Origin of the sequence: Anthropogastromicrobium sp., assembly GCF_037349415.1 — a bacterium.
Lineage (GTDB): Bacteria > Bacillota > Clostridia > Lachnospirales > Lachnospiraceae > Anthropogastromicrobium > Anthropogastromicrobium aceti.
This window is the reverse complement of record NZ_JAXWCK010000055.1, coordinates 1-47,686: the sequence shown is the minus strand read 5'-3', so window position 1 is coordinate 47,686 and position 47,686 is coordinate 1. Positions and strand designations below refer to the sequence as shown.

Here is a 47,686-nt window from a genome sequence, read left to right as displayed (position 1 = left end):
GAGCATCTGCCTTACAAGCAGAGGGTCATAGGTTCGAGCCCTATAGGCCCCATATGTACGCGTAGCTCAGCTGGATAGAGCGTCTGACTACGGATCAGAAGGCCGGGAGTTCGAATCTTCTCGCGTACATTATTGATAAGCGGTTTCTGCGAAAGCAGGAGCCGTTTTTTTAATAATATCAGTTTACTTATCTTTGTTTTTAATAATATCAGTTTACTTATCTTTGTATTGATGATATAATAAAAATACAAATATTATTTTTGGGAAAACGGAGGAAATTTCAATGAGAATTTATTGTACCAAGGACTATAAGGAAATGAGCCGCAAGGCTGCAAATCTGATTTCTGCCCAGGTAATTATCAAGCCAGACTGTGTATTAGGTCTGGCAACCGGTTCAACACCAATCGGAATTTATGATCAGCTGGTAGAGTGGTATCATAAGAATGATATCGATTTTTCCGAGGTAACAACTGTTAATCTTGATGAGTATCGCGGACTGACAAAAGAGAACGACCAGAGCTACTATTACTTTATGCATACTCATTTATTTGATCGTGTGAATATTCGCCCGGATCACTCCTTTATTCCGGACGGAACTTGTGAGGACAGCGAGTTTGAGTGCCGTCGCTATGAAAATCAGATTCGTTCTCTTGGTGGAATCGATATGCAGCTTCTTGGACTTGGACGTAATGGACATATCGGATTTAATGAGCCATCTGACAGCTTTGCACAGGTAACACATTGCGTAGATCTGACACAGAGTACAATCGATGCCAACAAGCGTTTCTTCGCGTCAGAGGCAGATGTACCGCGTCAGGCATACACAATGGGTATCGGAACTATCCTTCAGGCAAAGAAGATCCTTCTTGTAGCAAGTGGTGAGGATAAGGCAGAAGCAGTTAAGAACACATTATTTGGACCAATTACACCATATGTTCCGGCATCTATTCTTCAGATTCATCCGGACGTTACAATCGTTGCAGATGAGGCAGCATTGTCTCTTTGCAAGCTGTAAGCAAAAGAAAGGCAAACAGTATGAAAATTTTAAATGCAAAGATCTGCAGCAATGGTCAGATTTTTGATGGAGAGGTTACAGTAGACGGCGAGCGCATTGCGTCTGTTACGCCTAAAGAAACGTCGTCAAGCTCAGATGAAACCATCATTGATGCAAAAGGTATGTATGTGATTCCAGGCCTTCTCGATGTTCATTTCCATGGCTGTGTGGGATATGATACCTGTGATGCCTCAAAGGAAGCTTTTGATAAAATAGCGGAATACGAGGGCAGTGAAGGTGTTCTTGCGATCTGTCCTGCGACGATGACATATCCAGAGGATAAGCTTTCTGAGATTATGGACATTGCAGCAGATTATGAAAGTCCTGTGGGCGCAGATTTTGTTGGTCTTCATTTAGAAGGACCATTTATCAATCCTAACCGTGTTGGTGCACAGAACTCTGACTATGTACAAAAGCCAGATGCAGATATGCTTCTTCGTCTGCAGGAGCGTGCAAAGGGACGTATTCGAATCTGTGATGTTGCACCAGAGACAGAGAATGCGATTGACTTTGTAGAAAAAATCAAAGATCATGTGGCATCCGTATCTATTGCACACACTTGTACTGACTACGATACAGCAATGCAGGCATTTGAGCATGGTGCCAATCATCTGACACATGGTTTTAATGCAATGCCAGGCATTCATCATCGTAAGCCAGGTCCGCTTTCAGCAGCAGCAGATGCTGAAGCTGACGTAGAGCTGATCTGCGATAATGTTCATATTCATCCGTCAGTAGTACGTCTTGCGTTTAAACTGTTTACAGATGAGCATGTTATTTTAATCAGTGATACTATGAGAGCCTGCGGTCTTGAGGATGGCTGCTACGATTTAGGTGGTCAGCAGGTAGAGGTAAAGGGAAATCTTGCCACACTTGCATCTGATTCAGCTACAATCGCAGGAAGCGTTACTAATTTGATGAATTGTCTTCGTTGCGCAGTTAAGACAATGAAAATTCCATTTGCGAGTGCAGTAAAAGCTGCTACTCACAATCCGGCAAGAAGCATCGGTGTATTAGATGATTACGGCGATGTAGAAGCAGGAAAGTATGCAAATTTGCTTATTCTTGATGAAGAGCTTAATATTGTTCACATGATTAAGCGCGGAAAACTAGTGCGCTAATCAAAATAATTATAATTAAAAAACGGACTGGCTGCAGATTATTTATCTGTTAGCCAGTCCATTTTATTTATTTGTCTTCTTCCTCTAGCTCATCAGTCAAACGGCAGATTTCATCAATCATGTCGCCAATTGTCTCAATAGTATCAAGAAGAGGTGCATCTGTTGTGATATCTACCTTTGCAAGTGCGGCAAGCTCAACAGGGGTCAAGGTGCTTCCAGCTGCAAGTACTTTCTTCCAGTCATCCACAGCAGTTTGACCTTCCTTTTCAATTCGCTTGCAGACCTGTGTGGCAACAGTCAGTCCAGCACTGTATGTGTAGGAGTAAAGACCCATATAGTAGTGTGGCTGGCGCATCCATGTAAGCTCGGCTCCATCACAGATTTCTACATCATCGCCCCAGAAATCCTGAAGAGTTTTTTTCATGATGCTGCTTAATGTATCAGCCTGAACGCTGCCGCCGTTGTCAATAATACGGTATACCTCGCGTTGATAAGCAGCCTCCATCAGATGTGTAACAAAGTTGTGATAGTAGGTGTTGCTGATCTGGCAGGAGAGTACCCAGCGGCGGAAACGCTTGTCATCATTTGACTGCAGCAGATAATGCGCCATTAAAAGCTCGTTCATAGTGGACGGGGCCTCAACAAAGTATGAAGATACATCAGTGTCAAAGATGGACTGTGCGCTGTTGCAGGCACGGAAATGTCCAGCATGACCAAGCTCGTGAGCCAGTGTAAATACATCGGCCATACGGTCGTTCCAGCTTAACAAAATAAAGGAATTAGTTCCGTAGGGGCTTGCGCAGAAACCACCAGTTGACTTGCCTTGATTTTTTGCAAAATCAACCCAGCGGTCACGATAAGCTTCACGCACCATATCTACATACTCAGGTCCAAGGATGGAAAGACCTTTTTCGATATATTCCTTAGAACCCTCAATAGTTACCTTTGGATCATATTCAGGATCAACGGAAATTTTTAAATCAGCAAAGGTCATACGATCCAGCTTGTGAATTTTCTTTAACAGACGTGTATACTTGCGCATATGAACAGAGAGCTTTGTTGTAATCAGATCGATCTGACGGTCATAAAGCTCACGGCTTACCTTCTGGTCAAATAAAAGACTGTCAAATACGCTTTCAAAACCGCGCAGTGTAGCCATTGTCTTTTCAGTCTGAACCTGTGAATTATAAGCGGCAGCAGTTGTGTTCTCATACTGAGCCAGTTTCTTGCTAAATGCATCAAAAGCATTGCGGCGGATTTGTGTGTCAGATTCATATTCATAGTCATCTTCAAACAGGGAGTAGCCAAGCGGATAATCCTTGTTATTAGCATGGAAGGAATCAAACTTCATGTCTGCAAGCTTAGTCATGTTGTAAATCTGATAAGGCGTGTTTAAGGTCTGAGAAAGTGCAGACAAGGCGCGCTCTGTCTCAGGATGCAGCTGATGCGGCTTACGGCGAAGTATGTCTTCAAGATAGATGCGGCTGCCGCCGGCAATTGCAATAGAAGCCTTCAGTGTTTCTTCGCTCTGCTCGGTAATTTCACTGTTGATAAAACTCAAACGGCTGTTGATGTCAGAAATTATATTCATCACACGGTCATTTCTCTCTTGATTGTGGCTGTCATAATAATCAACCGAAACAGCCAGATCAGTATAATTGCCAGTCAGTGTCATCAGGCGAGTCATCTCCTGAAGATCATTTAAGCAGTCACAAATAGCTTCAGGCGTTGTCAGCTTTCCCTTAAAGCGTTCCTCCATAGAAGCACATAGAGCCTTCATTTTTTCAACATCCCTGTACATCGCTTCCTCAGTCGGATAAATCAGGGAAAGATCCCATGTCAGTTCAACAGGGACTTCATTTCTCATTGCTAAACTCATAAAATTTCACCTTTCTCTCAAACTATTGGCTAGTGCCGTGATTGAGCGTAGTCATCTTAAGTATATACATTTTTTATTAAAGAAGCAATCTCTTGACAGAAAATAAAAAGTATGATAATATTTTGTCAAGCAAATAAAGGGGAGTAGTGAAACGCCCATATATCTATATTTGGGGTGGGTTTGAAACCGTCAGCCGATGCGATAAGCATCCGTATCAAATGAGACAGCGAGACTTTTATTGCGGTGTGTGCCGCGGTAGAGGTCTCTTTTTTATTATCCTAACCGTGGCACACGGAAAGGAGAGACATGAGTGATTTCATGATGGAAAGAGAGATTCAAGAAGCTCTCACAGCAGGGGAAAATGCCCTGCAAAGCCTGTATGCAGCGAGTGAGCAGCTAGACAGTGCAAGAAACTGGGGAATTGTCGATTTATTGGGAGGCGGATTTTTTACCGATTTAATTAAGCATTCCAAAATGGGAAAAGCAGAGGAGTATCTTTCACAGGCAAGATATTATCTTCAACAGTTCCAAAAAGAATTGCGTGATGTCGCAGCAGATGATACAATACAGTTACAGACGGGTGATTTTTTAAGCTTTGCAGATTTCTTTTTTGACGGAGTGGTAGCCGACTATCTGGTCCAGTCAAGGATCAATGAGACAAGAAGAAAAGTAGCCGAGGCAATCAGAAGAATCGAAGAACTTACAGCAAAGTTGCGTGCAAAATATAGTTACTTCAACTAAGACAAAAATCACCAGATCAGACACATCAGTTGGGCATAGCAGCAAAGAGGATTTTAGAAAGAGAGGACAACAGTATGAAAACAGCATTGGCAGCAGCACAGCAATCATCATTTTTAGACACGGCAGCATTTCCCATTATTATCGTCGTGATCGCAATCATAGCCATTCTTGCAATATTAGCGAGCGGCTACGTTAAGGCACCGCCGGATCAGGCGTACATAATTTCCGGTTTGAAAAAGGAAAGCAAGATCCTTATTGGACGTGCCGGCATTAAGATTCCATTTTTAGAGAGAATGGATAAGCTGTATCTTGGACAGATGACAGTTGATATCAAGACAGAGCAGTCTGTTCCGACAAACGATTTCATCAATGTAAATGTGGATGCAGTTGCAAAGGTAAGAATCAATCCAACAACAGATGGAATTAAGCTGGCAGCAAAGAACTTCTTAAATAAAAAGCCAGGCGATATTGCACTTGATCTTCAGGATTCCCTTCAGGGTAATATGCGTGAGATCATCGGTACCTTGTCATTAAAAGTAATTAATACTGACAGAGACTCATTCTCCGATCAGGTTATGATGAAGGCGTCAAAGGATATGGATAAGCTTGGAATTGAGATCCTTTCATGCAACATCCAGAATGTAACAGACGAAAATGGTTTGATCAAGGATCTTGGTGCTGACAATACATCACTTATTAAGAAAAATGCAGCCATAGCTAAGGCACAGGCCGACAGAGATATAGCTATCGCGCAGGCTGAGGCAGATAAGGCGGCAAATGAGGCGAGAGTTCTTTCTGATACGCAGATTGCACAGAAAAACAATGAGCTGGAGATTCGCAGGGCAGAACTTAAGATTATATCCGATAATAAAAAGGCTGAGGCAGATGCTGCTTACAAGATTCAGGCACAGTCACAGCAAAAGAGTATTGAGACAGAGACTGTGAACGCGCAGATTGCAAGAGCAGAGCGTGATGCCGAGTTAAAGAAGCAAGAGGTTGAGATTGCAAGACAGCGCCTTGATGCAGAAATCCGAGCAAAGGCAGATGCAGATCGTTACCGTGAAGAGCAGCAGGCACAGGCAGAGCTGTTCAAGCGCCAGAAAGAGGCAGAAGCAAAGAAGTTCGAGCAGCAGCAGGATGCAGAGGCAAAGAAAGCCATGGCAGAGGCAGTTCGATTTGCCAGAGAACAGGAAGCAGAAGGTATCCGTGCAACTGGTCTTGCAGAGGCAGAAGCAATTCGTGCAAAGGCAACAGCGGAGGCCGAAGGTATAGATAAGAAGGCAGAGGCAATGAAAAAATATGGAGAGGCCGCAATTATCGAGATGATCATGCAGGCACTTCCAGAAATTGCAAAGAACGTTGCAGAGCCGCTGTCCAAGGTAGATAAGATCACAATGTACGGCGAAGGAAACAGTGCAAAGATGCTCCAGGATATCATAAACAGTACTACGCAGGTAACAGAAGGACTGGCACAGGGAATGGGAATCGATGTAAAGGCATTATTATCAAGCATTGTTGGTGCAAAGATAGCATCAAATACACCAGAGGATCCACAAAAATCTGATTCAGACGAATACGAACAGTAAAAATTAAGGGCAGACAGCACATTGTCTGCCTTTAATTTACAACCTTTTTCATGTTGCCTTGACGGTTGAAAGATGCTGTGCTATTATGAGACTAGTCAAAAAAGAAAGAAATTGTGAAAGGAATTGTGTATGAAAGATCGTTTTGAAGCGAAGCTTATACTGTTTATCATACCGGCACTTGCCATCTGGGAAGTATTATATCAGCTTGTCATAATCAGGTTAATTCCGGCGGCAAAAAACGATACCGTTCATGGTGTTGGATTTGTTGTTTTAGTAGCAGCTGCCTGGCTGATATACCGCAAAAAAGCAGGAACAGAGTATGAGGAGGAAGATCAGGATGCATAGTATTTTATTTTCCATAGGGCCGTTTCACGTTTATGGATATGGCTTTATGATTGCAGTAGGAATTATCTGTGCATTTACGATAGGCTGTTTCCTTGCAAAGCGCTCCGGTCTTGATGATGATGCACTTTTTTCCATGGGACTAGTAGGAATAGTGGGCGGTATTATAGGTGCAAAGCTGCTTTACTATATTGTAGAGTTTCCTTCAATTATTGCAGATCCTTCTATTCTTCTTAATTTTGGAGAAGGATTTGTTGTGTACGGAGGCCTGATTGCAGGCTTTTTAAGCCCGTTAATTTACACCAGAATAAAGAAGCTTTCCTTCTTACCTTATATTGACTGCGCAGTGCCAGGTGTAGCATTTGCACAAGGGTGCGGACGCATCGGCTGTTTTCTTGCAGGCTGCTGCTATGGAAAAGAGACATCCGCATGGTATGGTGTCACATTTCCGGCAGATTGTCTTGCACCGGCAGGTGTATCGCTTATTCCAACACAGCTGTTTTCAGCAGCAGGAGACTTTATATTTGCAATAATTCTTTTTATTTTGCAGAGAACGCTTTACAAAAAGAAGAAAAAGACATCAGGAATTGTTACAGCCGTATATTTGATGCTTTATGCAGTGGGCCGTTTTCTTATTGAATTTTTAAGAAACGATCCAAGAGGAGCTGTTGGTGTATTGTCAACATCACAGTTTATCGCGATCTTTATGTTTGCAGCAGGCGCTGTTATGCTAAGCAGATTTGTAAAAAACAGCAACTGATTAAATATTTTGCCTACGGGACTACGACAGAAATATATAAGCAGAAAGGAAGACAACAATGGCAAAAGAAAAGATACCAAAAACGAATGCAATGCGCATACTTGACCGCCTCAAGATTTCTTATGAGGTGCTGTCATACCAGTGTGATGAATTTATAGATGGAATACACACAGCAGATACACTTGGGATTCCACATGAGAACTGCTTTAAGACACTCGTTCTTCAGGGAAAGAGCAAGGGATATAGTGTATTTGTTCTTCCAATCGAGGAAGAACTAAACTTAAAGGAGTGTGCAAAGGCAGTGAATGAAAAGTCAGTTGAGATGATCCATGTGAAGGACATCAACGCCGTCACAGGCTATATTCGCGGCTGCTGTACTGCCCTTGGCATGAAAAAGGAATATCCAACCATTATCCACGAGAGTGCGCTTGACTGCCCATATATATGCGTCAGTGCCGGAAAGCTTGGAGTTCAGCTAAAGCTTTCACCGCAGGATTTTATCAAGGCGACAGGTGCAAAAGCACTGAATATTATTCATGAGTAGGAAATTTAATAATACGCCAACTCGGTGTATAGAAAGGACATGAAATTCACATGGGAGAACGTTTAACGCAGGGAGATATCGATAAAATCAAAAAAGAGATAGAGTACCGCACACTCGTTGTAAGAAAAGAGGCGATTGAAGCTGTTTCAGAGGCCAGAGCGCAGGGCGATCTCAGTGAGAATTTTGAGTATTATGCGGCAAAAAAGGATAAAAACAAAAATGAGAGCCGCATTCGCTATTTAGAGAGAATGTTAAAAAACGCTACCGTTATTTCTGATGAATCACAGGAAGGCGTCGTAGGTTTAAATAAAACAATTGAGCTTTACATTGAAGAAATGGAAGAAGTACAGAAGTTTAAACTTGTGACTTCTGTGCGCTGTGATTCTATTGAGGAAAAAATCAGCATTGAATCACCGCTTGGAAAAGCGATTAATGGTCACAAAGAAGGTGATCGTGTCTATGTAAAGGTCAATGACAAGATGGGTTATTACGCAGTGATTCGTTCCATCACTGACGGGGATGACAGCGAGGATGAAATCCGACCATATTAAATTACTATTAAGTATGAAAGGGGTATATGAAGATGACCGATTTAGTACACAATGAGGAACGTCTTAAACAGCTTCGCGAACGCGCGAAAGAGCTGATTGGACAAATGACACTTGAGGAGAAGGTATATCAGACACTTTATAACGCACCAGCAATTGAACGCCTTGGAATTGCTTCTTACAACTGGTGGAATGAGGCTCTGCACGGTGTTGCAAGAGCCGGCACAGCAACAGTTTTTCCACAGGCAATTGGTTTGGCAGCAACGTTTGATGAAGATTTCATGGAGCAGATTGGTGATGCCGTATCTACAGAGGCGCGTGCAAAATTTAACATGCAGCAGGAGTTTGGAGATCATGATATTTACAAGGGCCTGACCTTCTGGGCACCAAACGTAAATATTTTCCGTGATCCAAGATGGGGCAGAGGCCATGAAACATTCGGTGAGGATCCGTATTTGACATCACGTCTTGGAGTGCGTTACATCGAGGGAATGCAGGGCCATGACGAAAAATATCTAAAGACGGCAGCATGTGCAAAGCATTTTGCTGTTCACAGCGGACCAGAGGGTATGCGTCATTATTTTAATGCAGAGGTGTCTAAGAAAGATCTCTATGAGACATATCTTCCAGCCTTCAAAGCATGTGTACAAGAGGGTAAAGTCGAGGCTGTCATGGGCGCTTATAACCGTACAAACGGAGAGCCATGCTGTGGAAGCAAGACTTTATTAAAAGATATTTTGCGTGATGAGTGGGGCTTTGAGGGTCACGTTACATCAGACTGCTGGGCAATTAAAGATTTCTATGAAGGTCATAATGTAACAAAGAATGCAGAGGAATCTGTTGCATTGGCAATGAATAATGGCTGTGATTTAAACTGCGGTACGCTGTTTGTTTATCTTCTTGATGCTGTTCGCGACGGTCTTGTAAAGGAAGAGCGTCTTGACGAGGCACTTGTCAATCTTTTTACAACACGCATGAAGCTTGGCGTATTTGATAAGGCAGACGATAATCCATACAATAAGATTTCTTATTCAGTAGTTGATTCACCGAAGATGCAGGAATTAAACCTCACAGCAGCAAAAAGATGTCTGACGCTGTTAAAAAATGATCAGATGCTTCCGCTTGATAAAGAAAAGATCCATACAATCGGTGTCATTGGACCGAATGCCGACAATCGCATGGCATTAGTAGGAAATTATGAGGGAACTGCATCACGCTATGTGACAGTCTTGGAAGGCCTTGAGGATTATGCAAAGGAGCATCCAAGAGCAGACGGCGAGAAGATGCGCATTGTTTATTCAGAAGGATGCCATCTTTACAAGGACAGAAGCAGCAATTTGACTCAGAGCCGTGACCGTTTTGCAGAGGTGAAGGGTGTTTGTAAGGAAAGTGATGTAGTAGTTGTCTGCCTTGGTCTTGATGCCAGTCTTGAAGGCGAGGAAGGCGATACAGGAAATGAGTTTTCAAGCGGCGATAAGCTTGATCTGCGTTTCCCGGGTCTTCAAAATGAAGTACTTGAAGTGGCATACGAGAGCGGCAAGCCAGTAATCCTTCTTGTTCTGACAGGAAGTGCAATGGATCTGACATGGGCAGATGAGCATGTAAATGCCATCATGCAGTGCTGGTATCCTGGTGCACAAGGCGGAAATGCAATCGCACAGGTACTCTTTGGCGATGCATGCCCAGAAGGACGTCTTCCGGTTACTTTCTACCGCACAAGCGAAGAACTGCCGGAATTTACAGATTACAGCATGGAAGGCCGCACATACCGTTACATGAAAAATAAGCCGCTTTATCCGTTTGGATATGGTTTGTCATATACAGAGTTTTCGCTTGACAATGTGAAGCTTAGCACACAAAAGGTTACACCAGATGGTGTTGAAGTCACAGCAGATGTAACTAATATTGGACAGATGGATGGTACTCAGACCGTCTTAGTATATGTAAAGGCAGAACGCGAAGGAACACCAAATCCGCAGTTAAAGGGAATCGCAAAGGCAGCTCTTAAAAAAGGTGAGACAAAGACAGTTCACATTACGCTGCCAGAGGAAGCATTTGGACTATGTGATGATGATGGCGTAAAGCGCGTTCATAAAGGCAGCTATACGATTTATATCGGTGAAAAGGCAGCAGGCACTGTTGTCAAAGATTAAAATAAAAAGGGAACAAAGTATTTGGAGGAAACGATTATGTATTATATTGGAATTGATCTTGGAACATCAGCTATCAAGCTTCTTTTGATGGAAGGAAACGGTAAAATCTGCAACATCGTATCAAAGGAGTATCCGCTCTCATTCCCAAATCCGGGATGGTCTGAGCAAAATCCATATGATTGGTATGATCAGATGATCGCAGGAATCAAGGAACTTGTAAACGACTTCGACACAACAAAGGTTGCAGGAATCAGCTTTGGCGGACAGATGCACGGTCTTGTTATTCTTGATGAAAATGACAATGTTATCCGTCCGGCTATTCTTTGGAATGATGGACGTACAACAGAAGAAACTGATTATTTAAATAATGTAATCGGAAAGGATAAGCTTTCTGAGTACACAGCAAATATTGCATTCGCAGGCTTTACAGCACCGAAGATTCTGTGGGTGAAGAAGCATGAGCCAGAGAATTTTGCACGCATTAAAAAGATTATGTTGCCAAAGGATTACTTGGCATATCGTCTGACAGGCGTATTCTGCACCGATGTATCAGATGCATCAGGTATGCTTTTATTTGATGTAAAGAATCGCTGCTGGTCAAAAGAAATGTGCGAAATCTGTGGAATTACAGAGGACATGTTAGCTGGAATTTACGAGAGCTACGAGAAGGTAGGCTGTGTTAAGGAAGATTTGGCAAAAGAGCTTGGCCTTACAGATCATGTAGCAGTTGCAGCAGGAGCAGGAGACAATGCGGCAGCGGCAGTTGGAACAGGAACAGTAGGAGAGGGCAGATGCAACATTTCCCTTGGAACAAGCGGAACTATTTTCATCTCCTCTAAAAACTTCCGTGTGGACAGCAACAATGCGCTTCACGCATTTGCACACGCAGACGGCACATACCATCTGATGGGCTGCATGTTAAGTGCAGCATCATGCAACAAGTGGTGGATGGAAGAGATTCTTCAGACAAAAGAATTTGCAAAAGAGCAGGCTGATATCACAAAGCTTGGAGAAAACCATGTATACTTTTTGCCATATCTGATGGGTGAGCGTTCACCGCACAACAATCCAAAGGCAAGAGGAACATTTATCGGCATGACAATGGACACTACAAGAGCCGATATGACACAGGCAGTTTTAGAGGGTGTTGCATTTGCACTTAGAGATTCCTTTGAGGTAGCAAAATCACTTGGAATCGACATTAAGCGCACAAAGATCTGCGGAGGCGGAGCAAAGAGCCCACTGTGGAAGAAGATGATCGCTAATATTTTAAATATCAGTGTAGATGTAATCGAGAGTGAGGAAGGCCCAGGCCTTGGCGGTGCAATGCTTGCAGCAGTTGCATGCGGTGAGTATGCATCTGTAGAGGAAGCAGCAGGAAAGATCGTAAAGGTAATCGATACTGTAGAGCCAGATCCGGTACTTGCAGCAAAATACGAGGAGCGTTATCAGCAGTTTAAGCAGATCTATCCGGCATGCAAACCGCTCTTTGATATCATTGCGTAAATGAAGGGAAAATAAGTATGGACGAGAATGACTTCTCAAAGTTTGGACAAAGTATATGTGATACCGTCACAGATGCCGTGAACTCGGCTATGGAATCAATGGATTTTTCAGGATTAAGCGAGAAAATTTCATCGACAGCCGATCATATCATGCAGGAGACGGTAGGAGCATTTACCGGAAAAAATGGTCAGGGAAATAAAAAGGGAAATGTTTATGAAAAGACCGACAAAGAAAAGTTAGAGCTTAGGTTTACAAAAAAGACACCTGGAAAGGTATCAGGCATACTGATGTGCACCTTTGGCGGAATTGGCACAGCAGGCTTCGGCCTGCCGGCATTTATACTGCTTGTACTTGGACTGATCGGGAGACAGCCGCTTGTGACAAGCTGTGGCTTTTTAGGTTTCCTGCCGTTTGCCATTGCCTTTGGCATATTGTTAAAAAATGGCTGCGACCGCTTAGGACGTATAAGTCGCTTTGAGCGATATAAAAGGTGCATTGGCACAAAGGCACTTTGCGCCGTGCGAAGCTTAAGCGGTGCTGTCGGTCTTCCTGAGAAAAAGGTGCAGAGGGAACTAGAGCGCATGATTTCACAGGGATATTTTCTGCAGGGCCATATGGATGATGAGAAGTCATGTCTGATTCTTGATGATGAGACTTATGAACTGTATTTGCATTCAAAACAGCAGATGGAGAATGCCAGACGCGAGGAAGAGCAGCAGGCAGGCAATAAAGAGGTGAAAGAAGCAGTTCGAGTGGGAATGGAATATATAAAGCAGATTCGCCAGATAAACGATGAACTGCCGCAGCCAGTGATAAGTGAAAAGTTAAGTCACTTAGAGGAGGTCATTGGACTGATTTATCTGAGTGTCCAAAAGACACCAGAGAAGATTGGCTCCATAAAGAGATTTACCGAATATTACCTGCCAAATACGATGAGCCTTGTAACAAGATATCGTGATCTTGACAGGATTGATACAGACAAAGCAAGAGAGTCCAAGGCGCAGATAGAGAATGCGCTAGACACAATCAACGACGCGTTTGACAAGCTTCTCGACAGCCTTTACGAAGACGACCGCATGAAGATTCAGACAGATATTGCTGTGCTGAAGACTCTGCTGTCACAAGAGGGGTTAGTCGATGACGGGCTTCATATGTAATCAGATGGGAGGATACTTATGGAAGAAGAGTTAAAATTAGATCAGGCAGTGCCAACGCTGACATTTGAACCATTTACAGAGACAAAAAAAGAAGCGCCGGCGCCACAGCAGGAAATGCCAAAGCCAGAGCCAATTTACGAAGAAGAAGCATTGTTAAGCGAGCAGGAAAAAAAGCAGGTAGAGGCATTTGCAGAGAAAATAGATTTGAATAATTCAACACTTGTACTTCAGTACGGTGCAGGTGCACAAAAAAAGATCGCAGATTTTTCTGACAAAACGCTTGAGAATGTCCGTTCAAAGGATCTTGGCGAGACAGGAACCATGCTGGCAAGCTTAGTAAGCGAGTTAAAGCAGACAGGAGAGCCAGAGGAAGAAAAAGGCTTTTTTGCAAGTTTTTTCAAGAAATCAACTGGAAAGTTAGAGGCGCTTAAGGCACGCTACGAGAAGGCAGAGGGAAAGGTTGATGAGATTGTTGATATCCTCACAAAGCATCAGGTACAGCTTATTCAGGATGCCGCAATGCTTGATCAGATGTATCAGCTAAACCAGACCTACTTCAAGGAGCTTTCAATGTACATCCTTGCTGGAAAAAAGAAGGTCGATAAGGCAAGACAGACAGAGTTAGAGACTCTGCGCCAAAAAGCCATTGCAAGCGGCACACAGGAGGATGCACAGGCAGTAAGCGACTATTCATCTATGATCGAGCGTTTTGAAAAGAAAGTTCATGATCTTGAGCTGACTCGCATGGTTGCACTGCAGATGGCACCTCAGATTCGTATGGTTCAAAGCAACGACACCGTCATGGCGGAAAAGATTCAGTCCACTATTGTAAATACAATCCCACTCTGGAAAAATCAGATGGTCATTGCAATGGGAGAGAATCATTCCGCACAGGCGGCAAAGGCGCAAAAGGAAGTAACGGATATGACAAATCAGCTGCTGCTTTCTAATGCGCAAAAGCTAAAGCAGACAACTGTTGATATCCGAAGAGAATCAGAGCGCGGCATCGTCGATATCGAGACGCTTAGACAGACAAATGGCATCTTAATCGACACGATGAACGAGATCTTAAAGATTCAGCAGGAAGGCCGTGAACAGCGCAGACAGGCACAGGCACAGCTTGCACAGATGGAGCAGCAGATGAAAGAAAAACTGCTAGAGATCAGTAAGTAACTGACTTTTTAAGTGCGCGTGTAATTGCATCAATAAGAAGCGAAGCCGTGTACTGTGAGGAGTCAGAGTAGGTTACGCCCTGCAAGCTCTGCGAAGAAAGAATCTGTGATTCCAGACTTTGCAGTACGGAAGGGACGAGCGGATACAGCGTGGCAACTGATTGAGCAAGGTTGTGGGCACGAATCGAATTAATGTGATTTTTGTCCACACACACGACAATATCAACTGTATCACCGCCCAGAACAACAGATGCAGCGTATCTTCCCGGTATGTAAGAACCAGAAAGTGTGAAGCTTTCTGTATCCGAAAAAGACTGACTTGATACTATTGCAGAAGAAGCAGATTCAGTCACGTCTTTCGGAAAAGAGCGGCTCTGGTTTTTATCCAGATGCAGGGCGCTTGCGAGCAAAACAGCAAGAAGAATAACAATTACAATGATCACGGCAGTCCAGATTAAATTTCTGGATTTAAGGACAAAGATTTTTGTCTTAGAACTCATGGAAGGCTCCTGAAACTGATTGTTACAATTTATGAGGCCATTGACTGGTTTATACATGAATACATCAGCAAACAGGAGTTCGAAATAGAGAAATGCAAAATCAGACAGGAGTAGAAAACTATGAAAATAGCTATTGTTACAGACAGTAACAGCGGAATTACACAAAAACAGGCACAGGAGTTAGGCGTATTTGTACTTGCAATGCCATTTCAGATTGATGGTGAGACTTATTATGAGGACATTACGCTGACACAGGAAGAATTTTACAAGAAACTGCGTGAGGGCGGAAATATTTCTACCTCTCAGCCATCACCAGGCAGTGTAACAGATCTGTGGGATAAAATTTTGCAGGAATATGACCAGATCGTTCATATTCCGATGTCAAGTGGACTTTCCGGCTCCTGCCAGACTGCAATTATGCTGGCTCAGGAAGAAGAGTATGATGGAAAGGTCTATGTAGTCAACAATCAGCGTATCTCCGTTACGCAGCGTCAGTCAGTTATTGATGCAAAGGGTATGGCAGAGGCAGGATATGATGCAGCGGCAATTCAGAAACGCTTAGAGGAGACAAAATTTGACTCAACAATCTACATCACGCTTGATACGCTGCATTATCTTAAAAAAGGCGGAAGAATTACACCGGCAGCGGCAGCATTAGGAACAATTCTTCGCTTAAAGCCAGTTTTACAGATTCAGGGTGAAAAGCTTGATGCCTACTCAAAGGCACGTACCTACAAGATTGCAAAGAACACTATGCTCGATGCCATTGCAAAGGATATTGAGGAGCGCTTCGATGGAAAGTCATCACCAGAAGATATATATATCGCCATAGCTCATACTGATAATTTAGCAGCAGCAGAGGAATTTCGTGATGAAGTAAAGGCAATCTACCCAGAACATGATATCTACATCGACCATCTGTCCTTAAGCGTAGCATGCCATATCGGACCAGGAGCACTTGCTATCACAGCAACAAAAGTATTAAAATACTGATAAGCAATCTGGTACCACGATATCTTAAAACGCAGTAAAAAACTCAGGAACAGATCATCTTGTGATCACTCCTGAGTTTTTTGTAAAACTTATAACAAAACTTATAACAAGACTTATAATGGCAGCATTATCGGTTTTCTGTCATGAAATACTGTGTAGTAGCGGATACCGCATGATTCTAGAATAGCAGGAACCTTATCAAAAGCATATGCCGTGTGTTCAGGCTTGTGACCGTCAGAGCCGATAGTAAGAATCTCACCGCCAAGCTCATGATAGCGCTTTAAAACATAATTTTCTGGATTTGGAACGCCAAGTCCGTATTTAAAGCCAGCCGTATTGCATTCAATTCCCTTTCCATTTTGAATCAAAAGCTTCAAAATCTCATCAATGATATCCTTATAATCAAGAATCGAATAATTCTCACGCTGATTAGGCGCATAGCGCACAATATAATCAATATGACCATACACATCAAAACAGTCAAGCTTGCGGATATTGGCAAGAGTAGTCTCATAATATTCCATAATGCCCTGCTGCTTTGACTTGCCCTCCCAGTACTGCGGATAATAAGGGTCAAGTCCATTCACTACATGAGTAGAACCAATAATAAAATCCCATGCACAAACCTCAGCAAAATCCTCAATACTGTGGTGATAATCAGTGCGAAGGCCAAGCTCCACGCCAATTGAGATACGGGCACGGTCAGAATACTCAGGAATCAGGCCAAGAATCGCCTCATAATAGGCAAAAGGATTAATACGAAACGGACGAGACTCAATATTTGTATTTGTACTTTCAGATGTATTCACATCAGCCTTCTCCATCGCAGTGTAGCCAATATCGTGATGGTCAGTAATGCAAATCTCAGTAATCCCCTTATTAATAAGCGCTTCAATTTGCTCCCTGGCAGGCGTATCCGAGTCAGTAGAAAAAGATGTATGAACATGAAAATCAGATTTTATCATAATAAATGCTCCTTCTTGTATTTCAGTTTAAGTTTTAATATCTTAAGTCTTACTAAAAAGAATACGCTGTCTTTCAATAAAAGTCAATCCCGATAAAGAACAGTAAAGTAAAACAGCTTCAAAGCAGCTACAGTTTACAGCCCTAAGGTGAATGGCTTTCACGAGCCGGACACTTGGAGCAGGTCTTTCAAAACAATGTACAATAAAAAAGAACATAGAAGGAGCCTGCGGAGTTTGGTCCGGCGACGAAACCATTACACCGCAGGGCTTTCATAAACCTACCGGGCAACACTTAGAAGCCCAAAACCAACTAATTTAAAAAAAAACAAGAAAAAGAAAGAAAAACACTTGATATATTTGTCGGGATAAGGTAAAATATCAGTAATTGATTATATTTTAACAAAGCAATTATGTGATAATATAATCTAATAAATTTCTTTAGGAGGAATTAAAAATCATGGCAGTAAAAGTTGCAATTAATGGTTTTGGCCGTATTGGCCGTCTTGCTTTCAGACAGATGTTCAACGCTGAAGGTTATGAGGTAGTAGCAATCAACGATTTAACAAGCCCGGCTATGCTGGCTCACCTGTTAAAGTATGATACAGCACAGGGAAAGTATCAGTACGCTGATTCTGTAGTAGCAGGAGATGATTACATCGAAGTTTGCGGAAAGAAGATCACTATCTATAAGATGGCAAACGCAGCTGAGCTTCCGTGGGGAGAGATCGGTGTAGATGTAGTTCTTGAGTGTACTGGATTCTATACTTCCAAGGCTAAGGCACAGGCTCATATCGACGCTGGTGCAAAGAAGGTTGTTATCTCCGCTCCGGCTGGAAACGATCTGAAGACTATCGTTTACTCTGTAAATGAGAAGACTCTGACCGCTGAGGATAACATCATCTCCGCAGCTTCCTGTACAACAAACTGCTTAGCACCAATGGCTAAGGCTCTGAACGATTACGCTCCAATCCAGAGCGGTATCATGTCCACCATCCATGCTTACACCGGAGATCAGATGATCCTCGATGGACCGCACAGAAAGGGTGACTTAAGAAGAGCACGTGCTGGTGCAGCTAACATCGTTCCAAACTCTACTGGTGCAGCTAAGGCAATCGGCCTGGTTATCCCAGAGTTAAACGGCAAGCTGATCGGTTCCGCACAGCGTGTTCCGGTTCCGACAGGTTCCACCACTATCCTTGTTGCAGTTGTTAAGGGCAGCGACGTTACCGTTGAGGGTATCAACGCAGCTATGAAGGCAGCAGCTTCCGAGTCCTTCGGTTACAACACTGATCCGATCGTATCTTCCGACGTTATCGGTATGAGATTTGGTTCTCTGTTCGATGCTACCCAGACTATGGTTTCCAAGCTTGGTGATGATCTGTATCAGGTACAGGTTGTTTCTTGGTATGACAACGAGAACTCCTATACTAGCCAGATGGTTCGTACAATTAAGTACTTCGCTGAGTTAGCATAAGTTTCGCTTAAGCGCAAAGACCTACGGGGTCCGGTCTGAAAGGACCGGGCCTCTTTTTGATTCTTACAGTTCACATGTCACAGTAGGCTCGGATAAATCGCATGCTTGCATAGCGATTTGACGAGTCAATGTGACGATGGGGACGCCCGTTCATGAGTAAAGAGGAGCTGTGAAACAGCGAACGCCCGTAAGGGCGCTTTACGAATGGGCGTCTGTAAACTGTATAAAAGTAATAATCAGAAGGGAGAAAATTCCATGTTAAAGAAGACTGTTGACGATCTTAAGAACCTGCAGGGAAGAAGAGTTCTTGTTCGTTGTGATTTCAATGTACCGTTAAAGGACGGCAAGATTACTGATGATACCCGTATTAAGGCTGCACTGCCGACCATCCAGAAGCTGATCGACGGCGGCGCAAAGGTAATCCTTTGCTCTCACTTAGGCAAGGTAAAGAATGGCCCGAATGAGAAGGAGTCCTTAGCTCCAGTAGCAGAGAGACTGTCCGAGAAGTTAGGAAAGCCGGTTGTATTCGTATCCGATTACCACGTAACTGGCGAGGCTGCAACAAAGGCTGTAGCTGAAATGAAGGACGGAGATGTAGTTCTTCTTCAGAATACTCGTTTCCGCGGTGCTGAGGAGACAAAGAACGGTGAGGAGTTCTCCAAAGAGTTAGCAGATTTAGCAGACGATTATGTATGTGACGCATTTGGTTCCGCACACAGAGCACACGCATCTGTAGCAGGCGTTACCAAGTTCATCAGCGCTAAGGGCGGCACAAACGCAGTTGGTTATCTGATGGAGAAGGAAATCGCATTCTTAGGAAATGCTGTAGAGAATCCGGTTCGTCCGTTTGTAGCAATCCTTGGTGGAGCAAAGGTAGCAGATAAGTTAAACGTTATCTCCAACCTGCTTGAGAAGTGCGATACCTTAATCATCGGTGGTGGTATGGCATTCACCTTCTTAAAGGCTCAGGGCAAGGAAATTGGTAAGTCCTTAGTAGACGATACCAAGCTTGAGTACTGCAAGGAGATGATGGAGAAGGCAGAGAAGCTTGGCAAGAAGCTGCTTCTTCCGGTAGACAGCACTGTAGCTGACAACTTCCCGGATCCAATCGATGGACCAATCGATGTAACTGTAGTACCGTCTGATCAGATTCCGGCTGACAAGGAAGGTCTTGATATCGGAACTAAGACAGCAGAGCTTTACGCAGAGGCTGTTAAGTCCGCAAAGACTGTTGTTTGGAACGGACCGATGGGCGTATTCGAGAACCCGACTCTTGCAAAGGGTACCATTGCAGTAGCAAAGGCTCTGGCAGAGACAGATGCAATCACCATCATCGGCGGCGGAGATTCCGCAGCAGCAGTAAATCAGTTAGGATTTGCTGATAAGATGAGCCACATTTCTACCGGCGGCGGCGCTTCCCTTGAGTACCTTGAGGGTAAGGAGCTTCCAGGCGTAGCAGCAGCTGACGATAAGGATTGATAAGCTTAAGAAAATCAAAGAAAAGAAATGTGAGGAACAAAAAAATGGCAAGAAAGAAGATTATTGCCGGCAACTGGAAGATGAACATGACACCTTCTCAGGCAGTAGAGCTGGTAAACACATTAAAGCCTTTAGTAGTAAATGACGAAGTAGATGTTGTATTTTGCGTACCGGCTATCGATTTAGTACCGGTTATGGAAGCAACAAAGGGAACCAACATTCAGGTTGGTGCTGAGAACATGTACTTTGAGGATAAGGGTGCATACACAGGAGAGATCGCTCCGGCTATGCTTACCGATATCGGTGTAAAGTATGTCATCATCGGACATTCCGAGAGAAGAGAGTACTTTGCAGAGACAGATGAGACTGTAAACAAGAAGGTTTTAAAGGCTTTCGAGTACGGTCTTACACCAATCATCTGCTGTGGAGAGACTCTGACTCAGAGAGAGCAGGGTATCACCCTCGACTGGATCCGTCAGCAGATCAAGATCGCTTTCCAGAACGTAACTGCAGAGCAGGCAGCAAGCGCAGTAATCGCTTACGAGCCAATCTGGGCAATCGGAACTGGTAAGGTTGCAACAACCGAGCAGGCACAGGAAGTTTGCGGCGCAATCCGCGCATGCATCGCAGAGGTGTATGACGAGGCAACTGCAGCAGCAATCCGTATCCAGTACGGCGGCAGCGTAAGTGCAGCAAGCGCACCAGAGCTGTTCGCACAGCCGGATATCGATGGCGGTCTTGTAGGCGGCGCATCCTTAAAGCCGGATTTTGGAAAGATTGTAAATTACAACAAGTAATTAATAAGTAAATATTTCCGGCTCTGGCTCTGCTTTTTGTAAGGCAGAGCCAGCGCTTTCTAAGGCTTTTTTGAAAATTGCAAAAGCTTTTTGAAAGCGAATGCCGGCACGAAAGGAATATTATGAGCAAGAAGAAACCAACCGTATTAATGATTCTTGACGGCTATGGCCTGAATGACAAAGTAGAAGGCAATGCTGTAAAGCAGGCAAATACACCTGTCATGGACGATCTGATGGCAAACTGCCCATTCGTAGAGGGACAGGCAAGCGGAATGGCAGTAGGTCTTCCGGAAGGCCAGATGGGTAACTCCGAGGTAGGTCATTTAAATATGGGTGCAGGCCGCATCGTATATCAGGAGCTGACCCGCATCACAAAGTCCATTCAGGACGGCGATTTCTTTGAAAACGAGGCATTCCTCGCAGCGGCAAAGAACTGCAAGGAGAATGGTTCCGCACTTCATCTGATGGGTCTTGTATCAGATGGTGGTGTTCACAGCCACATCAACCACATCTATGGTCTGCTTGAGTTTGCAAAGCGTCAGGGCTTAGACAAGGTATTTATTCATTGCTTCTTAGACGGCCGTGACACACCGCCGGCATCAGGCAAGGAATATGTAACTGCACTTATGGACAAGTGCGAAGAGCTTGGTGTAGGTCAGGTAGCATCCGTTATGGGTCGTTATTACGCAATGGATAGAGATAACCGTTGGGATCGTGTCGAGAAGGCTTACCGTGCACTTCGTTTCGGCGAGGGCAAGCAGGCAAAGTGCGGCGCATGCGCAATTCAGGCATCCTACGATGAGGGTGTTACAGACGAGTTCGTTGTACCGACAGTAGTAGCAAAGGACGGCGAGGCAGTAGGCAAGATTCAGGATAAGGATTCCGTAATCTTCTTCAACTTCCGCCCAGACCGTGCAAGAGAGATGACACACGTATTCTGCGACAACGAGTTTACTGGATTTAATCGCGGAGACGCAAGACCAGACGTAACCTACGTTTGCTTCACCGATTACGATACAACAATCCCGAACAAGCTTGTAGCATTCAATAAGGAAGAAATCACCCATACCTTCGGTGAGTTTTTAGCAGAGAATGGCTTAAAGCAGGCAAGAATCGCAGAGACTGAGAAGTATGCACACGTTACCTTCTTCTTCAATGGCGGTGTAGAGCAGCCAAACGAAGGCGAGGATCGTATCCTTGTAAAGTCCCCGAAGGTTGCAACATACGATTTACAGCCAGAGATGAGCGCATATCAGGTATGCGATAAGCTTGTAGAGGCAATCAAGTCAGAGAAATATGACGTGATCATCATCAACTTCGCAAACCCGGATATGGTAGGTCATACTGGTGTACAGGCTGCAGCAATCAAGGCAGTAGAGACAGTAGACGAGTGCGTAGGAAAGGCAGTAGCAGCAATCAAGGAAGTAAACGGACAGCTCTTCATCTGTGCAGACCACGGAAACGCAGAGCAGTTAATCGACTATGAGACAGGCGAGCCATTCACCGCTCATACAACAAACCCAGTACCGTTCATCCTTGTAAATGCAGATCCAAAGTACACCTTACGCGAAGGCGGCTGCTTAGCAGATATCGCACCGACACTGATCGAGCTGATGGGAATGGAACAGCCAAAAGAAATGACAGGAAAGAGCCTGTTAATCAAGAAGTAATTTGTAATACAAAAAAGACCTCCCGAGGGAGGTCTTTTTTTAACATACACGAAGCAATTACGCCTTCTTCTTGAACAATGTCTGGCAACCTTCTTTTGCAAGAACGAGTGACAGAAGAACAAGTAAGCTTCCGATTATTGCACGGATCCAGCTCCACATATCGACTGCGTTTGTGACATTTGCGTAGATGGTCTGAAGAAGTGAGATTACTGTTACGATAAGCATAAATGCCATTGGGATGATGAGCATCTTATTGTTTTTGCCGACTTTACCAAGCCATGCAGCTACAGCTAACAGACCAAGTGCAGCAAGCAGCTGGTTGGATGCACCAAACAATGCCCAAATCTTTGCATAACCTGTCATACCAAGTGCAATGCCAAGAACTACTGTAATAATTGTAGCAAAATATGGATCTGTTAAAACTCTCTTAACGCCTGTAGCGTCCTTGTATGTCTCACCAGGTGCTAACCAGAACTCCTGGAACATATATCTTGCAAGACGAGTTGCAGTATCAAGTGAAGTCAGACAGAATGCAGAAACTGCAAGGATTAACAGTGAGTAGATTACACTCTCTGCACCAGCTAAAAATGGAATCTTTGCGCACATACGAGAGATACCAGTAGCAAATACAGCAGTAGGAGTTACGATTCCGCCTGGAACATACTCACTCCAGATATAGCCAACAGCACATACAGAGATGATTGCAAGTACACACTCAATTAACATGCCGCCGTATGCAATCGGAAGAGCATCCTTTTCCTTATCAAGCTGCTTAGAAGTAGTACCAGAAGCAACTAATGAATGGAAACCAGAGATTGCACCACATGCAATAGTAACAAACAATGCCGGGAACATAGTTCCAAGAGAAACACCAGAACCAACAGTACCCTTATCAACGAAGCTGGTAAAAGCCGGAATATCAATTGTCGGATGAGCACCGAAGATTCCAATAACAGCGACGATCATCATGCCATACAGTAAGAAAGAGCTTAAATAATCTCTTGGCTGAAGTAAAATCCATACAGGTGTAACAGATGCGATAGCAATATAGATACCAACAATGATCATCCATGTATCACCATTTAAGTAAAGCGGATGCCAGTTCAGACCAATTGCCATACAGGCAATAATAACAGCAACACCGATTACAGTAGCGATTGCGATATGTACATTTTTTCTGTAAACAAAGAAACCAAAAGCAATGGCAACTACGATAAACAGAATAGAAATCATAGCAGTAGAAGCATTTGCGGAGCTGGCTGCAACATCAACTGCACCATCAGCGGTGTATGTAGCTTTAAAAGTATTTGCAACGATAGAAGCAAATGCAGCTACAACAAGAATAAGTGTCAGGTAAGCAAATGTTAAGAAAAGTCTCTTTGCACGCTTGCCAATAGAAGTTTCGATGATCTCACCGATTGACTGACCCTTATTTCTTAATGATGCAAATAATGCACCAAAGTCATGAGTAGCACCGAAGAAGATACCGCCGATCAAAACCCACAGCATAACAGGAATCCAGCCAAAAACAGCGGCCTGAATAGGTCCGTTTATAGGTCCTGCACCAGCGATAGATGAAAAGTGATGTCCCATAAGGACAGGAGCCTTAGCCGGAACATAATCCTGACCATCCTCCATTGTGTGAGCAGGAGTCTCTTCCTTATTCTCACCAAGTCCCCACTGCTTTGCCAGCCATCCGCCATAGAAGATGTAACCAGCAACTAAAATGGCAACGCCTACTACGAGAAGTACAACTGCGTTCATTTGTGTTTCCTCCTTTTTTTCGTGACAGAGAGGAGGGTCTGCTTTAGCGGTCGTCCCGCCCAGTTTGTGTAAATCCTTTTCGAAGTACAGTCATATGCTGCGATACGGTAATCCATCCAACCATAAAGCGACATGCGATAGTCTCTGTGACAGCGTGTCTTTTTAATAAGCTTAGGCACTTCAGGGGCTATAGACTCTGCCAGAAAAACGACAGACACATAGGTGTACATGTGGTCCTTTTTCGGTTCCACACGTGACAAGCCTTCCTCAAGCAGTGCATCGTTGTAAGCGCGAAAAGTCTCCTCATCCAAATGGCCAGTTCGTATAAAGAAGACATATTCGTGAGCTTCAGCGGCCCACAGCTGAGCTTTTTTGACCAAGACATACTTTTCAGAAAAAGAATGAAAAGCAGCCTCAGCCGCAACTGAAAGATCCTTGTAAGAGGTATCACGGATGATATCAAAGTAGTCGCTGTAAGATAACAGCAGCCTCTCAAAAAATTCGTCTGAAGTCAATTCCATAATAACCTCCCAGCCTCTGTCAATGATAAATGTGATAAAGAAATTTTTATCCTGATAAGCGTATCACAAAAAAAATCAAACGACAAGGTACGAATTTAATCTAAACTTAACATATTTTATCCTTTTTTTATAAATAGCATAATTAAAATCATAATTTGTTGATTAAAAAAAGTAAGTATGGTATCCTTCTTCATGAAAAAAAGATATCCGGGGGAAAGAAAGTGATAACATGGCTGAAAAAACATCTTGCCTTTGACAAAAACAAAGACGCAGACATACAACTAAAAGAGAGCACGCGTGCTCTTAAAAATCCAGGCTGTGGCTGGTATCATATTTACACCTTTGATCTCTCAAAAGAAAACTTTCTTTATATAGATTGTGAGGAAGAAGAACTTGTTCTTCTTCTCATTGATATTCATGCGTTTCGTGGCTGTGAGCAAATTCCAAAAGAAGCACTTGAATATTTTTCTAGTATACTCACCTTCTTTGAAGAGCACGATAAAGGAATAATCCTTCGCATCGTCTACGATACAAAAGGACGAGGAATGGAAAACGAGCCATCATCAATTAAAATTGTCAAAAGTCACATGAAGCAGTTAGGAAGCATCATATGTGAGCATATGGGTGAAAAAAAGAGCCTGCATGGAAAGATTCTAGTTCATCAGGGACTTTTTGTCGGCAGCTGGGGCGAGATGCATGGCTCTAAATTTCTAAGTGAAGCACGAATGAAAGAACTATCTGATACATTTTTAGAGGCCACTAAAGGCAGTTGCCCTATCGCAGTCAGAAAGCCGGTACAATTAAGGCAGCTTAGCTGTAAAAAGACAGCATCTAGCCCTTTACAAAACGCATCTAATATAAACTTCACACTCTTTAATGACGCAATATTTGGCTCAGAGACAGATCTAGGCACATACGGCACAATACGCAAAAGTGCATTGTCTGAAAACAGCGAAAGAGAAAAGACATCTTGGGTGCGAGAAGACGAGCTTTCATGGCAGCAAAGCTTTATGCAGCAAAGCTTTTGCGGAGGAGAGGTGCTTGGCGTGATGAACACTGTATCAGAAAGCTTAGGCAATACAGATTACCCACAAAGGACACTTGACTGGCATCAGGTAGTGGCAGACCTTGCAAAGATGCATGTCAGCTACCTAAACAGTATCTATAGTAAAGAAGTACTAGACGACTGGAAGGCACAGCGCATTATGTGGAATGGCAAAGAGATAAGTGAATATGACTATATTGGACGTCATATGGGATACCGATTTACTGTTACACATGTTAAGATATCACGTGTCAGTCAAGAAAAGAAAAAACAGACACAAAGCGATACACAAAGCCAGATATCTAAAAGTATAATCACATTTACAATTAAAAATACCGGCTTCGCCAATCTGTGCGAAGAGGCAGTCTGCAGACTGATCCTTACAGAAAACAACGAAAACATCAAAGCCTTCGAAATAAAAAGTGATCCGCGCACATGGAACAGCGGCACAGATACTGTTATAGAAAGCCCCATTTTGCAAGAAGTATGGACGCAGCAATCACAGCAAACAAAATTATTTCTTCAGCTTATACGAAAAAGAGACGGCCGCATAATCGAATGGGCAAACGAAGAATATGATCATAAGGTAGGGGGAGTGATAGTGCAAGGCATGTAGCAATCTGGTATCAAATGGGTCAAAATACCTTTTGCCCCAACATCATGAATAAATACGATTGGCAAATAAAAGAAAATCTGCTATACTGGAAAAGCTTTCCGAATGCATACCATTCAAATATCTTGCAAAACAAGAAAGAATGCGTTATACTGAAAGCAGTTTTTAGGGGGGAAATAGTAACTAATAAAGTAAAATAAAAGGAATAGAGAATCTATGAGAGAAGAAAACTGGATGGATAGTAATAAGGCAAAGAAAAATCTGTTGATTTATGCTCATTACTATATCCCGGACGCTGCATCGACAGGGCAGATCCTTTGCGAATTGGCAGAGGGAATGCTAGATCGATTCAACATTACTGTTATTTGCGTTGTTCCATCATACCTTGGAACTATTGATGAACAATATAAGACAAAAAAGTACTATAGAGAAAATATAAACGGAGTAGAGGTTTTGCGAATTCGGGTTCCGGAATTTAGCAAAGCAAACAAGAAAAGCCGTATAAAGAATATTGTTTCATATTTCTTTGGTGCAATGGGAGCGACTTTTAAGGTAGGAAAGCAGGACTATGTATTTTCTATTTCACAGCCGCCAATCCTGGGAGGTTTGCTTGGCGTTTGGGGAAAATGGGTCAAGCATGCTAAGTTTATCTACAATATCCAGGACTTTAATCCAGAGCAGGTACTTGCAATCGGATATAGTAAGAGTAAGAAGATCACAGATCTGATGATGCATTTTGATAAGTTTAGCTGCAAAAAGAGTAATCTTGTCATTACCGTTGGAAGAGATCTTGTGCAGACACTTAAGAATCGTTTTGAAGGAAAAAAAGTACCGAATTTTGTTATGATCAACAACTGGATCAACGAAAAAGAAATTTATCCGTTGTCATCAGATGACGAAAATGTGATGCAGTTTAAAAAGAAGTATGGTTTAGAAGATAAATTTGTGATTATGTATTCCGGAAACATTGGATTATATTATGATTTGGAAAATTTGATCAAGGTATTAAAAAAGTTTCGCAAAGGATACAATAAAGAGGGCATATACGAGCCAGGACCAAAGACAAAGGATGGAAGAGAAGTTGTTTTTGCGTTTGTAGGAGCAGGTCCTGTTTTAGATAAACTAGTTAATTACAGCAAAAAACATTGCTTTGAAAATATTGTATTTATTCCATATCAGGAAAAATCACAGTTAAATTATAGCTTAAATGCAGGTGATGTACACTGGTGTGTGAATGCAAAGGGAATCAAGGGTGTTTCGTGTCCGTCCAAGGCATACGGAATTATGGCGGCAGGAAAAGCTATTCTAGGAGTTTTGGAAGACGGTTCAGAGATCAGAAGCTTAATTGAGGAGTGTGGCTGCGGAAAATGCTGTGAGCCAGGAGAATATGGAAAGATTGCAGCAGAAATCAGGTACTTTATCAGTAAAGCGGGCAGTCCTGAATTAGAAAAGATGGGCAGAAGCGGAAGAGAATATCTGGAAAAGAACCTGACAAAAGAAGTAAGTGTAAGGCGTTACGAAGAAGAGATTCTGAAACTGTGAGGGGGATGGAATGAACAGTAATTGGTTTAAACTGGTTATGAAAGCAACAGGCACAGAATACGGGCAAAACCTTTTGCTGAAAGGAGTTCCTGTTATTTTTAATAAAAAAGGAGCGAAGCTTAAGATTGGAAAGAATGTTACAATCAAAAGCAGCTTTTTAAGCAATTTGGTAGGATTATATAGCAGGACAATCATTGTAACACGCGCACCAGGCGCAGTAATTGAAATTGGAGACAATGTTGGAATTTCAGGAGCAACCATATATGCCAGAAAAGGTATCTCAATTGGTGAGAATACATGTATCGGGGGAAACTGTAAAATTTTAGATAACGACTTTCACCCGATTGAGGCAGAAGCACGAAATCAGCTGTTAAAAGACAGCAAAGGCGGAGATAGTGATCTTGTTCCTTCAAAATCCATTCAAATCGGCAAAAACTGCTTTATCGGATGTAACAGTATTATATTAAAGGGAACACAGCTAGGAGATGGATGTGTAGTAGGTGCAGGTGCAGTTGTATCTGGTAAATTTGAAGAAAATTGTGTCATTGCAGGAAATCCGGCAAAAGTGATCCGAAAACTGGAAAGAGGTGTTTAATTGAAAGTTCTTCAGATTAACATTTTTGGAAATTTAAGTACCGGAAGAATTGCGGTAGATATTTATAGAACATTAAAAGAATCAGGCCATGAGGGAAAAGTTGCCTTTGCACGTAATACCATAGCAGACGATGTACCCTATATCCGTATAGGAAATCAGCTTGATGTATATGTAGATGGAATTATGACAAGGCTTACAGATCGTGCCGGTTTTTTTTCAGCTAAGCCAACTAAAAAGCTGATTCAGGAAATCAAAGCATACGAGCCAGACATAATTCATCTGCATAACCTGCACGGATATTATATCCATGTAGGCGAATTGTTTGAGTTTTTGAAAGAATATAATAAACCTGTTGTGTGGACTCTGCACGATTGCTGGTCATATACAGGTCACTGTTGTTATTACAGTATGGCAAAATGTGACAGATGGAAAACAGGCTGTCATAATTGTCCGCAAAAATGGGCTTATCCAGGAAGCTTACTTTTAGATAATTCGCGCGGCAATTACAAAATAAAAAAGGAATTGTTTACCTCACTAGATAAACTTCATCTTGTAACAGTTTCTGATTGGCTGCAGGGAGAGGTTAAGAAGTCATTTTTAAAAGAGCTTCCATGTACAACAATCTATAATGGAATTGATCTGAATGTATTTAAGCCTACAAAGAGCAATATTAGAAAGCAGTATCAGATCGGAGACAGATATATTGTATTAGGCGTGGCAAGCACATGGGATGTTAGAAAGCGTCTAAAGGATTTTATCTCACTTTCCACTATGCTGGGAGATGAATATAAGGTTGTTGTAGTTGGCGTAAATGATAAGGAAAAAAAGCAGCTTCCTTCCAATATGATTGGAATTAGCAGAACAGACAGTGTGCAGGAGCTGGCTGGAATATATACGCAGGCAGATGTCTTCTTCAATGCGAGTGTAGAAGAGACATTTGGACTGCCTACAGTAGAGGCACTTGCCTGCGAGACGCCAGTAGTTGTATATGATGCCACCGCTGTGCCAGAGGTAGTTGATGATTCAGTCGGGTATGTTGTAAGAGAAGGCGATCTCAGGGCAGTCAAAGAAAAAATTAAAGAGATAGTTAAGAAACGGGCAATCGATAAAAAGGCATGTCGAAAAAAAGCGGAAGTCTACGAAAAAAATGCCCAATACAAAAACTATATCAGGCTATACGAAAGCTTATATCAAAAAGATTGAAAGTTGAGAGGCTTATGAAAATATCAGTAATAACGGTATGCTACAACTGTGAAGAAGCAATTAAAGAAACATTAGAATCCGTGAAAAAACAAAAGGGTGCGGATTTTGAGTATGTAGTAATTGATGGGGCAAGTAGTGATTCCACAGTGGAGATTGCCAGACAATATCAGGATAAGATATCCAATATGCGCATTTTCTCAGAACCAGATCACGGTATCTATGATGCTATGAATAAAGGTGTAAAAAAAGCAGAGGGTGCATATGTATTTTTCTTAAATGCAGGAGATGCTTTTGAAAGCGAAAACGTTCTAGCAAAGGTGGAAGATTATCTTGGCTCTAAAAAAGATATATTCTATGGAAATGTAAGAAAAGGGGATCAGATAGAGACATATCCAGAAGTGTTGGGAAAAGGATATCTGGTGTACCGGGAGAAAATGGTTTGCCATCAGGCGATTTTTGCATCTCGAAAGCTTCTGCTTCGGATGCCATTTGATACCACATTGAAGATATGTGCAGACCGTGACTGGCTGTTAAAGGCCATTGCCTCAGGAGCATCATTGCAGTACATGAAAGATCTCGTTGTGTGCAGCTATGCACCGGGAGGTGTAAGCGGAAGTTATAAAAACTATAATAAGGAATCCCTTTTTTTGGCAGAGAAGTATGGCAAAAAACCGGCAGTCTTATTTGTAAAGATAAAGCGTCTGATTGGAAAAGCAGTCGGACACAAATGGTAAAGGTAATAAGGAGAGAGAGATGAAGGTTGTTCATTTAGTGACGGATGATATTGGTGGTGCCGGCAGGGCAGCCAGAAGAATTCACGCAGCCTTGCGGCAGCAGGGGGTAGATTCTAAAGTAATTGTTCTGGAAAAATATGATCAGAATGACTGCCAGCGAGTTCTTAACAATAAAATTGCAAGGACAATTTTTAAAATTATCAGAAAAGGATATCAGAAAAAAAGCGCCTCACAATATGAACTTGTTCGTTTTTCAGAGCTTGGGTACGGTTTGCCGCTAGATAAGGTCAAAGAAATACAAGAGGCAGATATAGTACATTTGCACTGGATTAACTACAGCTTCATCTCAAATCATGCCCTAGAAAGGCTGTTTAAAAATAAAAAGATAGTCTGGACTCTTCACGATATGTGGCCATTTACTGCAGGCTGCTATTACGACAGCGAATGTGGTCAGTATAAAAAAGGATGTCACGCATGCCAACTTATCAAACAAGATAACGGTGTCAGTGAAAACGCATGGAAGAAAAAAAAGTCACTTTACGAAAAAGCAAATGATCTTACGTTTGTAGGCTGCAGCAAGTGGATCACTGATTGTGCCTCCCGAAGTATGCTGACAAAGCGTTTTTCATGCATCAATATACCTAATCCAATTGACACATCAGTTTTTTATGAAGAAGACAGAGAAAAGACGCGTAAAAAACTAGGAGCCAAAGAAGGAGAAAAAATCATAGTTTTTGGTGCTATGACAGCAGATTCTGATGAGAGAAAGGGATATAGATATCTGCTTGAAGCATTAAATGAGCTGTCCAAATTGGAACAAAATTATCGTGCTGTTGTGTTTGGAAATAAGGGAGAACTTCACTTTGATGGATTAAACATTCCGGTAACAGGACTTGGCATGATTCATGACGATAACAAGCTTCGAAAAATCTATTCAGCGGCTGATGTTTTTGTGGCACCATCCGTTCAGGAAAATCTTTCAAATGCAGTGATGGAAAGCTTAAGCTGTTCAACACCTGTAGCCGCATTCAATATTGGCGGCATGAGTGATATGATTGATCACAAGGAAACGGGATATTTAGCAAAACCGTTTGATGCAGCTGATTTAGCAGCAGGAATTGCATATAGTGCAGCACATCCACAGATGAGACAAAATGCAAGAAGAAAAGTAGAAGAATCATTTGGAATGTCAGTAGTAGGAAAGCAGTACAAAGCACTATATCAAAAGAAAAATAATAGGTGAGGGGGCGCGGTATGAGTTTCGATTTAAAAGTAAAACGCGAAGAGATAGGGAACATATACAGATATGTAATTATAGTGCTGATGCTTCTTTGCAGCGGGACACCGCTGCAGTCACTGTACAACAAACAGTTGTCATTAGCACTTTTTTTTAGTGCACTTTTGTTGCTCTACTTAAAAAGAGATCAGCTAAAAAAGACTATAAAAAGATCAGGATATGTTGTGCTTCTTAGTGCCATATTTTTGCTGACAATGCTTGTGAACAAAGATTCAGATTTCTTTCACTATGTCGGTGTAATTATCGCGCTGATTTCTGCGTATCTGTTTGCGCAGCTTGTGGGAAAAGAAGAGTTTATTCATAAATATGTAAATATCATCACAGTGATTGCGCTATATTCAAGCGTAATTACATTAATTGCTAATATAAATCTTGGCTGGGCCGGAACGCTGCCGCTTCTTACATCAGGAAGCAGCGAGTGGCACCACATTGGAATATTTCAATATTTCTGGGGATGGCATCAATGGATTACAGTGATGCGCAATTCAGCATGTTTTCGTGAGCCGGGTGTTTGGGGATGTTACTCATGTCTGGCACTTTTGTTTCACATGCAAAGTATAAAGAAGTATTCTTCATCAGACAAAAAAGAGCGTATCAACATAATTGTGAAATTTTGTGTGTTATTTGTCGGAGTGCTGACAAGCCTGTCAACAACAGCTATTTTATGCCTTGCGCTGTGCGTAGTAATCTACTTTTTCGAAGTGAAAAAGCTAAATGCGCTTAGCATCGGTTTGATCGGTGTTGGTGTAGCATTTATTGCTGTATTTCGTGAGCGCCTTTTTGCAAAATTTTCAAAGGCCAGTCAGTCCTTTATCTCATTTCAGGAGCGTTTGGATGGTGCAGTAGCAGGAATTGAGAACTTTTATCGCAATCCATTGCTTGGAAGTGGATACACAACTTATATATCTGGTATACAGGGAACAAGTGCAAATGCGTTTGTCGATATATTGGGAAAATATGGAATTGTAACAATGATCATTTTGGCAGGAGGTCTTGTGAAATTTGTGAGAACACTGCAGTTATCACGAATCTCAAAAATAGCTGCTGCTGCCAGTATGGTAATCATGCTAATTTCACAGAATTTATTGATTTATCCGTTTTTTCTGTGTATGATATTTTATGGACTTTTACATCAAAAAGAGCAGGCAGCAGTCTGCCCGATACGAGGTGAGCAGGAAATGGCGTCAGAAAAAGAAAGAAAAATTTTATATAAACCGTTGATTTCTATAGTTGTTCCAGTTTATAACGTGGAAAAATATGTTCAGAAATGTATTGAAAGCATTATCAATCAGACATATAAGAACTTAGAAATACTTCTGATTGATGATGGTTCTAGTGATTCAAGTGGAAAAATTTGCGATGAGATGGCAAAGAAAGACAGCAGAATTATCGTAATTCATAATGAAAATGGCGGAGCATCCGTTGCCAGAAATACAGGAATTGGAATGGCAAAGGGGGAGTACATCGGATTTGTAGACAGTGATGACTATATAGAGCCTGATATGTATCAAAAATTGATTACGGCAAATATCCGCTATGGTGCGCAGGTCAGCATGTGTGGACGTTTCTGCGAAAAAGAAGGAACAGATGAGTCATATGAGCTGTTTACAACTAATAAAAAGGTTATGACGGCACAGGGCGCAGTTCACAATTTGCTTTTGCAAAGAGAATGTGATTCGGCACCGTGGGATAAGCTCTGTAAGGCCGAGCTGTTTAAAAATGTGCGTTATCCAGTCGGAGTGATACACGAAGATTTAAGCGTGATTGTAAGGCTGCTTGCACAAAGCACCAATGTGGTTCATGTGGGCATGCCGCTGTATCATTATAATATAAGAAAAGGCAGTACATGTACACAGCCATTTTCCGTGCGTCGCTTTGATGTATATGAGCAGGCGTGCGTTGCAAGAGATTTTGTAAAAAAACATTTTCCAGGAGAAGAAAAGGCAGCAGATTGCTTTGTTCTTGGAAACGTAAAGACGCTTCTTTATTCAGCTGCAAGCTCCAATACATGTGAGAGCATACACAGAAAGCGCATCAAAGAGATTATGAACAGGGAACTTGCTGTGTGCAGAAAAAATCCATATGTTCCTATATCTGAGAAGCTGGAATTGTATAAGACATACGTTAAAATCGTAATAAAATCTGTATTCAAAAGCAGAAGACAGGAGAAAAAATAGATGGATTTCGGTATTTTATTTGTAGAGACTGAGAATGATTATAACCCAATGGTGGACACTATGTTTTCGGACATGCTCAAAGCACCGAATACCGTCAAGATAATTGAGAAAGAAAGAGCATCGAATGAAATACTCGAGTATCAAAAGAGAATCAAGGTACAGCGTTACACAAGAGGGCTTTTAAATCATTGGCTGGAAAAAGAGTATCAGCTTGATGAAGCAGTACGAAAGATGAAGGAAACGACAGAAAACGTCATTGTCTTTTTTCAAAACGGAAGCTTTCTTCAGTCGCGTTACCCAGCTCATTATCTAAAAAAAATAAAGAAAAAATATAAAAATGTGTATTACGTCCTATTTTATATCGACATCTTTAAGCATGAAGTAAGTGTACATGCGAACATGCTTCGTGAACAGGGATTATTTGATCTTGTGTATACTATTGAAGAAGATGATGCCAAAGCATCAGCGAGTATCTTTTGGCCGACACCATACTCAAGACAGGAGCAGTTTCGTAATATACAGCCATCGATGGATCTTTATTTTTGTGGAGTAGACAAAGGAAGAGGACCGATTCTTGCACAAATTGCAAGAATGTGCGAACAAAATAAGGTAAACAGCCACATGGATGTGATTTGTCTGCCAGATGAAAAGCCAGTATTTGACAATATAAGCGGTGTAACAATAAAAGATAAAAATACAGGATACTATGGCTACAGTGAGGTTCTAACAAAAAGTTTGCAGGCAAGGTGTATTTTAGAGGTTGTGCAGCAGGGGCAGCATGCCAATACGCTTCGTCCGTATGAAGCAATAAGCTACAACAGAAAGCTTCTGACAAATAATAAAGATATTTTAAGCTTCCCGTGGTATGATCCAAAATATATGCAGTATTTTGAAGATCCCAGCCAGATTGATTTTTCATGGGTGAAAGATTCATCAGCAGTCAATTATAAGTATGATGACAGATACTCATCGATCCATCTTTTAAACGATATCATATCAAGGCTGCAAAAGAAAAGATAAAGCAAATAGAAAGGTTTTTGCAAATGAAAAAACGGTCACTTACGTTCAATACGATCATTTATGGTTTTAGGACGATTATAAATTTCCTATTTCCATTAATCACGTTTCCGTATGCGTCAAGAATATTATCAGTAGATTCTATGGGAAAGGTGAATTTCTCAGCCTCCATCGTAAGCTACTTTTCGCTTTTAGCAGGACTTGGAATCCAAACCTTTGCAGTAAGAGAAGGGGCAAAGATCAGGGAAGACAGAAAAAAAACAAGTGAGTTTGCTTCTGAGATCTTTACGCTGAATCTTATCACAACGCTGCTTGCGTATGCATTATTCCTTTTAATGCTCGCCTGCAATGAAAAATGGCATGAATATACAGGAATTATGCTGATTATTAGTCTCACGGTTCCTCTTACCACTATCGGAATGGAGTGGGTATTTACTATCTACGAGGATTTCTTTTATATTACAGTACGAAGTGTAATAGTTCAGATTGCGTCAATCATCTTCTTATTTTTGTTTGTCAAAACAGATAAGGATCTTTACTTGTATGCCGTGTATACAGTATTTTCCGCAGTAGGTGCCAATATTTTAAACGTATTTCTTGTTCATAAGCATGTAGATATACGTCTTCATATAAGCAAAAAGATTTTGCCTTGTATGAAGCCCATTTTAATTCTGTTTGCATCCACAGCAGCGTGTCAGGTCTATCTGTATTCAGATACCACGATTCTAGGCTATCTGACATCAGATGCCGATGTTGCCAAATATAACGCAGCCGTAAAAGTGTACAACCTTGTAAAAAATGTGCTGCTAGTTATCGGAACGGTCAGCATGCCGCGTCTTGCCGGTCTTCTTTCAGATGAAAACTTAGATCGCTATAAGGGTTTGTTTACAAAGTTATTTAATGTACTTATACTGTTGATTGTGCCATGCGTAGTAGGATTGATTGTTGTAGGAAAAAATGCAGTCGTCATTCTGGCTGGTGCTAGATATGTACAGGCAGGAACCATTCTGCAGATTTTGTCACTTGCTGTGCCGGCTAGTATACTAGGAAGCTTTGTAGCGTCAGCAGGTCTTGTTTTGTTTGGAAAAGAGGTGCTGATTTTAAAGGCGACAATTGCAGCAGCACTGCTTAATATTGTGTTAAATATCATTTTGATACCGAGTGTTGGTGTTGAGGCAGCTGCAATTACCACAGTTTTGTCAGAGTGCCTGGCATTTATCATTGAATACAGAGGACTGCAGGAGAAAAAAATCGTATCAGGCATTGTAAAAAACATGATTCAGACAGGAATCGCCAGTGCAGTGATGGGAATCGTTTGCTATGGTGTGTTGTCTTGTTTTGGCAGTTCGCTTATCGTTGGGACGGCCTGTAGCGTTGCGGCAGGAGTAGTAATATATGCATTGCTTCTTCGACTGCAGAGAAATCAGATATTCGACGAAATGTATGCAAAGATGAAAACAAAAATCGTGAGAAAATAAGGAGTAAAAAAATGCTTGTAGTATGTTTTGGAGATGGCTTGGGAAATCAGATGTTTCAGTATGCGTTTTTTAAATCGCTTCAGAAGCATTACCCAGGTGTTAAAGTTAGGGCAGATATCAATAACTTTTATGGATCTATGAACGAGCATAACGGTTATGAATTAGAGCGCATTTTTGGAATCAAGCTGGAAGAGTGCGAGTTTTACGAAGCGCGTGCACTCGTAGATTTTTATCCTCGTTATATGAAGAAGCATAAAAAGCTTATGAACTGGCTTAGAATTAAGGACATTTTCTTTGGAAGAAAAGAAAGCTTCATTACAGTCGATGATCCGACTGTCTATTATAAAGAAGTGTTTGAACTTAGCCCGCTTCATTCCTATATGCTTCGCGGAAACTGGATAAATGAAGATTACTTCAAGGATGTAGAAAAAGAACTGAAGGAAGATCTGCATTTTCCAAAAATCAAAGGAAGCAAAAATAAGGAGCTGTTAGAACAGATAAATAACACAAAATCAGTGTCCATTCATATACGTGGCGGTGACTATCTTGGTACAAATCTTGTTCAGTTAGATGGTAAATACTACAACGAAGCAATCAGATATATAGAAGAGCGTGAGGGAAGCGATCTTACCTACTACATTTTCTCAAACGACTTTGACTATGTGAGAAAATTGAATCTGAACATTAAAAATTATGTAGAGGTAAGCGGCAATACAGGAAAAGACAGCTATATGGATATGCAGCTTATGTCACAGTGTAAGCATAACATTATCGCAAACAGCACATTCAGCTTCTGGGGTGCCTATTTGAATCCGAACCCAAAAAAGCTTGTAGTTGCACCAATCATTGCCGAACCAACATACGCAGAGCCATTTGCCTGCAAATCATGGCATCTGATTTGACAAAGCGCAAAACTGGAACGTTTGTCTGTGTATTTTTGGTTGACAGGTGCACAACAGAATGCTAATCTAAAGATAGGAATCAACAAACGTTGAGAAGGAGGAGCAATAATGGAAAGGCAACGTGTAAAAAATCATAAAAGCGCAGCAGCTGTTTTTATGATGCTGGCAGTTGTTTTGTTTTGCAGTTGGATCCCTGTTACTACACAGGCAGCATCGGCACTGGAAAAACAATACGCAGCAGTCTATAATTATAATTATTATAGGACGCACAATACAGATCTGCAGAAGGCATTTGGAACAAACGAGCAAAAATATGTAGAGCACTTCGTAAACTACGGAATGAAAGAAGGCCGTCAGGGAAGCGAAGAGTTTAATGTAGAGATCTATAAATATAATTATAGCGATCTGCGCAGTGCTTACGGAAATGACAATGCGAAGTATTACAAGCATTATGTAAATTATGGAAAAGCAGAGGGCAGAAATGGAAAGACTAAATTAAGCACAGGTTCTTCTACAGTGTATAATGGTGTCGACTATAAAGATGTCTACAACTACGATTATTACAGAACAAAAAATGCAGATCTTCAAAAAGTTTTTGGAACAGATTCTGCTAAGTATCTGAAGCATTTTGTAGAGTATGGAATGAAGGAAGGCCGTCCTGCAAGCAAAGATTTTATTCTTGAAATTTACAAGAGTAACAACGCTGATCTTTGCAAGGCATATGGAAACAATAATGTTGCCTACTACAAGCATTACATCAACTACGGAAAAGCAGAAGGCAGAAATGCAAAGACAAGAGAAAACAGCAGCAGCGCACCATCAACTGTCTATAAGGGCGTAAATTATGGTGCTGTTTATCAGTATGATTACTATAGAAATCATAATACTGATCTTCAGAAGGTATTTGGAACAAATACAGCCAAGTATCTGGAGCATTTTGTAGAGCATGGTATGGACGAAGGCCGTCAGGGAAGCGAAGAGTTCAATCTTGAAATTTATAAGAACAACAACGCTGATCTTTGCAAGGCATATGGCAGTAAAAATAAATCCTACTACATGCATTACATTAACTATGGAAAAGCAGAAGGCAGAAATGCAAAGACACTCGTAGTACAGGTAGCAAGTACTGTATATAAGGGTGTAGATTATGCAAGTATATATCAGTATGAGTTTTACCGTAGCCATAATACCGATCTTCAGAAGGCATTTGGAACAAATACAGCCAAGTATCTGGAGCACTTTGTAGAGCATGGCATGGACGAGGGTCGTCAGGGAAGCGAAGAATTTAATCTGTCAGTTTACAAGAAAAATTATAGTGATCTTGTAAAGGTTTACGGAAATAAGAATAAGTCATATTACCTTCATTACATGAATTATGGAAAAAATGAAGGAAGAGATGGCAAAACTCTTTACGTGATCACCGTTACTTTCAATGCAAACGGATCCACCTTTGTAAAGAATGGTTCTGCGACACTCCAAAAGGAAATCAGTAAGAGTGAGCTCTATATATTCCCAGGTTCAGCAGACATGAATGCAAAGAATGGTTACTCATTTGCTGGATGGTATACTAATTCCTCCTGTACAGGAAATGTCGTTAAAGAGGCAGATATTGTATGGGGAAAAAATGTTACCTTATATGCAAAGTGGTCAAAGGCAAACACAGTCACATTTAATGCAAATGGCGGTTACTTTGGCACAGATACAAAGAAAACGACAGAGCAGTTTACAGGTGCTTTGTTAAGTGTAACACCAACTCCAAAGCATACAGATTCACATAAGGCATTTGTTGGATGGTATTACGATGCAGCAGGAAATAAGCAGGCCGGCACATTAAATTCCTACTCTGTGACATCAAACGTCACCTTCTATGCAAAGTGGGAGACGGGTTATTCAGTTACCCTTAATGCAAACGGTGGCTATTTTGAGTCAAATGGTGCCCAGACAGAAAAATTCGCAGTGAAAAAGGGCGCAGTTGTAACAGGTGCAATGGAGCCGAAAAACTCAAATGCATCAAAGAAGTTTGGCGGCTGGTATTTGGATGCATCATGCACCAAAGCAGCTGGAAACCTTGGTACATATACTGTAAAAAGTGATATCACATTCTATGCAAAGTGGGTATCAAACACATGCGCAATCACATTTGATGCAAACGGCGGCTACTTTGAGTGGAGCAATGCAGGACAAAATGTTGAGTATTGGGTAAAGGGCTCTAAGGGACGAAACACAGTTACACCATTACACCGCAATCTTTATAAGGTCTTCGACGGCTGGTATTATGACAGAAATACTACATCAGCAGTAGGCAGCCTTTTAAACTATACGGTAACAGGAAACGTTACCTTCTATGCAAAGTGGGCAGATGGCTACGTAGCTACATTTAACGCAAATGGCGGTTATTTTGCCGATTCAGGAAAGGCAACAGTACAATATTCTGTAAAGAAAAATACGGCAATCGCAGGAGTAATGGATCCACTTTGCAGTGGAAAGACATTTGCCGGCTGGTATCTTGATGCAGCATGCAAGCAGTCTGCAGGAGACATCGCATCATATACGATAAGTAAGGATGTTACCTTCTACGCAAAATGGACAGCAGCGCCAAAGACAGTCGCATCCTTTGCAGGAGAGACAGCAGTCTTTGTACAGGCACCTGCAGAGATAGTTGAGACAGAAGCCTTGCCAGAAGAAACAACAACAGAGCCAGAAACAGAGACAGAAGCCTTGCCAAGTGAAACAGAAACAATAGGCCAGCCAGAAGAAACAACAGATGAGCCGGAAACAGAGACAGAAGTCTTGCCAAGTGAAACAGAAACAACAGCCCAGCCAGAAACAGAGGCAGAGAGTGAAGAAACTCAGCCAGAAACAGAGGCGGAGATCACAGAAACTAAGACAGAGGCAGAGATCACAGAAACTCAGACAGAGCCAGTAACAATAGAAGAGTAAAAAAAGAGGGATGCCGCTGGCATCCCTTTTTTACTTTACGGATATAATAAAACTTTATTGTAGAAATCAGAATTTTTCATTAGCTCATCATCTTCAAATGAAAGGCCAAACTCTTCAGTCAGTGTCTGCTGATCACCAAATAAATTTGTGCCAAGTCCGAGACGATCACCATCAATTGTTACGCCCATAGCGGCAAGTGTTGTAGGAAACATGTCCATGGTAGTAAAAATACGTTCATGATCATTTGATGGTTCACAGGCCGGATTAATAATGCAGTTATAAATGGAGCGATCATTAGACTTCATCTCCTCAGTCAGATCAGCGGCCATCGTGAGATGATCACCAGAAATTACAATAGTGGTGTCCTCATAGAAATCCTGCTGCTGGATCCATTCAATAAATGATGCGATTTGACGGCTTGAGCAGGAGATTGCATCCTTGTAATTGTTGTTATGCTGATATTGGCACAGCTCACAGCGATAGCCATCTGGAAAATGACTGTCAACTGTCAGAAGCGTCAGATTAAATGGTTCATCGCTATCGGCAAACTCCAAAAGTGTATCCTTAGCAGCGCGAAACAGCGATTCATCCTCCATTCCCCAGAAAACATGGTATCCTTCAGGAATAACACCAGTCTCAAGCGCCCAGTTGTAATCACGTATCTCATAATTACCGTGCTGTTCAAAATAATTCTTTCGTCCGCCAAAAGCGGCATCAGATCCAATCATCAGGCAATTGTGATAACCAGCATCCTCAAGCAGATCACCGATAGAGGTAACACCAGGAAGGAATACAGAATACTCATCCATTGCATTTCCGTTAATTGGAAGCTTCAGAGGAATACCGCTCGTCTGTGCAACCATACCGGCAATAGTCCATCCTGTGTTAGAAATAGCTACTGCACCGCCCAACAAATTTTCTTTGTTTGTAAAAGAAATATTTTCATTTGCAAGTGCGGTCAGTTCCGGAATAAGATTTTCCTTGAATGCGCCACCATATTCCTCAGAGGTATACGTAGATTCCATGGATTCCAGAAACAGATAAATCAAATTTCGCTTCTTTTTAGGCCATGTCAAAAGATTTTCATCTGGCTGAACATATTGCTCCTCAATCCATTTTGAGGAAGACAGCTGCTGCTTTATATAGTCACCAACAGAGTATACCTTGCAAATGCTGTATGTGTTGTATACAAAAACGATTAGCGCGAAAATTGCAAAAATACGTGCAGGTATTTTCCATAAAAGATAAGCACCTTTTGAAAAAGGCTGTTTCTTTTTAGGATGTTTAATCACAAGGCGAACAGATTTATTATATCGTTTTTCAAATCTGCTTCTTAAGGCGCGCTCCATACGTGGAAGCACAAAGAAAAGCATTATAAAAAAAATCAGTTCCTTAAGGGATGGAAGCAATGCATCCTGAATAAACGAATAGATTGTGCTGACATCAGTTCCTTGAAGCGGAACCTTCATATGAAAGATAATCTCTTCTGCAGTAACACCGCCAAACATGTCTTGTGCCCAAGGCTTTGTCTTATTCAGTAAAAGTCCAAGCTCCAACAAGAGAAAAAGAAACGCCCAGCCAAATACGCTTAATATTTTGTTGTATTTTTTCTTACTTTTCATAATTATTGCTTAAAATTTCCTCTTCATCATCATCTTTTTCGGATTCAATGGTAATTGTAAAACAGCTTTCAAACAGCTTTACACAATAACCCCAGAATATAGATCCGACAACAAGTGCTGCAAAATAAACAACACATAAAAAATCAGCATTAAGATTCCATCCGTCAGAAAAAATGATTTCTGGTTTAATTACTCGAACAACAAGCATAGCAGTGACAGTATCGAGTAAGGTAAACATACCATAGTGTTTTACATGATCCCATACAGTCCAGGATGAGGTATGTTTTCCGAGACAGTCATAGACAACAAGCGATAAAAAAGCCGGGAAAAACAATCCGATAACCTGAAGCATAGTATCACCTCCTGTATCATTTGTAATAAGCACCCTTCAGTGCAATATTGTCATTGTACAATTTTGCCTTCCAAAGTGTCAAGTGTTTTATTGCTTTTTCGACTGCAAATTTTTGGAAAAGCCGCATATCTATTGACTTTTCTCATGATTAGTGGTATACTTTAATACTTGAAAACGACAACGCGCAAAAGCGAGCCGATGGAAAAGGAGACCACCACTATGAATATGGAATTTTACAGAAAGCTTCCGACTCCAAAGGAGTTAAAGGAAGAATTTCCTGCCAGCGATAAAATCCAGAAAATCAAAGCAGAAAGAGACGCAGAGATCCGCGCCATCTTCGAAGGCAAAAACGATAAGCTGATTCTCGTCATCGGACCATGCTCCGCTGACAGAGAAGATGCCGTATTAGAATATATTGGACGCTTAGTAAACGTACAGGAAAAGGTAAAGGATAAGATCTTTATCATCCCACGTATCTACACAAACAAGCCGCGTACAGTAGGTACAGGCTACAAGGGTATGCTTCATCAGCCAGACCCGGAAAAAAAGGAAGATATGCTAAAGGGCATCATCTCAATCCGAGAGCTGCATAAGCGTGCAATCGAAGAGACAGGCTTTACATGTGCAGACGAAATGCTCTACCCGGAAAACCATCGTTATTTGTCAGATCTTCTTTCATATGTTGCCGTCGGTGCACGTTCAGTAGAAAACCAGCAGCATCGTCTTACAGCATCAGGACTTGAGATTCCTGTCGGCATGAAAAACCCGACAGGCGGTGACATCAGCGTCATGTTAAATTCCATCGTGGCAGCACAAAACAGCCACACATTCCTTTACAGAGGCTGGGAAGTAAAAAGCCACGGCAACCCATACACCCATGCAATCCTTCGCGGCTACGTAGACAAATTTGGAAACAACATGCCAAATTATCACTATGAAGATATCAGAAATCTCTACGAGCAGTATCAAAAGAGAAATCTGTCAAACATGGGAGTAATCATCGATACAAACCATTCAAACTCCGGCAAGCAGTACGAAGAGCAGATTCGAATCAGCAAAGACGTTATGCATAGCTGCCACATATCACCAGATCTTCATAAGTTTGTAAAGGGACTCATGATCGAAAGCTATTTAGAGGACGGCAGCCAGAAGGTAGAAGAGCATTGCTATGGAAAATCCATCACCGATCCATGCCTTGGATGGGACAAGACAGAAAAGCTGATTTATGATCTGGCCGATTTATGGTAAATTTTAAGGAAAAACGTTATAGATTGCCGAAAAACATTATTGACAGAAAATGCGAAAAGTAGCATAATAAAATAAGGGACATATGAATAAAGGTGATTCTGTTACTCCAAGGCGCACATATAGTGAGGCTTGTCAAGAGTGTAAGTATTATCCGGAATCAGCAGAAGTTCAAACCGGACGGAATAAACCGTGCGCAACGGGTATTATGAGCCTTACCATGAGAGCTGATGGTATGTTAAGTTTTTGCAGAATGCAATCAGATAGTGAAACCTATTTAGAGGGGAAAAGTCTGGAAGAAGTTCATGAGATGGTGAAAATCCAATTGAAAAAATTTGAAAACTGTTATCACTATGAGATTGGCGAAAATAAATGAAAAAATATAAGCTTGGTTTTTTGTGTGGTTTTTTTGATCCTTTACATGATGGACACATTGACATTATGAGACAGGCAAAGTCAATGTGCGATTTTTTGATTGTTGCTGTTGGAACTGATGAATTTATGCAAAAGCGAAAACATCATTCAACGATACTGTCATACGAACAGAGAACTGAAATTATAAGCGCAATTCGTTATGTTGACCAGGTTGTACCAGAAACGGATCTGGATAAAATTGCTGCATATAATAGATATCATTTTGATGTTATGTTCGCAGGAGATGATCATTTATCAGAGCCTATTTATTTAGAGGCTGAGGAAAAATTGAACAAGCTAGGAGTTGATACCATTTTTATCCATAGAGAAAAGAATATATCATCTACAGATATGAGAAGAAAAATGGCAAAAATTATAGAAGATTCTGCTATATGATAGACACACATTGGTGTTGGACCGTGCGTCCAGCGAAGGGCGTACAATCCGGCAGGTGGAACTCCTGTCAAATAAGCTGCTAACCACAGCATTTGAAGCGAGTCTTGGGTGTGTCACAGTAATGCGGCGTGCTAAGCGTAGACAGCGAGATAGTAGGGATAGCTATAGAGCACCGAAATACTAACAAATCAGAGCGTCGACTCTGTGGTCTGAGGGGAAGACAATATGTGGGTTTATCGTTAAGGTGAGATTTCACACAGCTCTGCGGTGTCGGAGGGAACTATTCATGCTATACAAGGATTGTACGTCAACTGGAGAGAGCCTATACTTTCTCTACTTTAGAGAAAAGAAGCAGAGTATGCTTACTCAACCAAAAGAAGAGAAGCAAAAGAAGTATAGGCAGTCGGATGGCTTCATAGTACCGATGAATGCGGGTAATGCCGCAGGAGGGAAGGGAGCCACATATGGCAATAACCAAGAAGGTAACTTGTGCAATACTCAGAGATTGGCAAAGCAAGAAAACAACTTTCAAGGAGAAAAGTATTGAATACTCAGAGATTTGATAAAAGATCAGCCATATGAAGAGCCGGATGCGGGAAAGCCGCATGTCCGATTCTGTGAGGGGCGTGCCCTGAGAGGGGTGCGTCTACTCGACCCTGGTACTAAACTGTAAACGCAAAATGAACGAAAAATGACCAAAAAGTCGAATACTGTCGAATTAGTGTGAGGCTTTGGTAAAATAAAGTCGTGTAGAGGCATCTACACGATAGCTGCTCTTATAATCACACACCGCTACGAGGTGAGCAGCAGGCAACGATCCATCAGATCGGCTGAGATGTGAAAATGATTTGTCGCTTATTGTTTTATTTGGAACTTGGCTGAGTTGCATAAAGTTAAAGTTTGAAACCGAAGGATTTGTTAAAGGCATTGAGATTGATGGAGGCGCTATGATGAATAGTCTTATTGTAACGTATATGTGGGTTCAGATGGGATTTCCTACGGGTGTATGTGGGGTTCGTAGCCAAATGCTTGCATAAAACAGAACAGACAAGTGAAGAATAAAACATAAATAAACGAAACTACATCTAGAGGTCGCGCCTCTGGACCCCACTAAAAAATTATTAAGATAAAAGGCATTACATGCCAGATCCCTGGTACTACAGCGCAACTTATCAAGAGAGTGAAAAAATAAGATGACAACGGTTGTATTTAGTGCTATACTTAATCCAGTGTCAAGGGTAAGTACACCTCATTAAATATGTCCAAAATGTTAACATGCACGAAAAACGGTTGTTGTCAGAATATTCTGATAAATACCTGCAAAAACAGGCTCTGGAAACCGCATAAAACCTAGGTTTTTGAAGGGGTACCGTAGAAATGAGGTATAAGCCCGAGAGGGCATTGACACAACAGCTCCAGTTTTACCGGAGTATCCTCGATGTATGAGTAGAAATGAGGTATAAGCCCGAGAGGGCATTGACACTCTTGACTTCTACTGGCTCCCTTCTCTTCACAGTACCGGGTGCCAGACCGTGCGTCCAGCAAAGGGCGTGCAATCCGACAGGTGGAAATCCTGTCAAATAAGCTGCTAACCACAGCATTTGAAGCGAGTCTTGAGTGTGTTACAGTAATGTAATGGGCTAAGCGTAGACAGCAAGGTTGCAGGGACAGCAATTGAGCGCCGAAATACCATAAATCGGAGTGCCGACTCTGTGGTCTGAGGGGAAGGCAACATGTGGGTTTATCGTTAAGGTGAGATTTCACACAGCTCCGCGGCGTCGGAAGGACCTGTTCATGTAATACAAGGATTGTATGTCAACTGGAGAGAGCCTATATTTTCTCAGCTTTAGAAAAAAAAAAGGAGCAGAAAGTGCCGGGTGCCAGACCCCCGGTACTAAACTGTAAACGCAAAATGAACAAAATATGACTAAAAAGTCGAATGCTGTCGAATCAGCTTTGACGCCCTCAAGGTGCCAGACCGTGCGTCCAGCTAAGGGTGTACAATCCGACAGGTGGAAATCCTGTCAAATAAGCTGCTAACCACAGAGCTCCCGGGGGTCAGGTACCGTTAACTCACACACCTTTTCGTGGTGAGCAGTAGGCAACGATCTATGATCGGCTGAGAGGTGAAGAATGAAAACTATGATAAAATCAATTTGCTAGTAAAAGTGAGAAAAATTATGAAAACAACATTACTTATCATGGCAGCCGGTATCGGCAGCCGCTTTGGAACAGGAATCAAGCAGTTGGAACCGGTCGATGCTTCTAATCACATCATCATGGACTACTCAATCCATGATGCGATTGAGGCTGGCTTCAACCATGTGGTATTTATCATCCGTAAGGATATCGAGAAGGAGTTTAAAGAGGTCATCGGTGAACGGATTGCCTCTATTTGCTCCGCTCATGATGTAACTGTAGATTATGCTTTCCAAGATATTAATGATATCCCAGGAACTCTGCCGGAAGGCCGTACAAAACCGTGGGGAACCGGACAGGCTGTGCTTACGGCGAAGAAGGTCATCAAGACTCCGTTTATCGTCATCAATGCAGACGATTACTACGGCAAGGAAGGTTTCAAAACCGTACATGAGTATCTGGTGAATGGTGGCAAGTCCTGCATGGCAGGCTTTGTGCTGAAGAACACGCTGTCTGATAATGGCGGTGTGACCAGTGGCATCTGCAAGATGGATGATCAGAACAATCTGACTGAGGTTGTGGAAACCAAGAACATCGTCAAGACTGCAAATGGAGCCGAGGCAGATGGAAAAGTGATTGACGTTGATTCTCTGGTTTCCATGAATATGTGGGGATTAACACCGGAGTTTTTGGATGTATTGGAAGAAGGCTTCAAAGAGTTTTTCGAGAAGGAAGTACCTGAAAATCCGCTGAAAGCAGAGTATCTGATTCCAATTTTCATCGGTGAGCTATTGGAACAGGGAAAGATGTCCGTGAAAGTCCTGAAGACAAACGACACATGGTACGGCATGACCTACCATGAGGACGTTGCAGCAGTAAAGGATAGCTTCAAGAAGATGCTGGAGGACGGCGTGTACAAGGCCGACCTGTTCAGTGATCTGTAAACGACGATGAAAGAAACGATTGATTTACTAGGGAAAATCCTCACAAACATCCTGACTGCTCTCTATGAGCCGTTTGGATTCTCGCTTCTTCTTTCCTTCCTCGCAATGTTTTTCTATCTTTATGCTTATGAATCTATTGGAGCAGGAAAAGGTTGGAAGATTGCCATGATGACATGGTATCAGAAATTCAAGGAGAGTGTGTTCTTCCGGAAACTATTCTTCCTGGCCTTTGTGACTTCACTTATTCTGTTCCGAACCCTGTTAAACCGTCAGCTGTGGATGAATCCTTTATCCGATGTCATGGG

The 47,686-nt window shown here is 41.9% G+C and carries 39 protein-coding genes, 1 tRNA gene and 1 pseudogene; 34 read left to right on the top strand and 7 right to left on the bottom strand.

The genetic code is table 11. The features are described 5' to 3' along the window. Positions 1–55: 55 nt before the first annotated feature. The 3 genes from WJP93_RS12530 (at position 56) to nagA (ending at position 2,175) form a co-directional block, all read left to right on the top strand. Positions 56–129: transfer RNA gene (locus WJP93_RS12530), tRNA-Arg, on the top strand. A 154-nt stretch (positions 130–283) separates the two neighbouring features. Then, positions 284–1,015, top strand: a complete 732-nt coding sequence (gene nagB / locus WJP93_RS12525) for a glucosamine-6-phosphate deaminase (RefSeq protein WP_066559544.1) — start codon at positions 284–286, stop codon at positions 1,013–1,015. 20 nt (positions 1,016–1,035) lie between these two features. Next, positions 1,036–2,175, top strand: a complete 1,140-nt coding sequence (gene nagA, locus WJP93_RS12520) for an N-acetylglucosamine-6-phosphate deacetylase (protein ID WP_066559541.1) — start codon at positions 1,036–1,038, stop codon at positions 2,173–2,175. A 67-nt stretch (positions 2,176–2,242) separates the two neighbouring features. Here nagA and pepF read toward each other — a convergent pair whose 3' ends face one another. After that, positions 2,243–4,054, bottom strand: coding sequence for an oligoendopeptidase F (pepF, locus tag WJP93_RS12515; RefSeq protein ID WP_337548641.1), 1,812 nt, complete (start codon positions 4,052–4,054; stop codon positions 2,243–2,245). Between the two features lie 306 nt (positions 4,055–4,360). Between pepF and WJP93_RS12510 the strand changes: the two genes are divergently transcribed. The 10 genes from WJP93_RS12510 to WJP93_RS12465 all read left to right on the top strand — a co-directional run bounded on the left by WJP93_RS12510 (position 4,361) and on the right by WJP93_RS12465 (position 14,564). After that, positions 4,361–4,795, top strand: coding sequence for a hypothetical protein (locus tag WJP93_RS12510; protein WP_337548640.1), 435 nt, complete (start codon positions 4,361–4,363; stop codon positions 4,793–4,795). A 74-nt stretch (positions 4,796–4,869) separates the two neighbouring features. Further along, positions 4,870–6,381 carry a flotillin family protein gene (locus WJP93_RS12505; RefSeq protein ID WP_227101465.1) on the top strand — a complete coding sequence of 504 codons (1,512 nt, stop codon included), beginning with the start codon at positions 4,870–4,872 and terminating at the stop codon, positions 6,379–6,381. 129 nt (positions 6,382–6,510) lie between these two features. Further along, on the top strand, positions 6,511–6,726 hold the full coding sequence (locus WJP93_RS12500; protein ID WP_118615718.1) for a hypothetical protein: 216 nt from the start codon (positions 6,511–6,513) through the stop codon (positions 6,724–6,726). Next, the gene (gene lgt, locus WJP93_RS12495) at positions 6,719–7,483 is read left to right on the top strand and encodes a prolipoprotein diacylglyceryl transferase (protein ID WP_337548639.1); all 765 of its coding nucleotides are present in this window, start codon (positions 6,719–6,721) and stop codon (positions 7,481–7,483) included. Before WJP93_RS12500 ends, lgt begins: the two co-directional genes overlap by 8 nt. Positions 7,484–7,541: 58 nt before the next feature. Further along, positions 7,542–8,027, top strand: coding sequence for a Cys-tRNA(Pro) deacylase (gene ybaK, locus WJP93_RS12490; RefSeq protein WP_227101467.1), 486 nt, complete (start codon positions 7,542–7,544; stop codon positions 8,025–8,027). Between the two features lie 50 nt (positions 8,028–8,077). After that, positions 8,078–8,578: a transcription elongation factor GreA gene (greA, locus tag WJP93_RS12485; protein ID WP_337548638.1), complete on the top strand. Its 501-nt coding sequence runs from the start codon at positions 8,078–8,080 to the stop codon at positions 8,576–8,578. 32 nt (positions 8,579–8,610) lie between these two features. Then, entirely contained in the window at positions 8,611–10,728 is a 2,118-nt protein-coding gene (locus WJP93_RS12480; protein WP_337548637.1) for a glycoside hydrolase family 3 C-terminal domain-containing protein, read from the top strand. A 36-nt stretch (positions 10,729–10,764) separates the two neighbouring features. Next, positions 10,765–12,234 carry a xylulokinase gene (gene xylB / locus WJP93_RS12475; RefSeq protein ID WP_337548636.1) on the top strand — a complete coding sequence of 490 codons (1,470 nt, stop codon included), beginning with the start codon at positions 10,765–10,767 and terminating at the stop codon, positions 12,232–12,234. A 17-nt stretch (positions 12,235–12,251) separates the two neighbouring features. Further along, entirely contained in the window at positions 12,252–13,391 is a 1,140-nt protein-coding gene (locus tag WJP93_RS12470; protein WP_337548635.1) for a 5-bromo-4-chloroindolyl phosphate hydrolysis family protein, read from the top strand. A gap of 18 nt (positions 13,392–13,409) precedes the next feature. Then, entirely contained in the window at positions 13,410–14,564 is a 1,155-nt protein-coding gene (locus WJP93_RS12465; protein WP_118615710.1) for a toxic anion resistance protein, read from the top strand. On the opposite strand, the gene WJP93_RS12460 is transcribed toward WJP93_RS12465, so the two are convergent. Beyond that, a complete protein-coding gene (locus WJP93_RS12460) occupies positions 14,554–15,063 on the bottom strand; it encodes a hypothetical protein (protein ID WP_227101473.1) in 510 nt (169 codons plus the stop codon). The genes WJP93_RS12465 and WJP93_RS12460 overlap by 11 nt on opposite strands. A gap of 120 nt (positions 15,064–15,183) precedes the next feature. Between WJP93_RS12460 and WJP93_RS12455 the strand changes: the two genes are divergently transcribed. Then, positions 15,184–16,056, top strand: a complete 873-nt coding sequence (locus tag WJP93_RS12455) for a DegV family protein (protein WP_227101474.1) — start codon at positions 15,184–15,186, stop codon at positions 16,054–16,056. Positions 16,057–16,169: 113 nt separating this feature from the next. On the opposite strand, the gene WJP93_RS12450 is transcribed toward WJP93_RS12455, so the two are convergent. Beyond that, positions 16,170–17,021, bottom strand: coding sequence for a histidinol-phosphatase HisJ family protein (locus WJP93_RS12450; protein WP_337548634.1), 852 nt, complete (start codon positions 17,019–17,021; stop codon positions 16,170–16,172). Between the two features lie 457 nt (positions 17,022–17,478). Here WJP93_RS12450 and gap point away from each other — a divergent pair, with 457 nt between their 5' ends. The 4 genes from gap to gpmI all read left to right on the top strand — a co-directional run bounded on the left by gap (position 17,479) and on the right by gpmI (position 22,441). After that, complete coding sequence (gene gap / locus WJP93_RS12445; protein WP_066559513.1) at positions 17,479–18,495, top strand: type I glyceraldehyde-3-phosphate dehydrogenase; 1,017 nt, start codon at positions 17,479–17,481, stop codon at positions 18,493–18,495. A gap of 255 nt (positions 18,496–18,750) precedes the next feature. Beyond that, positions 18,751–19,974, top strand: a complete 1,224-nt coding sequence (locus tag WJP93_RS12440; protein ID WP_262538193.1) for a phosphoglycerate kinase — start codon at positions 18,751–18,753, stop codon at positions 19,972–19,974. Positions 19,975–20,018: 44 nt separating this feature from the next. After that, complete coding sequence (gene tpiA / locus WJP93_RS12435) at positions 20,019–20,771, top strand: triose-phosphate isomerase (protein ID WP_118615698.1); 753 nt, start codon at positions 20,019–20,021, stop codon at positions 20,769–20,771. A 122-nt stretch (positions 20,772–20,893) separates the two neighbouring features. Then, entirely contained in the window at positions 20,894–22,441 is a 1,548-nt protein-coding gene (gene gpmI / locus WJP93_RS12430) for a 2,3-bisphosphoglycerate-independent phosphoglycerate mutase (protein ID WP_118615696.1), read from the top strand. 57 nt (positions 22,442–22,498) lie between these two features. Here gpmI and WJP93_RS12425 read toward each other — a convergent pair whose 3' ends face one another. Further along, positions 22,499–24,205 (bottom strand): carbon starvation protein A, encoded by a 1,707-nt coding sequence (locus WJP93_RS12425; protein ID WP_337548633.1) that lies wholly within the window; start codon positions 24,203–24,205, stop codon positions 22,499–22,501. Beyond that, positions 24,202–24,726 (bottom strand): hypothetical protein, encoded by a 525-nt coding sequence (locus tag WJP93_RS12420; protein ID WP_337548632.1) that lies wholly within the window; start codon positions 24,724–24,726, stop codon positions 24,202–24,204. The genes WJP93_RS12425 and WJP93_RS12420 overlap by 4 nt, the downstream gene beginning before the upstream one ends. A 221-nt stretch (positions 24,727–24,947) precedes the next feature. Here WJP93_RS12420 and WJP93_RS12415 point away from each other — a divergent pair, with 221 nt between their 5' ends. The 11 genes from WJP93_RS12415 to WJP93_RS12365 all read left to right on the top strand — a co-directional run bounded on the left by WJP93_RS12415 (position 24,948) and on the right by WJP93_RS12365 (position 40,269). Further along, positions 24,948–26,387, top strand: coding sequence for a DUF4832 domain-containing protein (locus WJP93_RS12415; protein WP_337548631.1), 1,440 nt, complete (start codon positions 24,948–24,950; stop codon positions 26,385–26,387). A gap of 213 nt (positions 26,388–26,600) precedes the next feature. After that, entirely contained in the window at positions 26,601–27,926 is a 1,326-nt protein-coding gene (locus tag WJP93_RS12410; protein ID WP_337548630.1) for a glycosyltransferase family 4 protein, read from the top strand. A gap of 10 nt (positions 27,927–27,936) precedes the next feature. Beyond that, positions 27,937–28,521, top strand: coding sequence for an acyltransferase (locus tag WJP93_RS12405; protein ID WP_337548629.1), 585 nt, complete (start codon positions 27,937–27,939; stop codon positions 28,519–28,521). Continuing rightward, positions 28,522–29,724 (top strand): glycosyltransferase, encoded by a 1,203-nt coding sequence (locus WJP93_RS12400; RefSeq protein WP_337548628.1) that lies wholly within the window; start codon positions 28,522–28,524, stop codon positions 29,722–29,724. A 14-nt stretch (positions 29,725–29,738) separates the two neighbouring features. Next, positions 29,739–30,458 carry a glycosyltransferase family 2 protein gene (locus tag WJP93_RS12395; RefSeq protein WP_337548627.1) on the top strand — a complete coding sequence of 240 codons (720 nt, stop codon included), beginning with the start codon at positions 29,739–29,741 and terminating at the stop codon, positions 30,456–30,458. Between the two features lie 19 nt (positions 30,459–30,477). Beyond that, positions 30,478–31,701, top strand: a complete 1,224-nt coding sequence (locus WJP93_RS12390) for a glycosyltransferase family 4 protein (protein WP_337548626.1) — start codon at positions 30,478–30,480, stop codon at positions 31,699–31,701. Between the two features lie 11 nt (positions 31,702–31,712). Then, complete coding sequence (locus WJP93_RS12385) at positions 31,713–33,932, top strand: glycosyltransferase (RefSeq protein ID WP_337548625.1); 2,220 nt, start codon at positions 31,713–31,715, stop codon at positions 33,930–33,932. Beyond that, positions 33,933–34,952 (top strand): hypothetical protein, encoded by a 1,020-nt coding sequence (locus WJP93_RS12380; protein ID WP_337548624.1) that lies wholly within the window; start codon positions 33,933–33,935, stop codon positions 34,950–34,952. It abuts the gene before it with no gap. Positions 34,953–34,975: 23 nt separating this feature from the next. Further along, positions 34,976–36,427 carry a flippase gene (locus WJP93_RS12375; RefSeq protein WP_337548623.1) on the top strand — a complete coding sequence of 484 codons (1,452 nt, stop codon included), beginning with the start codon at positions 34,976–34,978 and terminating at the stop codon, positions 36,425–36,427. An 11-nt stretch (positions 36,428–36,438) separates the two neighbouring features. After that, a complete protein-coding gene (locus WJP93_RS12370; RefSeq protein ID WP_337548622.1) occupies positions 36,439–37,329 on the top strand; it encodes an alpha-1,2-fucosyltransferase in 891 nt (296 codons plus the stop codon). A gap of 108 nt (positions 37,330–37,437) precedes the next feature. Then, a complete protein-coding gene (locus WJP93_RS12365) occupies positions 37,438–40,269 on the top strand; it encodes an InlB B-repeat-containing protein (protein WP_337548621.1) in 2,832 nt (943 codons plus the stop codon). Between the two features lie 35 nt (positions 40,270–40,304). On the opposite strand, the gene WJP93_RS12360 is transcribed toward WJP93_RS12365, so the two are convergent. Further along, on the bottom strand, positions 40,305–41,891 hold the full coding sequence (locus tag WJP93_RS12360) for a sulfatase-like hydrolase/transferase (protein ID WP_337548620.1): 1,587 nt from the start codon (positions 41,889–41,891) through the stop codon (positions 40,305–40,307). After that, on the bottom strand, positions 41,881–42,243 hold the full coding sequence (locus WJP93_RS12355) for a hypothetical protein (protein WP_337548619.1): 363 nt from the start codon (positions 42,241–42,243) through the stop codon (positions 41,881–41,883). Before WJP93_RS12355 ends, WJP93_RS12360 begins: the two co-directional genes overlap by 11 nt. Before the next feature lie 198 nt (positions 42,244–42,441). On the opposite strand from WJP93_RS12355, the gene WJP93_RS12350 reads away from it, so the two are divergent. From WJP93_RS12350 to WJP93_RS12330, 5 genes and pseudogenes are all read left to right on the top strand, one after another. Continuing rightward, on the top strand, positions 42,442–43,491 hold the full coding sequence (locus tag WJP93_RS12350) for a 3-deoxy-7-phosphoheptulonate synthase (RefSeq protein WP_337548618.1): 1,050 nt from the start codon (positions 42,442–42,444) through the stop codon (positions 43,489–43,491). Positions 43,492–43,573: 82 nt separating this feature from the next. After that, on the top strand, positions 43,574–43,864 hold the full coding sequence (locus WJP93_RS12345) for a hypothetical protein (RefSeq protein WP_337548617.1): 291 nt from the start codon (positions 43,574–43,576) through the stop codon (positions 43,862–43,864). Next, positions 43,861–44,298, top strand: coding sequence for an adenylyltransferase/cytidyltransferase family protein (locus WJP93_RS12340; protein ID WP_337548616.1), 438 nt, complete (start codon positions 43,861–43,863; stop codon positions 44,296–44,298). Before WJP93_RS12345 ends, WJP93_RS12340 begins: the two co-directional genes overlap by 4 nt. Positions 44,299–46,478: 2,180 nt before the next feature. After that, positions 46,479–47,381 carry a sugar phosphate nucleotidyltransferase gene (locus WJP93_RS12335; RefSeq protein ID WP_337548615.1) on the top strand — a complete coding sequence of 301 codons (903 nt, stop codon included), beginning with the start codon at positions 46,479–46,481 and terminating at the stop codon, positions 47,379–47,381. 6 nt (positions 47,382–47,387) lie between these two features. Continuing rightward, a pseudogene (locus tag WJP93_RS12330) lies at positions 47,388–47,686 on the top strand (VanZ family protein); the annotation flags it as partial.

Excerpts from the sequence above, each read along its gene's own strand:
- WJP93_RS12345 (WP_337548617.1), top strand. The coding sequence starts at position 43,574 with ATGAATAAAGGTGATTCTGTTACTCCAAGGCGCACATATAGTGAGGCT.
- gpmI (WP_118615696.1), top strand. The coding sequence starts at position 20,894 with ATGAGCAAGAAGAAACCAACCGTATTAATGATTCTTGACGGCTATGGC.
- WJP93_RS12470 (WP_337548635.1), top strand. The coding sequence starts at position 12,252 with ATGGACGAGAATGACTTCTCAAAGTTTGGACAAAGTATATGTGATACC.
- WJP93_RS12460 (WP_227101473.1), bottom strand. The coding sequence starts at position 15,063 with ATGAGTTCTAAGACAAAAATCTTTGTCCTTAAATCCAGAAATTTAATC.
- WJP93_RS12480 (WP_337548637.1), top strand. The coding sequence starts at position 8,611 with ATGACCGATTTAGTACACAATGAGGAACGTCTTAAACAGCTTCGCGAA.
- nagA (WP_066559541.1), top strand. The coding sequence starts at position 1,036 with ATGAAAATTTTAAATGCAAAGATCTGCAGCAATGGTCAGATTTTTGAT.
- WJP93_RS12375 (WP_337548623.1), top strand. The coding sequence starts at position 34,976 with ATGAAAAAACGGTCACTTACGTTCAATACGATCATTTATGGTTTTAGG.
- WJP93_RS12505 (WP_227101465.1), top strand. The coding sequence starts at position 4,870 with ATGAAAACAGCATTGGCAGCAGCACAGCAATCATCATTTTTAGACACG.
- WJP93_RS12355 (WP_337548619.1), bottom strand. The coding sequence starts at position 42,243 with ATGCTTCAGGTTATCGGATTGTTTTTCCCGGCTTTTTTATCGCTTGTT.
- WJP93_RS12450 (WP_337548634.1), bottom strand. The coding sequence starts at position 17,021 with ATGATAAAATCTGATTTTCATGTTCATACATCTTTTTCTACTGACTCG.
- nagB (WP_066559544.1), top strand. The coding sequence starts at position 284 with ATGAGAATTTATTGTACCAAGGACTATAAGGAAATGAGCCGCAAGGCT.
- WJP93_RS12360 (WP_337548620.1), bottom strand. The coding sequence starts at position 41,891 with ATGAAAAGTAAGAAAAAATACAACAAAATATTAAGCGTATTTGGCTGG.
- ybaK (WP_227101467.1), top strand. The coding sequence starts at position 7,542 with ATGGCAAAAGAAAAGATACCAAAAACGAATGCAATGCGCATACTTGAC.
- WJP93_RS12455 (WP_227101474.1), top strand. The coding sequence starts at position 15,184 with ATGAAAATAGCTATTGTTACAGACAGTAACAGCGGAATTACACAAAAA.
- WJP93_RS12350 (WP_337548618.1), top strand. The coding sequence starts at position 42,442 with ATGGAAAAGGAGACCACCACTATGAATATGGAATTTTACAGAAAGCTT.
- greA (WP_337548638.1), top strand. The coding sequence starts at position 8,078 with ATGGGAGAACGTTTAACGCAGGGAGATATCGATAAAATCAAAAAAGAG.
- WJP93_RS12510 (WP_337548640.1), top strand. The coding sequence starts at position 4,361 with ATGAGTGATTTCATGATGGAAAGAGAGATTCAAGAAGCTCTCACAGCA.
- WJP93_RS12340 (WP_337548616.1), top strand. The coding sequence starts at position 43,861 with ATGAAAAAATATAAGCTTGGTTTTTTGTGTGGTTTTTTTGATCCTTTA.
- WJP93_RS12335 (WP_337548615.1), top strand. The coding sequence starts at position 46,479 with ATGAAAACAACATTACTTATCATGGCAGCCGGTATCGGCAGCCGCTTT.
- WJP93_RS12405 (WP_337548629.1), top strand. The coding sequence starts at position 27,937 with ATGAACAGTAATTGGTTTAAACTGGTTATGAAAGCAACAGGCACAGAA.
- WJP93_RS12395 (WP_337548627.1), top strand. The coding sequence starts at position 29,739 with ATGAAAATATCAGTAATAACGGTATGCTACAACTGTGAAGAAGCAATT.
- WJP93_RS12380 (WP_337548624.1), top strand. The coding sequence starts at position 33,933 with ATGGATTTCGGTATTTTATTTGTAGAGACTGAGAATGATTATAACCCA.
- WJP93_RS12410 (WP_337548630.1), top strand. The coding sequence starts at position 26,601 with ATGAGAGAAGAAAACTGGATGGATAGTAATAAGGCAAAGAAAAATCTG.
- lgt (WP_337548639.1), top strand. The coding sequence starts at position 6,719 with ATGCATAGTATTTTATTTTCCATAGGGCCGTTTCACGTTTATGGATAT.
- xylB (WP_337548636.1), top strand. The coding sequence starts at position 10,765 with ATGTATTATATTGGAATTGATCTTGGAACATCAGCTATCAAGCTTCTT.
- WJP93_RS12385 (WP_337548625.1), top strand. The coding sequence starts at position 31,713 with ATGAGTTTCGATTTAAAAGTAAAACGCGAAGAGATAGGGAACATATAC.
- WJP93_RS12420 (WP_337548632.1), bottom strand. The coding sequence starts at position 24,726 with ATGGAATTGACTTCAGACGAATTTTTTGAGAGGCTGCTGTTATCTTAC.
- WJP93_RS12390 (WP_337548626.1), top strand. The coding sequence starts at position 30,478 with ATGAAGGTTGTTCATTTAGTGACGGATGATATTGGTGGTGCCGGCAGG.
- WJP93_RS12465 (WP_118615710.1), top strand. The coding sequence starts at position 13,410 with ATGGAAGAAGAGTTAAAATTAGATCAGGCAGTGCCAACGCTGACATTT.
- WJP93_RS12425 (WP_337548633.1), bottom strand. The coding sequence starts at position 24,205 with ATGAACGCAGTTGTACTTCTCGTAGTAGGCGTTGCCATTTTAGTTGCT.
- tpiA (WP_118615698.1), top strand. The coding sequence starts at position 20,019 with ATGGCAAGAAAGAAGATTATTGCCGGCAACTGGAAGATGAACATGACA.
- WJP93_RS12440 (WP_262538193.1), top strand. The coding sequence starts at position 18,751 with ATGTTAAAGAAGACTGTTGACGATCTTAAGAACCTGCAGGGAAGAAGA.
- WJP93_RS12365 (WP_337548621.1), top strand. The coding sequence starts at position 37,438 with ATGGAAAGGCAACGTGTAAAAAATCATAAAAGCGCAGCAGCTGTTTTT.
- WJP93_RS12500 (WP_118615718.1), top strand. The coding sequence starts at position 6,511 with ATGAAAGATCGTTTTGAAGCGAAGCTTATACTGTTTATCATACCGGCA.
- pepF (WP_337548641.1), bottom strand. The coding sequence starts at position 4,054 with ATGAGTTTAGCAATGAGAAATGAAGTCCCTGTTGAACTGACATGGGAT.
- gap (WP_066559513.1), top strand. The coding sequence starts at position 17,479 with ATGGCAGTAAAAGTTGCAATTAATGGTTTTGGCCGTATTGGCCGTCTT.
- WJP93_RS12370 (WP_337548622.1), top strand. The coding sequence starts at position 36,439 with ATGCTTGTAGTATGTTTTGGAGATGGCTTGGGAAATCAGATGTTTCAG.